General features: G+C 53.9%; 44 protein-coding genes, 4 pseudogenes and 1 riboswitch (1 of these 49 running past the window's edge). Of the genes and pseudogenes, 32 read left to right on the forward strand and 16 right to left on the reverse strand.

Features of this window, described 5'->3' with window-relative positions; all coding sequences use genetic code 11:
• A protein-coding gene (gene ftsY / locus OGV38_RS02280) for a signal recognition particle-docking protein FtsY (protein WP_222186591.1) crosses the window boundary here: on the reverse strand, positions 1–1,086 show its 5' portion. Its footprint begins 441 nt before the window's first position; 1,086 of the gene's 1,527 nt are visible here — the first part of the coding sequence; its start codon is at positions 1,084–1,086; its stop codon lies beyond the left edge, outside the window.
• A gap of 276 nt (positions 1,087–1,362) precedes the next feature.
• Between ftsY and rsmD the strand changes: the two genes are divergently transcribed.
• Together rsmD and OGV38_RS02290 are read left to right on the forward strand one after the other, a co-directional pair.
• The gene (rsmD, locus tag OGV38_RS02285; protein ID WP_016157666.1) at positions 1,363–1,959 is read left to right on the forward strand and encodes a 16S rRNA (guanine(966)-N(2))-methyltransferase; all 597 of its coding nucleotides are present in this window, start codon (positions 1,363–1,365) and stop codon (positions 1,957–1,959) included.
• Positions 1,949–2,224 (forward strand): DUF1145 family protein, encoded by a 276-nt coding sequence (locus OGV38_RS02290; protein ID WP_016154842.1) that lies wholly within the window; start codon positions 1,949–1,951, stop codon positions 2,222–2,224. The genes rsmD and OGV38_RS02290 overlap by 11 nt, the downstream gene beginning before the upstream one ends.
• An 84-nt stretch (positions 2,225–2,308) precedes the next feature.
• On the opposite strand, the gene OGV38_RS02295 is transcribed toward OGV38_RS02290, so the two are convergent.
• The gene (locus tag OGV38_RS02295; RefSeq protein WP_016154843.1) at positions 2,309–2,683 is read right to left on the reverse strand and encodes a DUF2500 domain-containing protein; all 375 of its coding nucleotides are present in this window, start codon (positions 2,681–2,683) and stop codon (positions 2,309–2,311) included.
• 141 nt (positions 2,684–2,824) lie between these two features.
• Between OGV38_RS02295 and OGV38_RS02300 the strand changes: the two genes are divergently transcribed.
• The gene (locus tag OGV38_RS02300; RefSeq protein WP_016154844.1) at positions 2,825–3,451 is read left to right on the forward strand and encodes a lysoplasmalogenase; all 627 of its coding nucleotides are present in this window, start codon (positions 2,825–2,827) and stop codon (positions 3,449–3,451) included.
• Positions 3,452–3,525: 74 nt separating this feature from the next.
• Positions 3,526–5,724, forward strand: a complete 2,199-nt coding sequence (zntA, locus tag OGV38_RS02305; RefSeq protein WP_131405421.1) for a Zn(II)/Cd(II)/Pb(II) translocating P-type ATPase ZntA — start codon at positions 3,526–3,528, stop codon at positions 5,722–5,724.
• Between the two features lie 46 nt (positions 5,725–5,770).
• Here zntA and tusA read toward each other — a convergent pair whose 3' ends face one another.
• The gene (gene tusA, locus OGV38_RS02310; protein ID WP_003827551.1) at positions 5,771–6,016 is read right to left on the reverse strand and encodes a sulfurtransferase TusA; all 246 of its coding nucleotides are present in this window, start codon (positions 6,014–6,016) and stop codon (positions 5,771–5,773) included.
• Positions 6,017–6,184: 168 nt separating this feature from the next.
• On the opposite strand from tusA, the gene OGV38_RS02315 reads away from it, so the two are divergent.
• Both OGV38_RS02315 and OGV38_RS02320 read left to right on the forward strand, forming a co-directional pair.
• The gene (locus OGV38_RS02315) at positions 6,185–6,850 is read left to right on the forward strand and encodes a 7-cyano-7-deazaguanine/7-aminomethyl-7-deazaguanine transporter (protein WP_016154846.1); all 666 of its coding nucleotides are present in this window, start codon (positions 6,185–6,187) and stop codon (positions 6,848–6,850) included.
• Between the two features lie 72 nt (positions 6,851–6,922).
• Positions 6,923–7,480, forward strand: coding sequence for a DcrB family lipoprotein (locus OGV38_RS02320; RefSeq protein WP_016154847.1), 558 nt, complete (start codon positions 6,923–6,925; stop codon positions 7,478–7,480).
• 3 nt (positions 7,481–7,483) lie between these two features.
• Here the strand turns inward: OGV38_RS02320 and OGV38_RS02325 are convergent, their stop codons facing one another.
• A complete protein-coding gene (locus tag OGV38_RS02325) occupies positions 7,484–8,701 on the reverse strand; it encodes an MFS transporter (protein ID WP_016157668.1) in 1,218 nt (405 codons plus the stop codon).
• A gap of 133 nt (positions 8,702–8,834) precedes the next feature.
• Between OGV38_RS02325 and OGV38_RS02330 the strand changes: the two genes are divergently transcribed.
• The 20 genes from OGV38_RS02330 to acpT all read left to right on the forward strand — a co-directional run bounded on the left by OGV38_RS02330 (position 8,835) and on the right by acpT (position 26,080).
• Positions 8,835–9,881, forward strand: a complete 1,047-nt coding sequence (locus OGV38_RS02330) for an AI-2E family transporter (RefSeq protein ID WP_016154849.1) — start codon at positions 8,835–8,837, stop codon at positions 9,879–9,881.
• A 470-nt stretch (positions 9,882–10,351) separates the two neighbouring features.
• Positions 10,352–10,729, forward strand: a complete 378-nt coding sequence (locus OGV38_RS02335) for a hypothetical protein (RefSeq protein ID WP_029139728.1) — start codon at positions 10,352–10,354, stop codon at positions 10,727–10,729.
• A gap of 68 nt (positions 10,730–10,797) precedes the next feature.
• The gene (locus OGV38_RS02340) at positions 10,798–11,859 is read left to right on the forward strand and encodes a class I SAM-dependent methyltransferase (protein ID WP_016157670.1); all 1,062 of its coding nucleotides are present in this window, start codon (positions 10,798–10,800) and stop codon (positions 11,857–11,859) included.
• Positions 11,860–11,899: 40 nt separating this feature from the next.
• A complete protein-coding gene (locus OGV38_RS02345) occupies positions 11,900–12,622 on the forward strand; it encodes a beta-ketoacyl synthase chain length factor (protein WP_269519504.1) in 723 nt (240 codons plus the stop codon).
• Positions 12,601–13,434: a lysophospholipid acyltransferase family protein gene (locus tag OGV38_RS02350; protein WP_085951091.1), complete on the forward strand. Its 834-nt coding sequence runs from the start codon at positions 12,601–12,603 to the stop codon at positions 13,432–13,434. Before OGV38_RS02345 ends, OGV38_RS02350 begins: the two co-directional genes overlap by 22 nt.
• Positions 13,415–13,672: a phosphopantetheine-binding protein gene (locus OGV38_RS02355; protein ID WP_016154854.1), complete on the forward strand. Its 258-nt coding sequence runs from the start codon at positions 13,415–13,417 to the stop codon at positions 13,670–13,672. Before OGV38_RS02350 ends, OGV38_RS02355 begins: the two co-directional genes overlap by 20 nt.
• A gap of 12 nt (positions 13,673–13,684) precedes the next feature.
• The gene (locus tag OGV38_RS02360; RefSeq protein WP_016154855.1) at positions 13,685–13,936 is read left to right on the forward strand and encodes an acyl carrier protein; all 252 of its coding nucleotides are present in this window, start codon (positions 13,685–13,687) and stop codon (positions 13,934–13,936) included.
• Between the two features lie 6 nt (positions 13,937–13,942).
• Positions 13,943–14,524, forward strand: coding sequence for a COG4648 family protein (locus OGV38_RS02365; RefSeq protein WP_286472900.1), 582 nt, complete (start codon positions 13,943–13,945; stop codon positions 14,522–14,524).
• Positions 14,521–15,882, forward strand: a complete 1,362-nt coding sequence (locus tag OGV38_RS02370; protein ID WP_286472901.1) for an AMP-binding protein — start codon at positions 14,521–14,523, stop codon at positions 15,880–15,882. The genes OGV38_RS02365 and OGV38_RS02370 overlap by 4 nt, the downstream gene beginning before the upstream one ends.
• On the forward strand, positions 15,869–16,222 hold the full coding sequence (locus OGV38_RS02375) for an ApeI family dehydratase (protein WP_269519508.1): 354 nt from the start codon (positions 15,869–15,871) through the stop codon (positions 16,220–16,222). Before OGV38_RS02370 ends, OGV38_RS02375 begins: the two co-directional genes overlap by 14 nt.
• Positions 16,213–17,904: a glycosyltransferase family 2 protein gene (locus OGV38_RS02380; RefSeq protein WP_047415917.1), complete on the forward strand. Its 1,692-nt coding sequence runs from the start codon at positions 16,213–16,215 to the stop codon at positions 17,902–17,904. The genes OGV38_RS02375 and OGV38_RS02380 overlap by 10 nt, the downstream gene beginning before the upstream one ends.
• Before the next feature lie 3 nt (positions 17,905–17,907).
• On the forward strand, positions 17,908–18,330 hold the full coding sequence (locus OGV38_RS02385) for an acyl-CoA thioesterase (protein WP_003827529.1): 423 nt from the start codon (positions 17,908–17,910) through the stop codon (positions 18,328–18,330).
• Positions 18,327–18,932 carry a LolA family protein gene (locus tag OGV38_RS02390; RefSeq protein WP_269519511.1) on the forward strand — a complete coding sequence of 202 codons (606 nt, stop codon included), beginning with the start codon at positions 18,327–18,329 and terminating at the stop codon, positions 18,930–18,932. Before OGV38_RS02385 ends, OGV38_RS02390 begins: the two co-directional genes overlap by 4 nt.
• Positions 18,901–21,219, forward strand: coding sequence for an MMPL family transporter (locus tag OGV38_RS02395; protein WP_269519513.1), 2,319 nt, complete (start codon positions 18,901–18,903; stop codon positions 21,217–21,219). Before OGV38_RS02390 ends, OGV38_RS02395 begins: the two co-directional genes overlap by 32 nt.
• Complete coding sequence (locus tag OGV38_RS02400) at positions 21,216–21,890, forward strand: DUF3261 domain-containing protein (protein ID WP_077249789.1); 675 nt, start codon at positions 21,216–21,218, stop codon at positions 21,888–21,890. The genes OGV38_RS02395 and OGV38_RS02400 overlap by 4 nt, the downstream gene beginning before the upstream one ends.
• A 1-nt stretch (position 21,891) precedes the next feature.
• A complete protein-coding gene (locus OGV38_RS02405) occupies positions 21,892–23,061 on the forward strand; it encodes a beta-ketoacyl-[acyl-carrier-protein] synthase family protein (RefSeq protein ID WP_269519516.1) in 1,170 nt (389 codons plus the stop codon).
• Positions 23,058–23,534: a hotdog family protein gene (locus OGV38_RS02410; RefSeq protein WP_016157678.1), complete on the forward strand. Its 477-nt coding sequence runs from the start codon at positions 23,058–23,060 to the stop codon at positions 23,532–23,534. The genes OGV38_RS02405 and OGV38_RS02410 overlap by 4 nt, the downstream gene beginning before the upstream one ends.
• Entirely contained in the window at positions 23,531–24,262 is a 732-nt protein-coding gene (locus tag OGV38_RS02415; protein WP_016157679.1) for a 3-ketoacyl-ACP reductase FabG2, read from the forward strand. The genes OGV38_RS02410 and OGV38_RS02415 overlap by 4 nt, the downstream gene beginning before the upstream one ends.
• Complete coding sequence (locus OGV38_RS02420; RefSeq protein ID WP_286472902.1) at positions 24,259–25,488, forward strand: beta-ketoacyl-ACP synthase; 1,230 nt, start codon at positions 24,259–24,261, stop codon at positions 25,486–25,488. The genes OGV38_RS02415 and OGV38_RS02420 overlap by 4 nt, the downstream gene beginning before the upstream one ends.
• Position 25,489: 1 nt before the next feature.
• Entirely contained in the window at positions 25,490–26,080 is a 591-nt protein-coding gene (gene acpT / locus OGV38_RS02425) for a 4'-phosphopantetheinyl transferase AcpT (protein WP_016157681.1), read from the forward strand.
• Here the strand turns inward: acpT and OGV38_RS02430 are convergent.
• Complete coding sequence (locus OGV38_RS02430) at positions 26,072–26,578, reverse strand: phenolic acid decarboxylase (RefSeq protein ID WP_016157682.1); 507 nt, start codon at positions 26,576–26,578, stop codon at positions 26,072–26,074. The two genes, acpT and OGV38_RS02430, sit on opposite strands and share 9 nt — an antisense overlap.
• 99 nt (positions 26,579–26,677) lie before the next feature.
• Here OGV38_RS02430 and OGV38_RS02435 point away from each other — a divergent pair, with 99 nt between their 5' ends.
• On the forward strand, positions 26,678–27,538 hold the full coding sequence (locus OGV38_RS02435; RefSeq protein WP_016157683.1) for a LysR family transcriptional regulator: 861 nt from the start codon (positions 26,678–26,680) through the stop codon (positions 27,536–27,538).
• 91 nt (positions 27,539–27,629) lie between these two features.
• Positions 27,630–28,031: a nickel-responsive transcriptional regulator NikR gene (gene nikR, locus OGV38_RS02445; RefSeq protein WP_005121550.1), complete on the forward strand. Its 402-nt coding sequence runs from the start codon at positions 27,630–27,632 to the stop codon at positions 28,029–28,031.
• 79 nt (positions 28,032–28,110) lie between these two features.
• Here the strand turns inward: nikR and OGV38_RS02450 are convergent, their stop codons facing one another.
• The 3 genes from OGV38_RS02450 to OGV38_RS02460 are packed head-to-tail and all read right to left on the reverse strand — an operon-like array spanning position 28,111 to position 33,046.
• On the reverse strand, positions 28,111–29,235 hold the full coding sequence (locus OGV38_RS02450) for an ABC transporter permease (protein ID WP_016157684.1): 1,125 nt from the start codon (positions 29,233–29,235) through the stop codon (positions 28,111–28,113).
• Positions 29,235–31,982 carry a ribosome-associated ATPase/putative transporter RbbA gene (gene rbbA / locus OGV38_RS02455; RefSeq protein WP_016157685.1) on the reverse strand — a complete coding sequence of 916 codons (2,748 nt, stop codon included), beginning with the start codon at positions 31,980–31,982 and terminating at the stop codon, positions 29,235–29,237. The genes OGV38_RS02450 and rbbA overlap by 1 nt, the downstream gene beginning before the upstream one ends.
• A complete protein-coding gene (locus OGV38_RS02460) occupies positions 31,979–33,046 on the reverse strand; it encodes an HlyD family secretion protein (RefSeq protein WP_016157686.1) in 1,068 nt (355 codons plus the stop codon). Before OGV38_RS02460 ends, rbbA begins: the two co-directional genes overlap by 4 nt.
• Before the next feature lie 411 nt (positions 33,047–33,457).
• Positions 33,458–33,641, forward strand: a riboswitch (M-box (ykoK) riboswitch).
• 55 nt (positions 33,642–33,696) lie between these two features.
• Here OGV38_RS02460 and OGV38_RS02465 point away from each other — a divergent pair.
• Entirely contained in the window at positions 33,697–34,710 is a 1,014-nt protein-coding gene (locus OGV38_RS02465) for a magnesium transporter (protein ID WP_016157687.1), read from the forward strand.
• A gap of 375 nt (positions 34,711–35,085) precedes the next feature.
• Here the strand turns inward: OGV38_RS02465 and pcoE are convergent, their stop codons facing one another.
• The 4 genes and pseudogenes from pcoE to pcoD all read right to left on the reverse strand — a co-directional run.
• Complete coding sequence (pcoE, locus tag OGV38_RS02470) at positions 35,086–35,520, reverse strand: copper resistance system metallochaperone PcoE (RefSeq protein ID WP_000723069.1); 435 nt, start codon at positions 35,518–35,520, stop codon at positions 35,086–35,088.
• Between the two features lie 217 nt (positions 35,521–35,737).
• On the reverse strand, positions 35,738–37,138 hold the full coding sequence (pcoS, locus tag OGV38_RS02475; RefSeq protein WP_119505883.1) for a copper resistance membrane spanning protein PcoS: 1,401 nt from the start codon (positions 37,136–37,138) through the stop codon (positions 35,738–35,740).
• On the reverse strand, positions 37,135–37,815 hold the full coding sequence (gene pcoR, locus OGV38_RS02480; RefSeq protein WP_001188930.1) for a copper response regulator transcription factor PcoR: 681 nt from the start codon (positions 37,813–37,815) through the stop codon (positions 37,135–37,137). The genes pcoS and pcoR overlap by 4 nt, the downstream gene beginning before the upstream one ends.
• A 54-nt stretch (positions 37,816–37,869) precedes the next feature.
• Positions 37,870–38,709, reverse strand: a pseudogene (pcoD, locus tag OGV38_RS02485) (copper resistance inner membrane protein PcoD); the annotation flags it as partial.
• Positions 38,710–38,845: 136 nt separating this feature from the next.
• On the opposite strand from pcoD, the gene OGV38_RS24910 reads away from it, so the two are divergent.
• Genes OGV38_RS24910 through tnpC form a run of 3 tightly spaced genes read left to right on the forward strand, consistent with a single transcriptional unit; the run spans position 38,846 to position 41,107 of the window.
• On the forward strand, positions 38,846–39,178 hold the full coding sequence (locus OGV38_RS24910; protein ID WP_050586387.1) for a transposase: 333 nt from the start codon (positions 38,846–38,848) through the stop codon (positions 39,176–39,178).
• The gene (gene tnpB / locus OGV38_RS02490) at positions 39,175–39,522 is read left to right on the forward strand and encodes an IS66 family insertion sequence element accessory protein TnpB (protein ID WP_286472904.1); all 348 of its coding nucleotides are present in this window, start codon (positions 39,175–39,177) and stop codon (positions 39,520–39,522) included. The genes OGV38_RS24910 and tnpB overlap by 4 nt, the downstream gene beginning before the upstream one ends.
• Positions 39,523–39,571: 49 nt before the next feature.
• Positions 39,572–41,107: an IS66 family transposase gene (gene tnpC / locus OGV38_RS02495; RefSeq protein ID WP_001000409.1), complete on the forward strand. Its 1,536-nt coding sequence runs from the start codon at positions 39,572–39,574 to the stop codon at positions 41,105–41,107.
• A 41-nt stretch (positions 41,108–41,148) separates the two neighbouring features.
• Here the strand turns inward: tnpC and OGV38_RS25045 are convergent.
• The 4 genes and pseudogenes from OGV38_RS25045 to OGV38_RS02510 all read right to left on the reverse strand — a co-directional run.
• A pseudogene (locus OGV38_RS25045) lies at positions 41,149–41,244 on the reverse strand (copper resistance protein CopD); the annotation flags it as partial.
• A 4-nt stretch (positions 41,245–41,248) separates the two neighbouring features.
• Positions 41,249–41,629, reverse strand: a complete 381-nt coding sequence (gene pcoC, locus OGV38_RS02500) for a copper resistance system metallochaperone PcoC (RefSeq protein WP_000025662.1) — start codon at positions 41,627–41,629, stop codon at positions 41,249–41,251.
• A 39-nt stretch (positions 41,630–41,668) separates the two neighbouring features.
• A pseudogene (pcoB, locus tag OGV38_RS02505) lies at positions 41,669–42,361 on the reverse strand (copper resistance outer membrane transporter PcoB); the annotation flags it as partial.
• Positions 42,362–42,375: 14 nt separating this feature from the next.
• Positions 42,376–42,816, reverse strand: a pseudogene (locus tag OGV38_RS02510) (IS1-like element IS1B family transposase); the annotation flags it as partial.

The following is a 42,816-nucleotide window of genomic DNA, read 5'->3' on the forward strand; positions in this document are numbered from 1 at the left end:
CACCGGGATGTTGTTACGCTGACCCCAGACCTGCAGCTGCTCTACCGCCGCCGCACGGAAGGTATCGCCCGCCGCCAGCATCACCGATTTACCCTGCTGCTCAAACTGACGCGCCAGCTTTCCGATAGTGGTGGTTTTACCCACGCCGTTGACGCCAACCATTAAGATAACAAACGGCGTCTTGCCATCAACATTCAGCGGTTCTTCCACCTTCGCCAGAATCTCGCCCATCTCTTCTTTCAGCAGGCCGTACAGCGCTTCCGCGTCTTTGAGCTGCTTACGGCTGGCACCTTCCGTCAGATTCGCAATAATCTTGCGGGTCGTTTCTACGCCCACGTCGGCGATCAGCAGTTGCTCTTCCAGCTCTTCAAACAGATCATCGTCGATCTTTTTACCACGGAACAGACTGATAAATCCGGAACCAAGGTTTTCTTTTGTTTTCAGGAGGCTGCGTTTCAGACGCGCAAAGAAACCTTCTTTCGTTGGTTTTTCCTGCTCCTGGACTCCCTCTTCTTCTGTCGGTGCTTCTACGGCAGGTTCTTCTACCGGCACCACTATCACGGCTTCTTCAGCAGCCTCAGCCGCCAGCGCCTGCGCTTCCAGCTCTTCATCAGTCAGGTGCGGTTCGTTTTCGGCTTCCTCTTCAACCGCTTCAACGATTTCCACGGTTTCCGCTTCGGCCTGCCACTCTTCGGCAGAAACCTCTTCGGTTTTCACCTCTTCCGGCAGCGGCAATTCTTCGCGTTCGATAACCGTCGCCGCTGGCGTTTCCACAACGGGTTCAGCAGCGGGTTCAGCAACCCGCTCAATCTCCGGCTGCGGTTGTTTGGCAACAGGTTCTGCTTCCGGCTGCAGTTTTTCGATTTCCGCAACCTGTTCAGTCACTTCAACAACTTCAGCTGCAAAAGCTTCCGTTTCCGCCTCGCTACGGGTTTCCTCGGCGCGCGGCTGTTCGTCAACGACGGTAGTTTCTTCAGCAACCGGTTGTTGTTCTTCGTTTTTTAATTCTGTCTCGTTTTCCGGTGCCTGCTCTTTTTGACCAAAGCCCAGCCAGGAAAAAAAGCCACGTTTTTTCTCTTTCGCCATTTGCGACTACACTCCCCCGCTGTTGCTTCATGGCACAGCGTCAACGCTATGTACATAGCAGCTAAAAAAATGATGAAATAGTCTATCACTTATACCCAATGAATTTCGAGTTACGTCAAGGCGGCAAGCGCACGAATCCCGATGAGCTTACTTTTAGTAAGTGATTCGGGTGAGTAAGTGCAGCCAACGAAGAGGTAACTTGAAAGGCGACGGGTTAACTTAACTCACATCACCGCCTGGAATGACACGTCAGCAGCGGATTGAGCAATAATTGAAATGAAAAAACCGAATCACTCTGGTAGCGGCCAGATCCGCATTATTGGTGGTCAATGGCGTGGCCGTAAACTCCCGGTTCCGGATAGTCCCGGTCTGCGCCCAACCACCGACCGCGTACGCGAAACCTTATTTAACTGGCTGGCCCCGGTAATGGTCGATGCTCACTGCCTGGACTGCTTCGCCGGCAGCGGCGCGCTGGGGCTGGAAGCCCTCTCTCGCTATGCGGCAAATGCGACGCTTCTGGAAATGGATCGCGCGGTATCACAGCAGCTACAAAACAATCTCGCCACGCTGAAAGCCCCCCATGCCCGGGTCGTCAACACCAATACCCTGACATTTTTGGCCCAGACGGGTACGCCGCATAACGTGGTGTTTGTTGACCCGCCGTTTCGCAAAGGATTACTGGAAGAAACATTAACTCTTCTGGAAACTCATGGCTGGCTGGCAAATGAAGCGTATATTTACGTTGAAAGCGAAGTAGAAAACGGTTTGCCGCCGGTTCCGGTGAACTGGTCGCTGTACCGTGAAAAAGTCGCCGGACAGGTCGCCTATCGCCTTTACCAACGTGAAGCACGAGGAGAACACGATGCTGATTAACCTGGGACGCCTGCTGATGTTGTGCGTCTGGGCATTTTTACTACTCAATATTTTCCAACCCTTTCCACGCCCGCTTAACATCTTCGTTAACGTCGCACTGATTTTTATGGTGCTGATGCACGGCATGCAACTGGCGCTGTTAAAAAGCACCATGCCTAAAGATGGCCCGCAGATGACCCGCGGAGAGAAAATCCGTATTTTTCTGTTCGGCGTCTTTGAGTTACTGGTTTGGCAGAAGAAGATTAAAGATCAGTTGAAAAAGTAACTGTAATCTTTTCGCCCGGCGGCGCTTAGCAGGCCGGGGCGACAAAATCTCCAGGCCGGACAAAGCGTAAGCCGCCATCCGGCATCAGTCAGATGAAACCTTAGCGTTCACTGTAAAATCAACAAAACGCGAACCTTTATAACTCAGCGTTCCCTTATCCCCGACCGTTAACGCATGGTACTGCTGGGCATCCAGACGAAACGTCTGCTCGAAGCCGCCACTTTGTGGCTTAAAACTGACTTCATAGCGCATACTGGTCCCCGCCGGGCTCACTTCCTGCTGGCGGGATCGCCGATCGTTAAGCGGTTTTTCCCGTTTGTTACTCACCACCACCTGCTTTTGCACTAACGGCGCAGTATCATTATCGGCTTTTTCACGCCGCTGCTGAACGAAGCGAAACGACGCAGCAACAACGATTAATACAATGATAACAATGAAGAAAAGTGGTGGTTTGCTCATATTATTAACCCATCAGAAAATGCGGAAATAAGCATACATTGCCTGTTATGGTGTTGTCATCTGGCAGTGTCGACCTCTACACTGAACAGTAGAGCCGTGAGCACCCCGCTTACGAAAAAATAACGAATTCAAGGAACTAAGATGCTTTGGTCGTTTATCGCTGTCTGCCTTTCCGCATGGTTGTTCGTGGATGCTTCCTATCGTGGGCCCGCCTGGCAACGCTGGGTCTTTAAACCCCTAACCTTACTCCTGCTGGCGCTGCTGGCCTGGCAGGCGCCAATGTTTAATGCTGTCAGCTATCTGGTGCTGGCTGGCCTGCTTGCCTCGCTGCTGGGTGATGCGCTGACGCTGTTACCGCGCCAACGCCTTTTGTATGCCGTGGGGGCATTCTTCCTGTCGCATCTGCTGTATACCATTTACTTCGCCAGCCAAATGACGCTGTCGTTCTTCTGGCCTTTGCCGTTGGTGCTGGTGGTGCTGGGGGCGTTGCTGATTGCCGTGATCTGGACGCGACTGGAAGAGCTACGCATCGCTATCTGTACCTTTATTGGTATCACGCTGATGATGGTCTGGATGGCTGGTGAGCTGTGGTTCTTCCGCCCGACCGCTCCGGCGCTGTCGGCCTTTATGGGCGCATCACTCCTGTTCATCGGCAACATTGTCTGGCTGGGTAGCCATTACCGTCGCCGCTTCCGCGCCGATAACGCAATTGCTGCCGCCTGCTACTTCGCCGGACATTTCCTGATTGTTCGTTCGTTGTATCTTTAAAACGCTTGACTCTGGAGTCGACTCCAGAGTGTATCCTCCGGTTAATATGAAATGATTATCAACCGGAGGATGCCATGTCGACACCCGATTCCAGTGGCAAAAAAGCCCCACAATTTTCTTCTTTCAAGCTAGCGCCTGCGCCACAAAAGGCTGACGACTGCTGCTGCGAAGGAAGTTGCTCCACCCCACCACCCGTATCCGGTACCGTAATGGGTACCCGCTACTCCTGGAAAGTGGCAGGCATGGACTGTGCAGCCTGCGCCCGAAAAGTGGAGAATGCGGTCCGCCAGGTCAACGGCGTCAACCAGGTCCAGGTTCTGTTCGCCACCGAAAAACTGGTAGTCGACGCGGGTTCCGATATCCGCCTGCAAGTTGAAAGCGCAGTGCAAAAGGCAGGCTATACCCTGCGCGATGAGCAAGCGCCAGACGCCGCCCCCGAGTCGCGGTTTAAAGAGAACCTGCCGCTGATTTCGCTGATTATCATGATGGCGATTAGCTGGGGGCTGGAGCAGTTCAATCACCCCTTTGGCCAGATAGCATTTGTCGCCACCACGCTGGTAGGTTTGTATCCGATTGCCCGTCAGGCCCTGCGTCTGATGAAAACCGGCAGCTACTTTGCCATTGAAACGTTGATGAGCGTGGCCGCCATTGGCGCACTGTTTATCGGCGCGACGGCCGAAGCCGCCATGGTGCTGCTGCTGTTTTTAATTGGCGAACGCCTGGAAGGATGGGCCGCCAGCCGCGCCCGTAAAGGGGTCAGCGCACTGATGGCGCTCAAGCCGGAAACCGCCACGCGCCTGCGTAACGGCGAGCGCGAAGAGGTTGCTATCAATACTCTCCAGCCAGGCGATGTTATCGAGGTTGCCGCGGGTGGGCGTTTACCTGCCGATGGCAAGCTGGTCTCCGGATTTGCCAGCTTTGATGAAAGCGCCCTGACCGGCGAATCGATACCGGTTGAGCGCGCCACCGGCGAGAAAGTCCCGGCGGGCGCCACCAGCGTGGACCGTCTGGTAACGCTGGAAGTACTCTCCGAACCGGGTGCCAGCGCCATTGACCGTATTCTGAAATTGATTGAAGAAGCGGAAGAACGCCGCGCCCCCATTGAGCGCTTTATTGACCGTTTCAGCCGGATTTACACCCCAGCCATTATGGCGGTTGCGTTGTTGGTCACCCTTGTACCACCGCTGCTGTTTGCCGCATCCTGGCAGGAGTGGATTTATAAAGGGCTGACGCTGCTGCTGATTGGCTGCCCATGTGCGCTGGTGATTTCCACACCCGCCGCCATTACCTCTGGCCTTGCCGCCGCGGCGCGTCGTGGCGCGTTAATCAAAGGCGGGGCCGCGCTGGAGCAGTTGGGTAGGGTAACGCAGGTCGCGTTTGATAAAACCGGCACCCTGACCGTCGGTAAACCGCGCGTCACGGCGATTCACCCGGCAAGCGGTATTGGCGAGGCAGAACTGCTGGCGCTGGCGGCAGCAGTAGAGCAAGGCGCGACGCACCCGCTGGCGCAGGCGATTGTTCGGGAAGCCCAAACGCGCGAACTGACTATCCCTGTCGCAAAAGATCAGCGGGCGCTGGTTGGCTCGGGCATTGAAGCACTGGTCAACGGCGAACGCGTGCTGATTTGCGCCGCCGGTAAGCAGCCTGCCGATGCTTTTGCCGGGCAGATAAGCGAGCTGGAAAGCGCGGGTCAAACGGTGGTGCTGGTGCTGCGTAACGATGCCGTTCTCGGCGTGCTGGCTCTACAGGACACGCTGCGCGACGACGCCCGTAGCGCCATCAGCGAGCTTAATCAGATTGGCGTGAAAGGGGTGATTCTGACGGGCGATAACCCGCGAGCGGCGGCAGCTATTGCCAGTGAATTGGGTCTCGAATTCAAAGCGGGTCTATTACCGGAAGATAAAGTACAGGCCGTTACTCATCTTAACCAACAGTCGCCGCTGGCGATGGTCGGCGACGGCATCAACGACGCTCCGGCAATGAAAGCAGCCACCATTGGCATTGCGATGGGAAGCGGGACCGATGTCGCCCTGGAAACCGCCGATGCCGCCCTGACCCACAACCGCCTGCGTGGTCTGGTGCAAATGATTCAGTTAGCCCGCGCCACCCACGCCAATATTCGCCAGAACATTGCGATTGCGCTAGGCCTGAAGGGGATTTTCCTCGTCACCACGCTGCTCGGGATAACCGGACTGTGGCTGGCGGTGCTGGCAGATACGGGGGCGACGGTACTGGTGACCGCTAACGCGCTGCGGTTACTACGTAAAGGATAATGCGTCTGTGCCGGACGGCAGTTGCATTAGCGCCATCCGGCTAAGATTACTGGCCTTTGCGCACCAGATAGCGGTACGGCAGAGAGTCTGTCTCTTTTGCCACCAGCTCATGCTCCATAAAGGTACAGAAGCCAGGAATGTCACGGGTTGTCGCCGGATCGTCGGCGACAATCAGCAGCGTTTCACCCGCTTGCATGCCGCGCACGGTTTTACGCACCATCATTACGGGTTCCGGGCAGCGCAGCCCCTGGGCATCAAGAGTATGGTCGGGAGAGGTAAACAGATCGCTCATCGTAGTCTCGTTCATTCAAAAACGGCGTTATTTTACGCTCTGTTGTGGCGTAAGCCAATCAGGTTAACGATTGCGTGAAAAACAACCATTGCAATGTGCTCTTAAAGCAGTATCATGCGACGGTTTTTTATTGGGTTCCCTCACCCCATCCAACAAAAAGGTCACAATATGACTCCGTTTACACAATCTCAACGCGTAAAAGCGTTGTTTTGGCTATCGCTATTTCATCTGCTGGTGATCACCTCCAGCAACTATCTGGTGCAGCTACCGATCTCCATTTTTGGTTTCCATACCACATGGGGCGCTTTCAGCTTTCCGTTTATTTTCCTCGCGACCGATCTGACCGTGCGTATTTTTGGCGCACCGTTGGCACGACGTATCATCTTTGCGGTAATGATCCCCGCGCTGCTGATCTCCTATGTCGTTTCATCACTGTTCTATATGGGATCGTGGCAGGGATTCGGCGCACTGCTGCACTTTAATCTGTTTGTCGCCCGTATCGCCGCCGCCAGCTTTATGGCTTACGCGCTGGGTCAAATTCTGGATGTGCATGTCTTTAACCGCCTACGTCAGAACCGTCGCTGGTGGCTGGCGCCAACGGCTTCCACGCTGTTTGGCAACATCAGCGATACGTTAGCCTTCTTCTTTATCGCTTTCTGGCGCAGCCCAGATGCCTTTATGGCCGAGCACTGGATGGAAATCGCGCTGGTTGACTACTGCTTCAAAGTGCTGATCAGCATTATTTTCTTCCTGCCGATGTACGGCGTGCTGCTGAATATGTTACTGAAAAGGCTGGCAGATAAATCCGAAATCGCTGCATTGCAGACGAGTTAAAGGTTCATTTTCCGAGTTGTGATAAGATGGACGAATGAGCCGTTATGGCCGTTTATCGAAAGGAAGAAGTCAATGCGCAATCTGGTTAAATATGTCGGTATTGGCCTGCTGGTTATGGGGCTTGCGGCCTGTGATAATAGCGATACAAAAGCGCCAGCAGAGGGTGCTGCCGCAGAAAGTAGCGCCACCGGACAACCGGTCAGCTTGCTGGACGGTAAACTCAGTTTTTCCCTGCCAGCGGATATGACCGATCAGAGCGGCAAACTGGGCACCCAGGCGAACAATATGCACGTTTATTCTGACGCAACCGGCCAGAAAGCGGTGATTGTGATTGTTGGCGACAATACCAACGAAGACCTGGCTGTGCTGGCAAAACGCCTGGAAGATCAGCAGCGTAGCCGCGACCCGCAGTTGCAGGTCGTCACCAATAAATCTATTGAGCTGAAAGGCCACACGCTGCAGCAGTTAGACAGCATCATCTCGGCCAAAGGCCAGACCGCTTACTCTTCCGTGGTGTTGGGTAAAGTCGATAACCAACTGCTGACTCTGCAAATCACGCTGCCTGCTGACGATCAGCAAAAAGCGCAGACTACCGCAGAAAACATCATTAACACGCTGGTTATCCAGTAACGGTTAAGACGATGACTCGGCCTCCGGTGACACCACCTGAGGCCGTTTTTTTAATCGCCAGGTCAGCAATAACGCCACCGCCACCAGCCCTGCCGCCGCCAGATAGATAACCGGCACGCCCGCCCAGGTCATGACCAGCCCAGCCAGCGGCCCCGTAACTCCCAGTGATAAATCCATAAACACCGTATACGTCGCCAGCGCAGCGCCCTGATTTTGCTGCGGGACGGCTTTTACCGCCACCACGCCCAGCGCCGGGAACACCAGCGAAAACCCTGCACCGGCCAGCAGGACGCCGCTTTTCGCCATCCACGGCATGGAAGCCATCCCGACCAGCAGCAACCCAACAATCTCGACGCTAAAGCAGATCATCGCCACATTTAGTCCACCTAAACGGTTGATACCATTTGGGAATAACAGGCGGGTCCCCACAAACGTGCAGCTAAAAAGCGTCAGCGCGAAAGCGGCGCCGTCCCAGCCTTTGGCATCATAAAACAGGGTAATGAAAGTGGCGATCACGCCAAATCCGGCTGAGGCCAGGGCCAGCGCCATGCCGTACAACCAAACACGCCCAAGCACCGCGCGAAACGGCAATGGTTTGCCTTTGCTGGCCTTCACCGCCGGACGAGGGAGCGCCAGCAGTATTGCCAACAGCGCCACGCCCATCACGGTCAGCGCCAGTCCCTGTAAGCCACCCCAGGCATAAAACAGAACGCCCAGCGGAGCGCCTATCGCCATCGCGCCATAGGTCACGATGCCGTTCCACGAAATCACCCGTCCGATGTGCATTGAACCAACGACCCCAACCCCCCACAGCGTAGAGCCAGTCCCGGCAAAGCTTTGCCCGATCCCTAGAATCACGCGCCCCAGGCATAACAGCAGCAGGCTGCCCAGCGGCCAGCCATTCGTGAAGCCCGCCAGGAAGTAGCCCAGACCACTTAAAAAACAGCCACACAGTCCGAATACCACAATCTTCTTTGGCCCCAGCAGGTCGGCATAGCGACCGGCATGTGGACGGCTCAGCAGCGTAGCGAAATATTGCAGGCTGATGACCAGCCCTGCCCAAAAAGCGCTAAATCCCATCACATCATGGACATAGCCTGGCAATACAGCGAGCGGCAGACCAATGGTCAGGTAGCTGGCGAAGTTAAACATCACCACAGAGACAATACGCAGATTAAGGCGTAAACCGCTAAGCGTCGGTTCAGCGACGGGTTCGGGCATGGAGGATCACCACGTTTTCACAACAGTGTTTCATTTCTACCATGTTGCCGGGCAGAAATCAGTAGTCAGTTTCGGAATATCAGTCGCAAGCCAACCGCTACACTTAATGCAAAAACGCAAACAGGAAGACGACATGACAACCGCCCAGCCCGATAAAACGGGTTTGCACATTCTGCTCAAACTGGCCGCTCTGGTGGTGATCCTCGCGGGTATTCATGCCGCGGCGGATATCATCGTACAGCTTCTGCTGGCCCTTTTTTTTGCCATTGTATTGAATCCGCTGGTCACCTGGTTTATTCGCCGGGGTGTACGTCGGCCAGTCGCGATAACGTTAGTCGTGGTGGTGATGCTGATCGTTCTTACGGCGTTAATCGGCGTTCTGGCGTCATCCATTACTGAATTCATGGCCATGCTGCCAAAATACAATAAGGAGCTGACGCGCAAGGTTCTGTATCTGCAAGAGATGGTGCCTTTTCTGAATCTGCATATGTCCCCGGAGCGCATGCTGCAACGTATGGATTCCGACAAGCTGATGACCTTCACAACTACGCTGATGACAAGTCTTTCTGGTGCCATGGCCAGCGTCGTTCTGCTGGTGATGACGGTGGTCTTTATGTTGTTTGAGGTGCGTCATGTTCCCTATAAGCTGCGCTTTGCGCTGAACAACCCCCAAATCCATATTGCGGGGCTGCATCGGGCGCTGAAAGGTGTTTCTCACTATCTGGCGCTGAAAACGTTGCTCAGCTTATGGACCGGTGCCATCGTCTGGCTCGGACTGGCGCTAATGGGGATTCAGTTTGCTCTGATGTGGGGTGTGCTGGCATTCCTGCTAAACTACGTGCCCAACATTGGCTCGGTCATTTCCGCCGTTCCACCCATGATCCAGGCGCTGCTGTTCAACGGCGTTTACGAATGCGTGCTGGTTGGGGCGCTGTTTCTGGTGGTGCATATGGTAATTGGCAACATCCTTGAGCCCCGCATGATGGGGCACCGGCTGGGATTATCGACGCTAATCGTCTTTCTCTCTCTGTTGGTGTGGGGATGGCTGCTTGGTCCGGTAGGTATGCTGCTCTCCGTGCCGTTAACCAGCGTGTGTAAAATCTGGATGGAAACCACCACAGGCGGTAGCAAACTGGCAATTTTGCTGGGACCCGGCAGGCCCAAAAGTCGGCTACCCTGAAAACTACCAACCGAGGTAGTTATTATATTTCCATATTGACGTTAAAATGACGTCAACACAGCTATATACAGTGGCTTATCTTAAATAAAGAGTGAAAAGGAATTCATTCTTTTATAAAGGAAATATATAATCCACATGCATTATTCTTTGCCAAAAAACATAAAAGTAATGAACACATCCAAAGCATTTAACTTAAACTATCCACTTAGATTTAAAGGTTATTTTATTTGATACGTTTTCTCTAAAAATCTATACTTCTCGCCGATGATGATGCTGAAAAGTTTCTGTTGAAGAAAGTCATAGAATATTATCATCCGGTCATCTCATTGCCTCGCTATCAACAGAGTGAAATAAAACGCTAATTTAGTTTAAATAAAATTGCAGGTGATAAAGGGTGCATCATGATTCCGGAGCTTATAAGTTAACATGTATAAACGGTACTTTGAGAGGGAGTTTTAATGAAACAGTATATTAAGTGGTTTGCAGCCATTGCCGTTGTCGGTGCACTGGCGGGTTGTGCACGTACTGCGCCGATTGATCAAGTTCACACCAGTGTGAGCGCGGGACATACTCAGGACCAGGTTAAAACCGCGATCCTGAAAGCCGGTATTCAACGCCAATGGGTCATGTCCGAAGCCGGACCAGGTATTATTAAAGCTCGCCAACAAACCCGCGATCATGTGGCTGAAGTCCGTATCACTTATACCGCCACCAGCTATGACATCAAATATGACAGCAGCCTCAACCTGCAGGCTTCTGGTGGAAAGATTCACAAAAACTACAACCGCTGGGTACGCAATCTGGATAAAGACATCCAGCTTAATCTGTCAGCCGGCGCCAATCTGTAATTACGCCTAAAGTCGGGCCGAAAAGGCCCGATACTCTTACTATCTGCCATTTAACAGGTTGTCCCCACATGTACGAACAGGATTCGCTTAGCGCACTGGATGCCATTACTGAAGCACAACGTATCGCCTTTGCCCCTATGCTATTTCAAACCGCGTTGTGTCTGCGAAATGCTGGAGTACTCACCTGGCTGGACAAGCAAGGTAAACGCGGCGCCACGCTCGACGAGATTACCGAAAACAGCACCATCAACGAATATGCCGCCAGCATCCTGTTGGATATGGGGTTAAGTGGGCGCATCATTACCCACAAAGAGGGATATTATTACCTCGCTAAAGTCGGTCATTTTCTTTTACATGACACGATGACGCGTGTGAATATGGACTTCACCCAGGATGTTTGTTATCAGGGGCTGTTCTATCTGGAAAATGCACTGAAAGAAGGAAAACCCGCAGGGTTAAAAACTTTTGGCGACTGGTCAACAATCTATCCTGCACTATCACAATTACCGCTGGCTGCGCGTGAAAGTTGGTTTGCTTTCGATCATTACTATTCAGATGGAGCATTTGATGCCGCATTGCCATATGTATTCGCCAGCGCCCCTGCAACCCTGTACGATGTCGGCGGAAATACCGGGAAATGGGCATTACGTTGTTGTCAACATGATGACAATATTACTGTCACCCTATTAGATTTGCCGCAACAAATTGCACTTGCCCGCGAAAATATAGAAAATGCAGGATTATCTCATCGCATAAATTTCCATGCTGTGGATATGCTTAGCGACTCGCCTTTACCTGCCGGCGCTGATATCTGGTGGATGAGTCAATTTCTGGACTGTTTTTCTCCGGAACAAATTATCGCTATGCTGCGCAACGTTGCCCGGGTGATGAAACCGGGCGCGAAGCTGTTCATTATGGAACTGTTTTGGGATGCCCAAAAATTTGAAGCGGCCTCATTTAGCCTGAATGCGTCTTCGCTTTATTTTACCTGTATGGCGAATGGCAACAGCCGTTTCTACAGCGTAGAGAGGTTTTATCACTATCTGAATCTGGCAGGTTTTCAGGTAGATGAACGCCACGACAACTTAGGTGTTGGGCATACTTTATTGATATGTCAGAAGAAAAAATAAGAAACAATCGGAACAACCGATTTACCGCGGATACGCGTTGATGAAATTTGCTTTCAACATTATAGACTGGCAGGCCAGGGCGCCAGGGTTAAGCGAAACAGAACAGTGGCATGAATGGTCACGGCTTTCGCACGCCATCGATCCCACTGCGCCATTGGCTAAGCTCAACGAGTTACCGATGATGACGGCTCGCCGACTCAGTTCCGGCAGCAAACTGGCCGTCGATTGTGGGCTGGCGATGCTACGCCGCCATGATATCAATGCTGTTTTGTATACAAGCCGCCATGGTGAACTGGAGCGTAACTACAGGATCCTGCACGCCCTGGCGACTGGGCAGGCACTCTCACCAACCGATTTTGCCCTCTCTGTACATAACTCTGCTGTGGGTAACCTGACGATCGCTGCGAAAAAACCGATTGCCTCCTCCTCGCTTTCTGCTGGCAGGGATACGTTCCAGCAAGGGCTATGTGAAGTCATCGGGCTGTTGCAGGCGGGATATCAGCGCGTATTGATGGTCGATTTCGACGGTTTTCTGCCCGAGTTTTATCACCCACAGTTACCACCAGACATGCCAACATGGCCGTTTGCCGTCGCGCTGGTCATTGAATCCGGTGATAGCTGGCAATGTGAAACCCGTCCGCACTGCGGGCGGGGTGAGACAACGTTGCCGCAAAGCCTATTGTTTTTACAACATTACTTGCAAGATACCGAGGCGTTTACCCTGTCTGGCGAACGCGTACAATGGCAGTGGAGTCAGGGATGAACACGATGCTCCTGCGGCTTAACCGGGTATGGCGACTGGTGATGACCGGTCTTTGCTTTGCCCTGTTTGGCCTCGGCGGACTCCTTCTTTCTACGTTCTGGTTTAACGTCTTGCTGATCGCGATATGGGATAAAGCCCGACGTCGGCGTATCGCCAGACGCAGCATCGCCGCCAGTTTTCGCCTCTTTTTAACGGTGGCGAAACGGCTTGGTGTGTTGGACTACCAAATTGAAGGACGAGATATTTTACGCAATGAACAAGGATGCCTGGTCGTCGCCAACCACCCGACGCTCATCGATTACGTGCTACTGGCATCGGTAATGCCCGAAACCGACTGTCTGGTGAAAAGTGCACTACTAAAAAATCCGTTCCTCAGCGGCGTGGTCCGGGCGGCAGATTATCTGATTAACAGCCAGGCTGACGCGCTATTGCCCGCGTGCCAGCAACGTCTGGAACAAGGCGATACTATTTTAATTTTCCCCGAGGGAACCCGTACACGCCCCGGAGAGGAAATGACGTTACAGCGTGGTGCGGCGAATATCGCCGTGCGCTGCAGCAGTGATTTACGCATAGTGACCATTAAATGCAGTGAACAAATGCTGAACAAAGAAAGCCAATGGTACGACGTCCCATCGGTAAAACCCATGTTTACCATTTCAGTACACGAGCGGGTTAAGATCGACCAATTTTACGACGCAAATTCACAAGAACCGGCGCTGGCCGCAAGGCAGTTGAACCGGCATCTTTTGCTTCAATTACAACCAGGTACTTTACCTCTTTCAGGAATTAATGATGCAAGCGCTTTATCTTGAAATCAAAAATCTCATTATAACGACATTGAATCTCGACGAACTAACAGCTGACGATATTGAAACCGAAGCGGCACTCTTTGGCGATGGCTTAGGCCTGGACTCAATCGATGCCCTGGAGCTGGGTCTGGCGGTGAAAAACGAGTATGGCGTGGTCCTCTCAGCGGAGAGCGAAGAAATGCGTCAGCACTTCTTCTCCGTCGCCACGCTGGCATCTTTCATTCACGCGCAACGTGCCTGAGGATAGTCCGTTATGACCGAACAAAAAGCCATTTACGAAGAAGTCTCCTCACTGCTGGTCAAGCTGTTTGAAGTTGACCCGCAAGATATTAAGCCTGAGGCGCGCCTGTACGAAGATCTGGAACTCGACAGCATCGACGCAGTCGACATGATCGTGCATCTTCAAAAGAAAACCGGTAAGAAAATCAAGCCGGAAGAGTTCAAAGCAGTACGCACCGTACAAGATGTCGTCGATGCGGTTGAACGCCTTCTCATAGAAGCGTAATTCACCGTGTCAGGCACTCGCTCCCTGCCAGTCGTACAACTGCTGACAGGTCTACTGTTGTTGGCCTGGCCGTTTTTGATCTGGTTTGGCCTGGCGCATAACAGTCTGCACTGGTTGCTGCCGTTAATGGCGCTACTCCTTTTTTTACGCTTTCGCCAGGTCCGGCGACAGGCGGGACCGTTGCGCGTCGTGACACAGGTAGTGGTGATCGCGGGTATCACCTTATGCATTGCCAGTTATCTGCTCAAAACGCACCAGCTGCTGCTGTTTTATCCCGTAGTGGTAAACGCCGTCATGCTGTCGGTTTTTGGTGGTTCTCTGTGGTCAGCGATGCCCATCGTTGAACGTCTGGCGCGGCTGCGCGAACCAAATCTGCCCAAAGCAGGCGTGCGCTACACGTACCTTGTGACACTAATCTGGTGCGCCTTTTTCATCATCAATGGCAGCGTTGCGCTCTTTACTGCATTGAATGGCGATATGACCCTGTGGACGACCTGGAACGGTATGGTTTCCTATCTGCTGATGGGAACATTGATGGTAGGCGAGTGGTTAGTTCGCCAACTGGTGATAAAGCGAGATACCCAATGAAGCAGCCCCTCACACTTGCTCAATGGCTCTGTGCCCCACGACCGGACGACATTCCTGTTGCGTGGCAAGAAGATCATACGTGGACACTTGGCCATCTGCGCCATGATGTGGCCCAGTTGATAACGCAACTGCAGCAGCAGGAAGGTGAACGCTGGGCATTATGCTTCGAGAACAGCTATTTATTCATCGTCGCGTTGCTGGCAACGCTCCATGCTGGCAAAACACCGGTGATCCCGGGACATTGTCGCGTCTCGTTGTTAAACGAGCAGCACTTGCTGTTTGATGGCGTACTGAGCGATAAAGCGCTGGACTGGCAGGGAACGCTGCGAGTGGTCAGCTCTGCCATGACATCTGTGGCCCACGACATCACGTTCCCGATAATACGCAGTGACGCCTTTGTGGAGCTATTCACTTCCGGTTCGACCGGCCAGCCGAAACGCGTAATCAAACCGATTGCTCGTCTGGATAGCGAAGCAGCATTGCTCGCTACGCGTTTTGCTGATCGTCTGGCAGGTTGCCGGGTCGTCGCGTCAGTGGTACCGCAACACCTGTATGGTCTGACGTTTCGTATCTTCTTGCTGATGGCTTTAGGCCTCCCGCTGCATGCGGCGATGCTTTGGTATGCCGAACAACTGGCGGCACTGAGCCCTGATCATCGGTATGCGTTTATCAGCAGTCCGGCGTTTCTGAAACGCCTCGACCACCACCTGACACCGCCGCCAATCGAGTTGATTCTTTCCGCGGGCGGCATGCTGTCCTGGCAGGACGTCAAGCAGGCTGCTGACTGGCTGAATGTCTGGCCCGATGAGATCTACGGCAGCACTGAAACCGGAATCCTCGCGTGGCGCTATCGCCATCAGGATGATGTGACATGGCTGCCTTTTCCCGGAGTCAGATTCCAGTCAGAAGACGACGCGTTTCGTGTGTTTTCACCACTAATTGCAGCTGATGATGGCCTGTTACTCGATGATATTCTTCAGTTTATCGAAAACGGACAGTTCCGCCTGATGGGCAGACGCGGGCGGGTGGTCAAGATTGAAGAGAAACGCATTTCACTCAGCGAAGTGGAGCAACGTTTACTGGCACTGGACGGTATCCGTGAAGTCGCAGCATTGCCCGTCTCACGCGGAGGACGTCAGGGCGTTGGTGTCCTGCTGGTACTGGATGACGAAGCCCGGCAACGCTGGCTTGAGTGCGGTGGTAAACCGCAAGAACTGACCTGGCGACGTTCGCTGCTGCCCTGGCTGGAGCCGGTCGCTGTTCCCCGCTACTGGCGGGTGATTGATGAGATTCCGGTCAACAGTATGAACAAGCGTGTCTATGCGCAATTACAGGAGTTATTTCATGAAACCCCATGAAATCGAGCGCCATCAGGCACTGCCTCATCAGGCTGAGATTGTTTTACAACTCGCCCCTTCTCTGTTTTGGTTCAGCGGGCATTTTAGCGTACAGCCACTGCTGCCGGGCGTTGCACAGCTAAACTGGGCGATGGATTACGCCACCACGCTGCTGGTCCCTGGCTGGCGTTTCCACAGTATTCAAAACGTGAAGTTCCAGTCACCACTATTGCCAGAGGCCACCGTCACCCTGAGTCTGAGCTGGCAGGAAGCGCGTCAGATGCTCACTTTTAGCTACCAGCGCCACGACGGTGACGTGCGCCATACCGCCAGCAGCGGGAAGATTCGGTTATGCCGTTGACCTTTTCCCCATGCGTGTTGATCCCCTGCTACAACCACGGCGCGATGATGTCGGACGTGTTGGATCGTCTTCGGCCGTTCAATCTCCCCTGCATTGTGGTGGACGATGGCAGCGACGAGACTACACGAGATGAACTGGCACGCCTGGCGGCAGAATACAGCAATTTGACGTTAATTCGCCTGCCCATCAACGCAGGCAAAGGCGCGGCGGTTATTCGCGGAATGCAGACGGCAGCAGATGCCGGGTTCAGTCATGCAGTGCAGGTCGATGCCGACGGGCAACATGCCATTGAAGATATTCCCAGGCTGCTTGCATTGGCAAAAGAACATCCGACAGCACTGATTTCCGGACAACCGATTTACGATGATTCGGTTCCTCGCTCGCGCCTGTACGGTCGTTGGGTAACCCATATCTGGGTGTGGATAGAAACGCTCTCGTTGCAGCTCAAAGACAGTATGTGCGGCTTCCGGGTGTATCCGGTGGCTCCCACGCTGCAACTGGCACAGCGTGTAACGCTTGGCAAACGGATGGATTTTGATACTGAAGTGATGGTGCGCCTCTACTGGCAAGGCAACACCAGCTATTTTATCCCCACGCGAGTCACCTATCCGCAGGACGGGCTATCCCATTTCGACGCGCTTAAAGACAATCTGCACATTTCATTGATGCACACTCGCCTGTTCTTTGGCATGTTGCCGCGCATCCCCTCCCTGCTGTGTCGTCGTTCATCGACTCACTGGGCGCAGCAGCAGGAAGTCAAAGGGTTGTGGGGAATGCGTCTGATGCTGCTGGTCTGGCGTGTACTGGGCCGCAAAGCCTTCTCCCTGCTGCTGTATCCGGTCGTCGGCGTATACTGGCTCAGCGCTTCAACTGCCCGAAAAGCCTCTCAACGCTGGATTAGCCGCGTAAGAGCGCAACTGATCACACGCCGGATGCCAGTACCGCCAAACCTGACCAGTTATCAGCATTTCCTGCGTTTTGGCGGCGCGATGCTGGATAAGATTGCCAGTTGGCGCGGTGAACTGCACTTCGGTCGCGATGTGATTTTTGCACCAGGCGCAGAAAAAACGCTAAATGTCAGCGATCCTCGGGGAAAACTGCTGCTGGCTTCACATCTTGGCGATGTCGAAGCCTGTCGGGCACTGGCCCAGCTACAGGGCAGTAAAACAATCAATGCGCTGGTATTTAGCGATAACGCCCAACGCTTTAAACAGATCATGCAAGAGATGGCGCCGCAGGCTGGATTAAATCTGCTCCCGGTGAACAGTATTGGTCCAGATACTGCCATTCTGCTCAAAGAGAAACTGGAGCGCGGTGAATGGGTAGCCATCGTAGGCGATCGCATCGCAGTCAATCCCCAACGCGGCGGCGAGTGGCGTGTGTGCTGGAGCCGCTTTATGGGGCAAAACGCGCCATTCCCTCAGGGCCCGTTTATTCTTGCGTCTATTTTACGCTGCCCTGTAGATCTGATTTTTGCCCTGCGCCAGCAGGAGAAACTCCACATCTACTGCGAACCGTTTGCCGACCCGCTGCTCTTACCGCGCGCCACACGACAACAGGCATTACAGAATACTGTCGATCGATACGCCGAACGCCTTGAGCACTATGCGCTTCAGTCGCCCCTCGACTGGTTTAACTTTTTCGATTTCTGGCAACTGCCGGACACCAATGACAAGGAGTAAAGGGTGCTTAACGATCCCCGTTTTACGGCTGAAGTCGAGCTAACTATTCCGTTTCACGACGTCGATATGATGGGCGTAGCGTGGCATGGTAACTACTTCCGTTACTTCGAGATTGCCCGTGAGGCACTGCTGAACCAATTCGATTATGGCTATCGGCAGATGAAAGAATCTGGCTATCTGTGGCCCGTGGTCGACACTCGGGTGAAGTATCGCAATGCGCTGACTTTCGAGCAGCGTATCCGTGTACGCGCCCAAATTAAAGAGTACGAAAATCGCCTGCGAATCGGCTACGAAATTTTTGATGCCGAAACAGGTAAACGTGCTACAACAGGCTACACCATCCAGGTCGCCGTCGACGAAAAAAGCCGTGAACTGTGCTTTGTCAGCCCGGATATTCTGTTTGAACGGATGGGAGTGACACCATGAAATTATGGCCATTGCTCGTGCTGCTCGTCAGCCCTTTCGTCAGTGCCCTGACGCTCGACTCCCTACAACAGCGTTTTACCGAACAACCGGTGGTTCGCGCCCACTTCGATCAAACCCGGACGATAAAGGATCTACCACAACCGCTGCGATCTCAGGGCAAGATGTTGATCGCCCGCGACAAGGGGTTGCTGTGGGATCAAACGTCCCCGTTCCCGATGCAGCTGCTGCTGGATGACAAGCGGATGGTTCAGGCAATTAACGGTCAACCACCGCAGACCGTTACCGCTGAGAATAACCCGCAAATGTTCCAGTTTAATCATCTGCTGCGGGCGTTATTCCAGGCGGATCGTAAAGTGCTGGAACAAAACTTCCGCGTGGAGTTCGCAGACTTAGGAGAAGGTAGCTGGACGCTACGCCTGACGCCAATCACCACACCGCTGGATAAGATTTTTGCGACGATTGATTTAGCAGGAAAGACCTACCTGGAGAGCATTCAGCTCAATGATAAACAGGGCGATCGCACCGATATCGCGCTTTCCCAACACCAACTAACGCCAGCGCAACTGACCGATGACGAACGCCAACGCTTTGCCGCCCAGTAAACGTCCCGCGCTGTTATGGGGAGTCATCTGCCTGCTTCTGCTGGGCATCTTTCTGACGCTGCTACCTCAGGCCCGCCTTAACAGCAGCGTGCTGGCCATGTTGCCAAAGCAGACGCTGGGCGCTATACCTCCAGGTCTGAACGAGGGATTTATGCAGCGCCTTGACCGTCAGGTGGTCTGGCTGGTGAGTCCCGGTAAGCAACCGAACCCAGCGATAGCCCGGGACTGGCTGGTTTTACTGCAAAAATCGCACGCGCTAGCCCAGGTAAAAGGTCCAATGGATGCCGACAGCCAGCAGGCCTGGGGGGTATTCTTCTGGCAACATCGTAACGGCCTGATAGATAACGAGACCCGCGCCCGGCTGCAAAACGGCGGCGAAGCGCAGGGCCAGTGGATCCTGTCCCAACTTTACTCCGCATTCTCCGGCGTCAGTGGCAAAGAGCTACAAAACGATCCCTTCATGCTGATGCGTGGCTCGCAGCTGGCCATGGTCAAAACTGGGCAGCGTCTGCGCCTGATGGACGGCTGGTTGGTCACCCAGGATGAACAAGGCAACTATTGGTATCTGTTACATGGCGAACTGACCGGTTCATCGTTTGATATGCAACAGACGCACCAATTGGTCACCACGTTGAATACGCTGGAAGGTGAGCTCAAAGCCCACTATCCACAGGCTCAACTGCTGTCTCGCGGGACGCTGTTCTATAGCGATTACGCCAGCCAGCAGGCGAAAAAAGATATCTCTACTCTCGGCATAGCCACTGTGCTCGGGGTGATCCTGCTCATCGTGGCTGTATTTCGTTCGCTGCGTCCGCTGCTGCTGTGCCTGATTTCGATTGGCATTGGTGCGCTGGCGGGGACCGTCGTCACGCTGATGATTTTTGGCGAGCTCCATCTGATGACGCTGGTGATGAGCATGAGCATCATCGGTATTTCCGCCGACTATACGCTCTACTATTTGACCGAACGAATGGTGCACGGTGCGGAAACATCGCCATGGCAAAGCCTTGCCAAAGTGCGCAATGCCCTGCTCCTGGCGCTACTCACCACCGTAGCGGCTTATCTGATTATGATGCTGGCCCCCTTCCCCGGTATTCGCCAGATGGCGGTATTCGCGGCGGTAGGTCTGAGTGCCTCCTGCCTGACGGTCATTTTCTGGCACCCGTGGTTGTGTCGTCGGTTGCCGGTACGCCCGGTGCCGGCAATGGTACTCATGCTACGCTGGCTTGCTGCATGGCGACGCAATAAAAAACTCTCCGTTGGCCTGCCGCTGGCACTGGCGTTGTTCTCGCTGGCAGGAATAGCGACGCTGCGCGTAGATGATGATATCTCCCAGTTACAGGCGTTGCCGCAGGAAATTCTCGCTCAGGAAAAAGCGATTACCGCCCTGACCGGGCAAAGCGTCGACCAGAAGTGGTTTGTGGTGTACGGCAAATCCGCTCAGCAAACGCTGGAGCGGCTGGAAACCTTTACCCCCGCGCTGGAACAGGCAAAAAAAGACGGGTTACTCAGCGGATATCGCACTATTCCGCTCAATTCACTCGCCCGGCAACACCAGGATCTCTCTCTGCTAAAAGATGCTTCTCCCGCCATCACGAAAGCCCTAAACAACGCCGGGCTGGCAACGGTGAACCCCGATCTTAGCGCCATGCCGGTAACCGTCGAAGCCTGGCTTGCCAGCCCAGCCAGTGAAGGCTGGCGCTTGCTATGGCTGTCTCTGGCTGATGGCGAAAGCAGCGTATTGGTTCCCGTTGAAGGGGTGAAACAAAGTGATGCTTTAAATACGCTCAGCGCGAAATATTCCGGCGTGGCGTGGGTGGATCGCAAGAGCAGCTTTGACAACCTGTTTGCCCTTTATCGCCATATTCTGACCGGCCTGCTGTGCATTGCGCTGGCGGTGATTGCCTGTGGCGCCATCATTCGGCTTGGCTGGCGTAAGGGCTTAATTAGCCTGGTGCCCTCAGTGCTGTCTTTAGGTTGTGGTCTGGCAGTACTGGCCCTGAGCGGTCATGCGCTCAACTTGTTCTCGCTGCTGGCACTGGTGCTGGTACTGGGAATTGGCATTAACTACACGCTGTTTTTCAGTAATCCACGCGGTACGCCACTGACGTCGCTGTTGGCTATCACGCTGGCGATGATGACCACGCTCCTGACGCTCGGCATGCTGGTCTTTAGTGCCACTCAGGCAATCAGCAGTTTTGGCATTGTGCTAGTAAGCGGTATTTTCACCGCATTTTTGCTGTCACCGCTGGCGATGCCAACGAAAAGAGAGAAGAAAAAACGATGAGTAAACCGATATTTCGTTGGTTGAGTGGGCTTTTGCAGAATGGCGGCATTGCCTTATCCGATCTACGTCAGCACACCATTTGTAGACCGGATAAGCGCAGCGCCATCCGACGGGGCCTGCTCGTCGCCACGTTGCTGCTGGCAGGTTGCAGCCACTCACAGCCGGAACAGAAAGGCCGCCCGCAAGCCTGGTTAGAGCCGGGTATTCGTGTAACGCTACCTGCTCCGGGGATTTCTCCCGCGGTGAATTCGCAACAACTACTAACCGGTAGTTTTAACGGCAAAACTCAGTCACTGTTGGTCATGCTCAATGCTGATGACAAGAAAATCACACTTGCCGGGCTGTCATCAGTCGGCATTCGCCTGTTCCTCGTGACTTACGATGAAAAAGGACTGCACACCGAGCAATCGATCATCGTTCCACAATTGCCGCCAGCCAGCCAGGTGCTGGCTGACGTGATGCTTAGCCATTGGCCGATTAGCACCTGGCAACCGCAATTACCCACAGGCTGGACGCTCGTCGATACGGGTGATAAGCGTGAGCTGCGCAATGCACGCGGCAAAGTGGTCACGGAAATCACGTATCTGAATCGAAGAGGAAAACGCGAACCGATCAGCATTGAGCAGCACGTTTTTAAATACCACATCACCATTCAATATCTGGGTGACTGAGATGATCTACATTTCTGCCGTTGGCATAATTAACGCGTTGGGCAATAACACTGATGAAATCGCAGCCAACCTCACTCGTGGCATAGCGCCGGGAATGCGCCCGCGCACGGGTTGGCTGCAAGGACACCCATCCGCCGTGTTAGCAGGCGTTGACGGTGAGTTACCCGCTATTCCTCAGCACTTTAGCGCTCATCGTTCGCGCAACAACCAGCTATTGCTGGCAGCACTGATGCAAATCCAGCCGCAGGTGGACGACGCTATCGCCCGATTTGGTCGCGATCGTATTGCTGTTGTTCTCGGCACCAGCACCTCCGGCCTGGATGAGGGTGACGTTCACGTTGATTTGATGCTCAACGGCAAAGAGAGCACTGACTGGCGCTATCCGCAACAGGAACTGGGCGATCCGTCGCGTTTTCTTAGCCACTGGCTGGCGCTGGATGGCCCGGCCTTTACGCTCTCAACCGCCTGCTCGTCCAGTGCAAGGGCTATCATGAGCGGACGTCGTTTGATCGAATCTGGTCTGGTCGATATCGCCATTGTCGGCGGTGCGGATACGCTAAGCCGAATGCCAATCAACGGATTCCACAGTCTGGAATCACTCTCCCCAACACTGTGTCAGCCGTTTGGCCGCGACCGTTGTGGGATCACCATTGGCGAAGGCGCCGCCTTGATGGTATTAACCCGCGAGCCACAGCCTATCGCGCTCCTTGGCGTCGGCGAATCCAGCGACGCGTACCATATTTCGGCTCCCCATCCACAGGGGGAAGGTGCCATTCGCGCCATCGACCAGGCGCTTAACGACGCAGGAATGACGCCGGAACATGTGGGCTATATCAATCTGCACGGTACCGCCACACCGCTAAACGATCAGATTGAGTCCAACGTCGTGAGCGCGCTATTTGGCGAAACGGTCCCGTGCAGTTCAACCAAACACCTGACCGGGCACACACTGGGCGCCGCGGGGATCACCGAAGCAGCTATCGGTGTGTTGATTCTGCAACGCGACCTGCCGCTACCACCGCAGGATTTTAGCCAGTCACCACGCGATGAAACATTGCCAGCCTGCGGCATCATTGAACAGCCGCAGTCACTGACTCGCCCGGTTATCTTGTCAAATTCGTTTGCCTTCGGCGGTAATAATGCCAGCATCCTGCTCGGGAGAATCTCATGAGCCACTATTTATCACCGGGCGACTATTTGCCGCATGATGCGCCAATGCTGCTCCTTGAAGAGGTCGTCAGTGTGGCGGACGAAACCGCCATCTGCCACGTGACGGTATCAGCAAACAGCGTACTGGCCCCTTTCCTCGACCCCGATGGCAATCTACCTGGCTGGTTCGCACTGGAACTGATGGCGCAGACCATTGGCGTCTGGTCTGGCTGGCACCGCCAGCAACAAGGTCAGGCGAGTATTACGTTAGGCATGGTACTGGGCGCACGTGACTTAGTCTGTGCCACAGGTGTTCTGCCTGCCGGGAAGAAGCTGAGCATCCATGTCAAATTGCTGATGCAGGATGCACGATTCGGTAGCTTTGAATGTGCCATCCAGGCAGACAACGAGACGCTGGCAACCGGTCGCGTCAACACCTTCCAGCCGACATCAGAAGAAATTAACACGCTATTTCAACAAGGAGCGTCCACATGAGCCGTTCAGTTTTAGTTACGGGTGCCAGCAAAGGTATCGGTCGCGCCATCGCCAGACAACTGGCCGCGGACGGTTTTGTGGTCGGCGTACACTATCATCGCGATGTGCAAGGAGCACAAGAAACGCTGGATGCTATCCTCGCCGCTGGCGGCGCAGGGCGCCTGTTGACATTTGATGTTGCCAATCGCGAGCAGTGCCGTGAAATACTGTCGCAAGATATTGAGGCAAACGGCGCATGGTACGGCATTGTTAGCAACGCTGGGGTCACTCGTGATGCCGCTTTCCCTGCGCTCAGTGATAACGACTGGGATGCGGTGATCCATACCAACCTCGACAGCTTTTACAACGTCATTCATCCGTGCATTATGCCGATGATCAGCGCACGCAAGGGGGGCCGTATCATCACACTGTCTTCGGTTTCGGGCGTGATGGGCAACCGTGGTCAGGTCAATTACAGTGCTGCAAAAGCCGGAATTATTGGTGCCACTAAAGCGCTGGCCATCGAACTGGCAAAACGCAAAATTACCGTAAACTGCATTGCACCGGGACTCATTGATACCGGGATGATCGAGATGGAAGAAGCCGCATTGAAAGAGGCGATGTCGATGATCCCCATGAAACGGATAGGTCAGGCTGAAGAAGTGGCCGGGCTTGCCAGTTATTTAATGTCGGATGTGGCGGGCTATGTAACTCGCCAGGTGATTTCCATCAATGGAGGGATGTTATGACACGTCGTGTCGTGATTACAGGCATGGGCGGCGTCACCGCCTTTGGGGAAAACTGGCAGGCTGTCTCCGCCAGGTTATTGGCATATGAAAATGCGGTACGCAAAATGCCGGAGTGGCAGGTTTATGACGGACTGCACACACTGCTGGGTGCGCCGATCGACGACTTCACTCTACCGGAACACTATACCCGCAAGCGAATTCGCGCCATGGGTCGCGTATCGCTGATGTCCACCCGCGCAACAGAGCTGGCGCTTGAGCAGGCCGGGCTGATTGGCGATCGGGTACTGACTAACGGTGAAACCGGGATCGCTTATGGTTCATCAACCGGTAGTACCGGTCCAGTGAGCGAGTTCGCGACCATGCTGACCGAGAAGCATACTAATAACATCACCGGCACGACCTACGTGCAAATGATGCCGCACACCACTGCCGTTAACACTGGATTATTTTTTGGTCTTCGGGGGCGAGTCATTCCGACATCCAGCGCCTGCACATCCGGTAGCCAGGCAATTGGTTACGCATGGGAAGCCATTCGGCACGGTTATCAAACAGTGATGGTCGCCGGCGGTGCAGAAGAACTGTGCCCTTCCGAAGCCGCCGTGTTTGATACACTGTTCGCTACTAGCCAGCGCAACGACGAGCCGAAAACCACCCCCTCCCCGTTCGATGAAAAACGCGATGGTCTGGTCATCGGAGAAGGCGCAGGTACGCTGGTGCCGGAAGAGCTGGAACACGCTAAAGCGCGCGGAGCAACGATTTATGGTGAAATCGTTAGCTTTGCCACTAACTGCGATGCTGCCCATATCACCCAGCCACAGCGCGAAACAATGCAGATTTGCATGGAAAAATCGCTAAATATGGCCGGTATTAGCGCCCGCGATATCGGATATATTTCAGCTCACGGTACCGCAACCGATCGCGGTGATATTGCAGAAAGTCAGGCAACTGCTGCAATTTATGGTGATAATGTGCCGCTATCCTCGCTTAAAAGCTATTTTGGACATACCCTTGGCGCTTGTGGCGCACTAGAGGCCTGGATGAGTCTGCAAATGATGCGAGAAGGCTGGTTTGCGCCTACGCTAAATTTGAGTCAGCCAGATGCTAATTGTGGAGCGCTGGATTACATTATGGGTAAAGCCCGCAAGATTGATTGCGAATTTTTGCAGAGCAATAACTTTGCGTTTGGCGGCATAAATACTTCTATCATCATTAAACGTTGGCCCTGATATGTACCGGATCGTTCTTGGGAAAGTTTCTGTTTTAAGCGCTGGCACACTGCCTGCCGCACTGCGTGAGCAGGCCCCGCAAGGCGCTCGTCGTGCGCGCTGGCTGGCAGGTCGCGTACTGCTTTCCCATACTCTTTCGCCATTACCGGACATCATCTACAGCGAGCAAGGAAAACCGGCCTTTTCCGCCGACACACCGCTGTGGTTCAATCTCAGCCACAGCGGTGATGATATTGCCCTGCTGCTCAGCGACGAAGGGGAAGTCGGCTGTGATATTGAAGTCGTTCGCCCGCGCGATAACTGGCAGACGCTGGCAAATACGGTGTTCAGTCTCAGGGAACATGCCGAAGTTGAGGCCGAACACCCGGAGCAACAGCTGGCGGCGTTCTGGCGCATCTGGACGCGTAAAGAAGCTATCGTGAAACAGCGTGGCGGCAGCGCCTGGCAAATTGTCAGCGTCGACAGCACCGCGCTAACCTCCTCACTCTCAGTCAGCCAGTGCCAGCTCGATACCCTGAGCCTGGCGGTGTGTACCCCCACGCCGTTTACTCTGACCGCCGACGCCGTGCAGCGTCTGGAAGCCTTAGCGTAAATTTTCCGGGAAGTTTTCCGGCAATTCACTCGCCGCACAGGCAATAACGCTGTCATTATTCGCCCCACAGTCACGCACGAAGGTGATGGTCGCAAACTCGTCAATCACCTCAGTTGGATATGCCGGACCCGCATCGCGATATGACATCATCAGCGGAATATGGTCATTCTGGAAACAGACCGTTTTTTGCGGATTGTTAATCACCCAGCGTGGGAAAAAGATGGTGCCGTGAAAGAGTTTGTCGCCCAGATTTACGATCAGGCTGACGTCGGTCCCGGTCGGTTCGGTCCATGAAATTTTATAAACACTCTCGCCAACCCGCACAATGTACGCCCGCTGATCTTTCACCCAACGATTCCCCACAATGCCGCTGTGAATACGGTAATCCAGAGTGGTGTCGTTTTTCACGTAGATCTCGTAATTCCAGCCATTATCGTAGGTATAGACCAGATGTTTGCCGACAAAGCCGCTCAAATCATGTTTATCAAAAGTGCTCATATTCGTTCTCCTCTTACTTGATGCGAGGATCTTACCGCTTCAAAAATTGGATGAATAACGCTATGTTTACATCATATTCATTCAATTTTTAGATGAGTTATGCACAAGACAACGCTGGAGCAATGGGCCCTACTGGAGAAAGTGGTGGAGCTGGGCAGCTTTGCTAAAGCTGCGGAAGAGACCAACCGTAGCCAGTCTTCGGTGAGCTATAATCTGGCGATACTGCAGGAGCGGCTTGGCGTGACGCTGCTGACGCCGGAAGGTCGCAGGGCGGTATTAACCCCTGCGGGGGAGCTACTGCTGGGCCAGGTCAAACCGTTACTGAAGGCCTTTTTATGGGTGGAAACCCGGGCAGCAACGTTGCAAAACGGCACGCGAACGCGGCTGGATTTCATGGTAGATAGCATCTTCCCACGCAAACGCCTGTTCGCGATCCTCAAGCAGTTTCAGCAGGCGTGGCCGCAGACGCAGGTACGTTTGACCGAAGTGCTGGAGAATGCTGACGATCGACTGGCAGCGCATGCCGATGCGGACGTGATGGTCCTGACCCGACGCCAGGATATCACCGGCCGCGGCGAATGGCTGATGAATATTGACTTCGTGGCCGTTGCCCACCGCGATCACCCGCTCTGCATGCTGGATGCGCCGCTGGATGAAGACGCGTTACGCGCGTGGCCGCTGATTCGCATTGCCGATCGCGACAACCCGCAGCAAGCGGTGCGCGATGCCTGGACCTTCTCGACCATTGATGCCGCGATTGAGGCGGTGATGCATCAGGTCGGTTATGGCTGGTTGCCTGAGGAGCGAATTCAGCAGCAGCTTGAGCAGGGGCTATTACGACTGCTGCCGTTAAGCCATGGCGCTCGCCGTGCCACCCCGCTGCATCTGATCGTCAAAGACACGCTCGCGCCGCTGGATGAACAGGTAACAACCCTGCTGCGTTTATTGCGAGAACATTAACCTTTTCCCCGGATGCCGGACGTGTGTTACAAAATACGCTATTCCCCTTACTCCCTGTGCGCCCACGCGCCACATGAAAGGTTAATTGCAGATGCAACGAGTCACCATTACCCTCGATGACGATTTACTGGAAACGCTCGACAGCCTGAGCCAGCGCCGTGGCTATAACAACCGTTCCGAAGCGATCCGCGATATTCTGCGCGGCGCACTGGCGCAGGAAACCACCCAGGAGCACGGCACTCAGGGATTCGCAGTGCTCTCGTATGTTTATGAGCATGAGAAGCGTGACCTGGCGAGCCGTATAGTTTCCACCCAACATCACCACCACGATTTATCAGTCGCCACGCTGCACGTGCACATCAACCATGACGACTGTCTGGAAATCGCTGTGCTAAAAGGTGACATGGGCGATGTGCAGCATTTTGCCGATGACGTGATTTCCCAGCGCGGCGTGCGCCACGGTCATCTGCAGTGCCTGCCGAAAGAAGAGTAATTGCTTGTTTTGTTGCCCGGCCTACATTCGTTCCCGTTTGTAGGCCGGGTAAGGCGCAGCCGCCTTCCGGCAATAATATTTACGCCATCGTGCCAATCGTCTTTCTGAAACGCAGCAGCGCTATCACGAAGAACGTACTGCCAATCGCCAGCAGCGTCAGGAACTGCGGCCAGACAATATTAAATCCTGCGCCGCGGTAAAGAATCGCCTGCGCAAGGCTAACAAAATGGGTAGTCGGCATCGTCAGCATAATGTCCTGCACCGCCTGCGGCATGCTTTCACGCGGTGTAGAGCCGCCGGAGAGCATCTGTAACGGCAGCAGTACCAGAATCATCAGCAGCCCCAGTTGTGGCATGGAGCGCGCCAGCGTGCCCATAAAAATGCCGATTGACGTGGTGGCGAACAGGCTCAGCGCCACTCCCAGCATAAACAGCGGTATCGAGCCTTCAATCGGTACGCCAAGCACACCTTTTACCATCAGCATCAGCGACAGACCGGAAACCACCAGCACCACCAGCCCCATCGACCAGATTTTTGCCATCATGATTTCAAACGGCGTCACCGGCATCACCAGCAGGTGCTCAATGGTCCCGTGCTCACGCTCGCGAATCAGCGCCGACCCGGTAAGCACAATCGCCAGCATGGTGATGTTGTTGATAATCGCCATCACCGCGCCAAAGCGGGCGGGTTCCAGATTAGGGTTAAAGCGCATACGCATTTCCAACGCCACCGGCAGCTCGCTGTTATCGCGGTAACGCGACACAAAGCTGTTCACCTCGCCACTGATGATATTCTGGATATAGCTGTTGCCGGTAAAGGCCTGGCTCATCCGCGTGGCATCGACGTTAACCTGAATATCCGGCTGCCGCCCGGCCAGTACATCGCGCTGAAAATCAGGCGGAATGTTCACAGCGAAGGTATAGCGCCCGGCATCCAGCCCGGCATCCATCTCATCGGCAGTAATCATCTCCGGCGGTAAAAACCACGGACGATAAAAACTGTTCACAATGCGATTCGACAACTGCGACTGGTCCATATCGGCAATGGCAATCGGCGCCAGGTGCAGCGACCCTGGCAGAACGGTCGCAGAAGAGTAAACCGAGACCGTGAAGGCGAAGACGATCAGCGTCAGCATCGCTTTGTCACCCAGCAGGCTGCGTAACTCTTTGATGCCGAGGTTATAAATATTCCGTAATCGGCGCATCACCCCTCCTGTTTTTTCAGCAGTAATACGCTCAGACCAATGACCACTGGAATGGCTACCGCCAGCGGAATAAACAGCGGCCAGAGATCGGTCAGATCCAGCGCTTTAGAGAACGTCCCGCGCGCGATGGTCAGAAAATGGCTGGTCGGGTAAATTTCGCCAATCCACCGTCCCGGCCCTTCCAGCGAGGCGACCGGGTCGATCATCCCGGAAAACTGCGTCGCCGGGATCAGCGTAATAATCGCCGTACCAAAAATGGCGGCGATCTGACTTTTCATAAACGTGGAAATTAACAATCCCAGCCCGGTGGCAATGGTGACGTACAGCAGCGCGGCCAGCGTCAGGGTCACAAAACTCCCCTTATGCGGGACGCCGAATACAAACACCGACAGCGCGCACAGCAGCAGGAAGTTCAGCATGCCCAGCACGATGTAAGGCAACTGTTTGCCGAGTAAAAACTCGCTGCGGGTAGTGGGCGTCACGTACAGGTTGATTATCGACCCCAGCTCTTTCTCACGCACCACGCTCAGAGCGCTGAGCATGGAGGGGATCATCATCAACAGCAGCGGGATCACCGCCGGAACAATCGCTGGCAGGCTTTTCACATCCGGGTTGTAACGATAGCGAGTTTCAATGGTCATCAATCCGTTTTGCCCGCTGGTATTTGGCTGACGCGCCATCACATCCTGCAGCCAGGTCTGGTGCATCGCCTGCACGTAGCCTCTGACCGTTTCCGCACGGCTCGGCATTGCGCCATCGACCCAGACGCCAATCTTCACCGGCATTCCACGCGCGATATCGCGGCCAAAATTGGGCGGGATCTCTATGGCTACCGCGACTTCGCCCGAGCGCATCCGTTTGTCCAGCTCGTCATAACTGGTGAGCGGCGGCTGCTCGATAAAATAGCGCGATCCCGCCAGATTCAGCGTCCACGCCTGGCTGCTGACTGTCTGGTCACGATCGAGCACCGAAAAACGCAGGTTTTCCACATCCATGCTGATGCCGTAGCCCATGATCAGCATCAGGATCACCGTGCCCATCAGCGCCAGCGTTGAACGTACCGGGTCACGTCGCAGCTCCAGCGCTTCGCGGCGGCTGTAGCTGAACAAGCGCCGCAGGCTAAATCCCTGGTGCGGCGGTTGACTGTTTTCATGCACTGCCGGGACATTGGCTGGCGGTAACTGAGCCTCCGGCGCCGGACCTGCCGCTTCCTGTAACCAGGAGATAAACGCTTCTTCCAGACTGGCGGCACCACGCTGTTTCACCAGCTCCTGCGGCGTACCGCTGGCCAGGACTTTTCCGGCGTGCATCAGCGACATGCGGTCGCAGCGCTCCGCCTCGTTCATAAAATGGGTGGAGATAAAAATGGTCACTTTATCCTGACGCGACAGATCGACCATCAGTTGCCAGAACATGTCTCTCGCCACCGGATCGACCCCGGAGGTTGGTTCATCGAGAATGAGCATCTCCGGGCGATGGATCACCGCCACCGCCAGCGACAGGCGTTGACGGATCCCCAACGGCAGCGCGCCGGGCAACGCGTCTTCGACATCGGTCAGCGAAAAGCGCTCACTCATCTCTTGTACCCGCCCCGGGATTTCTGCTTCGGGGATATGGAACAACCGCGCGTGTAGCTCGAGGTTTTGCCGTACGGTCAGCTCGCTGTAGAGCGAAAACGCCTGCGACATATAGCCTACCCGGCGACGGGTATCGATATTCTTCGGGTCAACCGCTTGCCCAAACAGCCACGCCTCACCTTCACTTGCGGGTAGCAGCCCGGTGAGCATTTTCATGGTAGTGGATTTACCGCAGCCGTTGGAGCCGAGAAAACCGAAGATTTCCCCGCGCGGAATACGAAAGTTAACGTGGTCAACGGCCACGAACTTGCCGAAGCGCATGGTCAGATCTTTCGCCTCGATGGCAATATCTTCCTGCTCAGCGTGATACGGCGGGATCACCACTGGCTTATGCGCCTGGCGCTGAGCTTCGGGTAACAGCGCGATAAACGCCTGCTCCAGCGTGTCGGAGTTGGTTTTTTCGCGTAGCTGCTGCGCGCTCCCGGTGGCCAGCACCTCCCCGGCGTTCATCGCCACCAGCCAGTCAAAGCGCTCGGCTTCTTCCATGTAGGCGGTCGCAACCAGCACGCTCATGTTGGTCTGCCGTTGGCGAATGCTGTTAATCAGATCCCAGAACTGGGCGCGGGACAGCGGGTCTACCCCGGTGGTAGGTTCATCGAGAATTAACAGTTCCGGGTCATGGATCAACGCGCAGCACAGCCCCAGCTTTTGCTTCATCCCACCCGAGAGTTTCCCGGCCGGACGATCGCGAAACGGCGCCAGTCCGGTGCTGTTCAGCAGCTCGGTAATCCGCGCTTCGCGCTCCGCTTTGTCATGGCCAAACAGCCGGGCAAAGAAATCGACGTTCTCATACACCGACAGCGTGTGGTACAGGTTTTTCCCCAACCCCTGCGGCATCCAGGCAATGCGCGGGCAGACATCCCGGCGATGTTTCGGGTCGCGCATATCGCCGCCCAGCACCATCACGTTACCGTGTTCAATGACTCGCGCGCCGGAGATGAGCGACAGCAGGCTTGATTTTCCGACGCCATCCGGGCCAATCAGCCCCACCATACAGCGGGCGGGGATATCCAGCGTGATATTGTTCAGCGCTACCGTTTTCCCGTAATGCTGACTCACGCCGTCAAGGTGCGCCACGGGAGGAACAGGAACCAGCGCCAGATGCGTCATTGCGGCAACCTCACCATCAGGTCGTCAGGCCAGGCTCGATTTTCATCGATACGCACCCACGCCATGCCCGGCAGACCGGTTTTCACGTACTCGAGATGCTGCTGCAACAGCTCTGGCGGGATACGCGCTTTAACGCGGAACATCAGCTTCAGCCGCTCATCGCTGGTTTCGACCGTTTTCGGTGTGAACTGCGCGACGCTTGCCACAAAGCTGATGGTCGCCGGAACACGCAGATCCGGTGCGGCATCCAGCACCAGGCGCGCTTCGCCGCCAATCTTCAGTAAGCCAGCCTGTTCGGTAGGCAAGAAGAACGTCATGTAGACATCGCTGAGATCGACCATATTCAGGACGCGCCCACCCGCAGAAAGCACCTCACCCGGCTCAGCAACGCGGTACTGCACGCGACCATCGCGCGGGGCTTTCAGCTCGCTGTCATCAATATCAGCCGCAATACGACGTTCGGTGGCCTGCGCGGCTTCTACGCGGGTTTGCGCCTGAATGATGCTGGTGCGAGCGGCTTCAATTGCGGCTTTTGCCGCTGAGACCTGCGCCTTTGCGGATTCCAGCGCCGCACGTGCGCTTTCTGCCGCGGCCCGATCGTCATCCAGTTGTTGCTCAGACACGGCCCCACGCTGGGATAGCGAACGGGAACGCACGTGGCGTTTAGAAACCGACTGCAGCTCCGCCTCGCGCTGTTTTACTACCGACTGCGCGGCGCGCATTTCACTTTGCCGCTGTTCCAGCAGCGCTCGCGCCGCCGCCACCGCGCTTTCGGCCTCTTTGATTTGCGCGATCGCTTCCAGCCGCTGCTCCTGCAGCACGCGAGTATCCATTTTCGCCAACACCTCGCCCTGACGAACGAACTGCCCTTCCGACACAAGGATCGTGTCAATTCGCCCGGCAATCTTGGTAGCAATATCCACTTCGGTGGCTTCAATTCTGCCGTTGCTGGCTGCGAACCCCTCCGGTATTCCGGCAGGACGGAGCATCCACCATGCTATCGCGGCCACCACGACCAGGATGCCCGCCCCCCACCACATCACATGACGCTTAAACTTATCCATATTCGACCCGCCGTAATCCCTGTTATCAAACGATGCGTGTCACAAAGCCCACTGAACAGCTATTCAGCGGGAGATTCCATCCGGGATGAGAAGGAATAAGAAACCATGGCCAGAGAGCGGGCAGGCGCTAAGGCAACCTGCGCCGCGCAGGAAGTGAATGACGAAAATGCTGTGAAATCGGGTAGTAATGTTGTCATCATCAGCGTTCCTGGCCGGAAATGAAACACGCATACTCATAACTGCTATCTATTGAATACTAACACCTGGATTCAATATGTCTATTCGGTTGTAGTTTCCACTTCAGCCCTATCGCGCTCTGGCACAGGGAATATTTCGTATATCAACGATTGATAAACATTCACAACTATAAACATAATCAATAATTAGACATCGCTATAATAGTGGCTCATTTACCGATCTCGTTATGGCGAGGCTCCTGTACAAATACAAGTTACCGCCCTGCTGGTATCGAGAGAGGCCACTCAGGGAAATACAGGCATCCATCGAATCAAGGTGTTGCCAAGGTAACTTCTGACGATTTCACCATCGGGCAGATACGTTGTTCAGTGCTAAAACCAGGACGTAGGGATCCGCCTGCGCTAACCCTGTCTTGTTCGCCCCTATGAGAGATTTTTATAGGGAATTACACCATGTCATCTATGCCACTCTGCGCCGCCCATCATCCTATGCCGGATTTCAATGGCGATGCTATCGCGCAATATATGCGCACCGATTTTATTACCCTGCCGGATCATCTCAGCGTGAACGGCGCTCGTGAATACTTTGTCTCCCAGCTCACAACGGATGATATTCCAGGCCAGGTCTTTGTTGTGGCTGGAAAAGCGCTGCGCGGAGTGTTATCCATCAAGCGCTTATTGCAGGAAAAAGATACATCGTTGAGCATCAACCATCTTACGGACAGTTGTTTGTTTCATGTAAAGCCTGATGATGAACGGGCACAGGTCGTTGCCAAGTTAACCGAACGCGAACTCGATCTGGTGGCTGTCGTTGAGAAAGGTGAGCTGGTCGGTTGTCTGATGGAAAAAGAGATCGCTCATCTACAGGAAGATGATGTTACCGAAGATGTTCAGCTTCAGGGGGCAACGTTGCCGCTGGAAAAACCCTACCTGGAGATTAGCCCGTGGACATTGTGGAAAAAACGTTCTGTCTGGCTCCTGCTGCTTTTTGTCGCAGAAGCCTATACCAGCAGCGTTCTTCAACATTTTGAAGAGGCGCTGGAATCTGCTATTGCACTGGCCTTTTTTATTCCACTATTAATTGGTACTGGCGGCAACAGCGGTACGCAGATCACCTCAACGCTGGTACGTTCAATGGCGCTCGGAGAAGTACGGCTGCGCGATATGGGTCGGGTGATCCGCAAAGAAGTTTCAACTTCGCTGCTGATCGCCCTGACGCTGGGTCTGGCAGGCTGCTTGCGCGCGTGGATGATGGGTATCGGAGTGGAAATCACGCTAATCGTTAGCCTGACGCTGGTTTGCATTACGTTGTGGAGCGCCGTGGTGTCATCAGTGATCCCCATGGTGCTCAAGCGTATCGGCATTGATCCCGCCGTGGTTTCGGCCCCGTTTATCGCCACGCTTATCGACGGTACCGGGTTGATTATCTACTTTAAAATCGCCCAGTATTTTCTTGGTCTGAACTAATGATAACGCCCGGCAGCCCAGGTTGTCGGGCACCACGGTCAGGCAGGTGTTGTGTAGAGACATTAAAGTTGTATCCTTTAACCTGAAAAAGACTTTAAAGTTGTAAAGTTTTAAAAAAAACACATACAAAACATGATGCTAAGTGTGTATCACACGCTGTTCCAACATTATGCCTTGATGTTCTTGCAGGAACTGCAATTTACAGGAGGAAAAAGGTGTTTTTGTAGTTATCTGGCGTTACGTGACAGTGTTGGTCAGATACTTCCACCTCTTCAGAGTTAAAGTTTGATATATGGGAAAAAAAAACGCTCCCGGACGGGAGCGTAAGCCAGTGACTTCGGCGTCAAATGAGGGTCTAACAAGTGGAGCTGCGGGTTAATTCTGGGTGATCTGACTGCGATGCTTATCAGCCTGCTGCTGGTGAACAACGGAAGACTGACCATTATTCGCCTTCTCATGTACAGCTGCGGCCTTCTCATGCTCGCTCATTTCAGAAAATGACTTTGCTGTTTCGTTGGTAGCTCCGGGTTTAGCTTTCATCATTTTTTTATGCATTTCAGCCATGTCCTGGTGGGCAGCAGAATTGCTGTTTTGCATCATGTCATGGGACATTGCGGCCTGATCGTGACTGCTCATATCCATCATTGTCATGCTGTCTCCCTGAATTGCACTTTTTTCAGCAGATGACTGCATCTGGTGGGCAGGTGCCTGTGCATTATTTACCTGGTCATGCATGTTCATTGTCTCTGCAGCCATGGCAGATGAAGCGGCAGCCATAATGGCAACAAATGATACGAGAATCTTTTTCATGGTTGGGTCTCCGGTGTTTACATACCCAAACAATCAATGGCTTATAACAGAGAAAGCAGTTGATCTCAGGGCGGGTTAATCATCACTCCAGGAACCAGGTGATTGTGTTATCACGCTGCTCCTGATTTATGAATAATTATAAAAAACCGCCTCTGTTTATCGCGTGACTGAATGATGACAATTTTGTCACCTTCCAGGTTTCTCCTGAACAACGGGATTAATCCATTAACAGGCGCACTTTGAACACAATTTCACGCCCCTGCTGTTCTGCTGACAGCTCGCCGCCGTGAGCATGAATGATCGACCTTGTAATTGATAATCCCAGCCCCGCGCCTTCCGTGTTGTAGAACCTTGATGAGTCTGCGCGATAGAACCGGTCAAACAAACGTTCCAGATTAGCGGGAACCTGGCCGGACATCGTATTCGTAATCATCACGTTCACACAGCCACTGTCACGCTCAAGGTGTATCGCTGTACAGGTGTTATCGGGAGAATACTTGATTGCATTGGAAAGCAGGTTACTGAAAGCACGTCGGAGCATATCGCTGTCTCCGGCAACAACGCCCTCTCCTTCAACCGTGATTGTCTTTCCTGTTTCGTCTGCCAGGGGCTCGAACAACTCACGTAATTCATTCAGTTCGGCTGCCAGATCCACATCATGTTTATCCAGCCGCAGCAGACCATGCTCTGAACGTGCCAGAAAAAGCATGTCACTGGTCATTCGTGACAACCTTTTCAGTTCTTCCAGGTTAGCGAATAAAATTTCGCGGTAATGCGAAACATCCCTTTCCTTAGCCAGTGCAAACTGCGTCTGCATCATCAGATTACTGACTGGTGTGCGCAGCTCATGCGCGATGTCAGACGAGAAATCTGACAGTTTCCGGAATGCCCCCTCCAGGCGATCAAACATATTATTGAACTCCTGCATGGTCTCAGAGATTTCCGGCGGAGCCAGATCGGGATTTAGACGCTGATCCAGGCTGTGTACGGTCATGGAGGAAGCCAGACTGGTCATTTCCCGTAGCGGTTTCAGACCAATACGTGTGGTCAGCCAGCCCAGAAAAACAGAAATAAAGACCAGACCGATATTGAACCAGAACAGCCAGGTACTGAGTTTGTCCATAAACAGGGTGTGATACCCAGTATCCGTGGCAACCGTAATGATGACATGTTTGCTTTTACCCTGTTCCGGCGTCACGGCAACCCGCCGCGAGATACTGCGGTACACGGTGTTATTTTCTTCCGTCTGGATCATATAGTCGAGAATATCACCCGACTTATTAAGCAGGACCGCTGGAACAACAGAATTTTTGGCATAGAGTTCAACAATTTTTTCATTTTCCATGTTTTTTATAGAAATGAATAAGCCATTGTGCCCCACCATCGCATCGTTTATTTTTTCTGATAATGACTTAATATCCGTTTTGTTCCTGAACGTCTCTGTTTTAAGAAACTCTTCGGTGAGCTGAAGTTTACCTGTCAGAAAATCGCGGTCCTGATTATCGAAATAGCCATTAAGGGTGCTAATCAGGATAAAACTTGATAACCACCATACCGTAAGCATCACCGCAGAAAAAATCAGGCTCAGGCGTGTGGTCAGGGAAATTTTGAACCTCACTCTTCTCTGATCTCCAGGACATATCCGGCACCGCGAACGGTATGGATCAGTTTTGGCTCAAAGTCATCATCAATTTTACTTCTCAGACGTCTCACGGCGACATCAATCACATTCGTATCACTGTCAAAATTCATGTTCCAGACCAGGGACGAGATAAGACTCCTGGGTAACACTTCTCCGGTGCGTTGCAGCAGCAACTCAAGCAGAACGTATTCTTTACCGGTGAGATGGATCTTCTTCCCCGAACGGATCACGGTCCGGCGCACCATATCAACGGTCATATCGGCGATGGTGCAGACTGTTGCGGCCTGCGAGCGTGCCCGGCGCAGTAGGGTTCTTACACGTGCAACCAGCTCCGTAAAATCAAAGGGCTTAATCAGGTAGTCATCTGCGCCAAGCTCCAGTCCTTTCACTTTGTCCCGCACGTTGTCCTTTGCGGTTAAAAACAGGACCGGTTCTTCGTGCCCGGACTCCCTCAGTGCGCTGATGATTTGCCACCCGTCGAGGAAAGGCAGCATCACGTCCAGTATTATCAAATCATACTGTCCCTTCGACGCGGCCCCGAGACCATCGCGGCCATTATTAAAGAGATCGGCCTGATAGCCTTCCTCAACCAGTCCCTGCTGCAGGTAACGACCTGTTTTTTGTTCGTCTTCAACGATTAAAATACGCTGCATGGTCAACTCGCTGATATGAAAGTAAAAATCTCACGCATGAGCTTTGGCTGTCCCCTAGCTGACCTGAGACGGAGCAAGCATTCCGAGCCACGCTACGGCGCCCAGAATGATAATCGCAACAACGAATTCTGTCAGGATGCTGTTTCGCATCAGGGCAACGCTGCGATCATAATTCCCTTCCCTGACCATAACTTCAAGCCGGGGACCCAAGTGAAACCGGTTTGCTGCAGCCAGAAGAAGCATCAGAACAAACAGAGCCGTCTTGGCAAGCAATATCCTCCCCCAGGAACTGTTGAATAAGGGAGTTAAGTTACCCTCAGCAATATACAGATAGTTGACCAGCGCACTCAGGATCAGGGCTACAACAATCACCGTTCCTGCCGTGGCAAATTTTGCCAGGGAGTCAGATATCACAATGACGCTCTGTGCATTATGCTCGTTTCTGCGCATCAGCAGGATAGCAAATGCAACCAGAGCACCTGTCCAGGCACCTGCAGCGCCGAGATGGGTCAGATCGCTCAGTAAATGGAGATAGTAATGCAGACCGTCATGCATAACGGCGTGTCCTCCCCAGGCAAGTGTAGCCAGCGCCACGCCCCCACTCATCGTCATCAGCAGGCAGGACAATACTCTCTTATTAGTGTAAAGGAACAAAGCACCGAGTGTGGTAAACAGGGCACAGAGCCTGACAATCCAGCTAATACCCACATCAGTTTCTTCTATCACCATCTCGATAACATGGATGGATAATTCTCTGAGGTCAGTTACTCCACTCATGGCATTAGATACCAGGAGCATATTAATGCCAGTAAGAATGATGCCTGTAACAACAGCAAAGGTTATAAACGACCTGAAATTAGTCAGGTTATAGGTTTCATGTCTGACACCGCTTATTCGTAAGCGTCGTCTGAGTACCGTCTGGTCCCGAATCCAGGATCCTGTAACTTAAGCACCCACTTATTTTGCAGGTGGACACCTCATGCGCGCTAAAGAAAGACTTCCCCGGAAACACTATTCCCCTGAATTCAAAATGGAACTGGTCAGGCTGGCTCTTGAAGAAGAAGGCAGTATTGCCGCACTGGCCCGGAAACATGACGTCAATGATAACCTGCTCTTTAAATGGATAAGGCTCTGGCAGCGTGAAGGGCGGGTCTGTCGGCCCCGAAAAAACTCATCGTCGCTTCCTGCCCTGATACCCGTGCAGCTTCAGGCGGGCTCTTCTCTCCCAACCTTCGAACTACCATCCTGCTCTCCTCCCGCTACCTGCCACATAAAATGTCGGGGAGGAGAAATAACACTGACTCATCCCTCTGCTGAACTCATGAGCACTGTCCTGCGCGAACTGATGCGGGGGCCTGTATGATAAATCTTCCCGCAGGCACAAAAATCTGGCTGGTTGCCGGTATCACCGATATGCGCAACGGCTTCATTGGCCTCGCCGCAAAGGTGCAGACCGCGCTGAAAGATGACCCGATGTCCGGCCACGTCTTCATCTTCCGGGGACGCAGCGGCAGTCAGGTAAAACTGCTCTGGCCCACCGGCGATGGTCTGTGCCTGCTGACAAAGCGACTGGAACGTGGTCGCTTCGCCTGGCCCTCAGCCCGCGATGGCAAAGTGTTCCTGACGCCGGCGCAACTGGCGATGCTGATGGAAGGTATCGACTGGCGACAGCCAAAGCGGTTACTGACATCCCTGACCATGTTGTAGCGCTCTTTATCCTGGTTGTCGCAGAATAAGCCTGGTAAAATACAGGCTTATGAACGACACCTCTTCTGACGACATCCTTCTGCTGAAACAGCGCCTGGCCGAACAGGAAGCGTTGATCCACGCCCTGCAGGAAAAGCTGAGCAACCGGGAACGCGAAATAGACCATCTGCAGGCGCAACTGGATAAGCTGCGCCGGATGAACTTCGGCAGTCGTTCCGAAAAGGTATCCCGCCGTATCGCGCAAATGGAAGCTGACCTGAACCTGCTGCAGCAGGAAAGCGATACGCTGACCGGCCGGGTGGATGACCCGGCAGTGCAGCGCCCGCTGCGTCAGACCCGCACCCGCAAACCGTTCCCTGAGTCACTCCCACGGGATGAGAAGCGGCTGCTGCCGACTGAGCCGTGTTGCCCGGAGTGCGGTGGTTCGCTGAGTTACCTGGGTGAGGATGCCGCCGAACAGCTGGAGCTGATGCGCAGCGCCTTCCGGGTTATCCGGACAGTCCGTGAAAAGCATGCCTGCCGTCGGTGCGATCGCATCGTTCAGGCCCCGGCTCCTTCGCGCCCCATCGAACGGGGGATCGCCGGACCGGGGCTGCTGGCCCGAGTGCTGACCTCAAAGTATGCAGAGCACACACCGCTGTATCGCCAGTCGGAGATCTATGCCCGCCAGGGTGTAGTGTTGAGTCGTTCTGTACTGTCGGGCTGGGTGGATGCGTGTTGTCGTCTGCTGGCACCGCTGGATGAAGCCCTTCAGCACTATGTCCTGACCGACGGCAAACTCCATGCTGACGATACGCCTGTCCCGGTGCTGTTGCCGGGCAATAAGAAGACGAAGACCGGGCGCTTATGGACGTACGTTCGAGACGACCGCAACGCCGGATCAGCGCTGGCCCCCGCAGTGTGGTTCGCTTACAGCCCGGACAGAAAAGGTATCCACCCTCAGACCCATCTTGCAGGCTTCAGTGGCGTACTGCAGGCTGATGCCTACGCCGGGTTCAACGAGCTCTACCGCGACGGCCATATAAAGGAAGCCGCGTGCTGGGCCCATGCCCGCCGAAAAATCCACGATGTTCACGTCCGTACCCCGTCAGTCCTGACGGAGGAGGCGCTGAAACGGATCGGCGAGCTGTATGCCATCGAGTCGGAGATCAGAGGTAAAAGAGCAGAGGAACGGCAGGCAGTCCGGCACCAAAAAGTGCTGCCGCTGCTGGCGTCACTGGAGGGGTGGCTGCGGGAGAAACAGAAAACCCTCTCAAGGCACTCAGAACTGGCGAAGGCGTTCGGGTATGCGCTGAACCAGTGGCCGGCGCTGATCCGCTATGCAGAAGATGGCTGGGTGGAGGTGGATAATAACATTGCCGAAAACGCCCTACGACGGGTCAGTCTGGGGAGAAAAAACTGGCTGTTCTTCGGCTCGGATCATGGTGGTGAGCGCGGTGCGTCACTGTACAGTCTTATCGGGACGTGCAAATTAAACGGCGTGGATCCGGAACGCTATCTGCATTATGTACTTGATGTCATCGCCGACTGGCCTGTGAACCGGGTGGGTGCTCTGCTCCCGTGGCGGGTTACTCTGCCTGCCTGACCAGCTTCACTTCGTCAATACGGTTCTCACTGCACGCTTACGCTTATTCCATATATCTGAAAAAATGGCAATCCAAATATTACCATCAAATCCAGATAAAGAAGAAAACGAATAACAATCATAATCAGGTCGTTCATAATATTACTTCACTGTAAAGGTGTAATTACCGGTAATAGGGTGCGTATCTGAAGAAACCGCGCGCCAGTCAACACGATAAGTGCCAGCGGGTAAAGGCTCTCGCGGAATAATGACCATCGATTTAGGGTCAGCGCCTGGCGCCACTTTTGCCGCGACCGGCATCGGAGAATGTGATGACATGCCTTTCATACCCGTCATCGTTAATTTTGCACCTGAGAATTTCACGGTCAGATTTTCCGAGAAATTAAGCTGAATCTTTTCCGGGGCCGCTACGGCTGAATCAGCCTGTGGCACAGAGCTTTTTAATTCCGGATGGGCCATAGCAGAGAAAGCAACGCCCATAACGAGGCCACCTGTAAGAATGGCTTTATTTAAAATCGACATTTTATTTACCTGTTTAGTTGAGTGTTTTATATCAGTGCGTTAAAACCAGATTCTGGCTCCCGCCAGGAATACTACCTGATGGTCTTTCTCACCTTCTCTTTTCGCCATATCGGATGTTTTCCCGTAAAGTTGATTCCAGGAAACGCCTATATAGGGTGCAAACTCACGGCGTATTTCATAGCGCAGCCGGAGCCCCAGCTCTGTGTCAGTCAGTCCCCTGCCGCGACCCCGCGATTCATCATCCTGACTGTAGAAATTCACCTCATAGGATGGCTGGAGTATGAGCCGGTTAGTCAGTAAAACGTCGTATTCTCCTCCCAGACGAAGGGCTGCTTTTCCGCCATTACTGACAAAACCCGTAATTTCAGACTCAAAATTATAGAGTGCCAGCCCCTGAAAACCGACAGCAGCCCAGGTCCGGGCAGAAGCAGGTCTGAAATCCTGCCTGACACCCGCAACCAAATCCCACCATGGGCCAACCGCATGTCCCCAGAGTAACTGCGCTTCAGCCGCCTCCGTTTCCCCATTGCTTCGTTCACCTTCACTCTTTAGCCAAATCCGATCTGTGTCGCCTCCAATCCAGCTGTTAACACTCCAGCTGAAATTGTTGGTGTTATCCGACCGTTGCCATTCCAGTTGATCCAGCAGAACCAGATAATTAATCGCACTGTCGTGAATCGCATGCCCCTGTAAATTGCCGAATGCAGCCTTCCGGTCGGCATCGGTAACAGGGTAATGACTCCAACTTATTGATAGTGTTTTATGTTCAGATAATGCCCGATGACTTTGTCATGCAGCTCCACCGATTTTGAGAACGACAGCGACTTCCGTCCCAGCCGTGCCAGGTGCTGCCTCAGATTCAGGTTATGCCGCTCAATTCGCTGCGTATATCGCTTGCTGATTACGTGCAGCTTTCCCTTCAGGCGGGATTCATACAGCGGCCAGCCATCCGTCATCCATATCACCACGTCAAAGGGTGACAGCAGGCTCATAAGACGCCCCAGCGTCGCCATAGTGCGTTCACCGAATACGTGCGCAACAACCGTCTTCCGGAGCCTGTCATACGCGTAAAACAGCCAGCGCTGGCGCGATTTAGCCCCGACGTATCCCCACTGTTCGTCCATTTCCGCGCAGACGATGACGTCACTGCCCGGCTGTATGCGCGAGGTTACCGACTGCGGCCTGAG

The organism is Citrobacter sp. Cb080 (genome assembly GCF_030334745.1).
In the GTDB taxonomy this organism is placed as follows: domain Bacteria; phylum Pseudomonadota; class Gammaproteobacteria; order Enterobacterales; family Enterobacteriaceae; genus Citrobacter; species Citrobacter braakii.

Bases quoted from the DNA above. Each gene is read 5' to 3' on its own strand.
- rsmD (WP_016157666.1), top strand. From the start codon at position 1,363: ATGAAAAAACCGAATCACTCTGGTAGCGGCCAGATCCGCATTATTGGT.
- OGV38_RS02290 (WP_016154842.1), top strand. From the start codon at position 1,949: ATGCTGATTAACCTGGGACGCCTGCTGATGTTGTGCGTCTGGGCATTT.
- OGV38_RS02295 (WP_016154843.1), bottom strand. From the start codon at position 2,683: ATGAGCAAACCACCACTTTTCTTCATTGTTATCATTGTATTAATCGTT.
- OGV38_RS02300 (WP_016154844.1), top strand. From the start codon at position 2,825: ATGCTTTGGTCGTTTATCGCTGTCTGCCTTTCCGCATGGTTGTTCGTG.
- zntA (WP_131405421.1), top strand. From the start codon at position 3,526: ATGTCGACACCCGATTCCAGTGGCAAAAAAGCCCCACAATTTTCTTCT.
- tusA (WP_003827551.1), bottom strand. From the start codon at position 6,016: ATGAGCGATCTGTTTACCTCTCCCGACCATACTCTTGATGCCCAGGGG.
- OGV38_RS02315 (WP_016154846.1), top strand. From the start codon at position 6,185: ATGACTCCGTTTACACAATCTCAACGCGTAAAAGCGTTGTTTTGGCTA.
- OGV38_RS02320 (WP_016154847.1), top strand. From the start codon at position 6,923: ATGCGCAATCTGGTTAAATATGTCGGTATTGGCCTGCTGGTTATGGGG.
- OGV38_RS02325 (WP_016157668.1), bottom strand. From the start codon at position 8,701: ATGCCCGAACCCGTCGCTGAACCGACGCTTAGCGGTTTACGCCTTAAT.
- OGV38_RS02330 (WP_016154849.1), top strand. From the start codon at position 8,835: ATGACAACCGCCCAGCCCGATAAAACGGGTTTGCACATTCTGCTCAAA.
- OGV38_RS02340 (WP_016157670.1), top strand. From the start codon at position 10,798: ATGTACGAACAGGATTCGCTTAGCGCACTGGATGCCATTACTGAAGCA.
- OGV38_RS02345 (WP_269519504.1), top strand. From the start codon at position 11,900: ATGAAATTTGCTTTCAACATTATAGACTGGCAGGCCAGGGCGCCAGGG.
- OGV38_RS02350 (WP_085951091.1), top strand. From the start codon at position 12,601: ATGGCAGTGGAGTCAGGGATGAACACGATGCTCCTGCGGCTTAACCGG.
- OGV38_RS02355 (WP_016154854.1), top strand. From the start codon at position 13,415: ATGCAAGCGCTTTATCTTGAAATCAAAAATCTCATTATAACGACATTG.
- OGV38_RS02360 (WP_016154855.1), top strand. From the start codon at position 13,685: ATGACCGAACAAAAAGCCATTTACGAAGAAGTCTCCTCACTGCTGGTC.
- OGV38_RS02370 (WP_286472901.1), top strand. From the start codon at position 14,521: ATGAAGCAGCCCCTCACACTTGCTCAATGGCTCTGTGCCCCACGACCG.
- OGV38_RS02375 (WP_269519508.1), top strand. From the start codon at position 15,869: ATGAAACCCCATGAAATCGAGCGCCATCAGGCACTGCCTCATCAGGCT.
- OGV38_RS02380 (WP_047415917.1), top strand. From the start codon at position 16,213: ATGCCGTTGACCTTTTCCCCATGCGTGTTGATCCCCTGCTACAACCAC.
- OGV38_RS02390 (WP_269519511.1), top strand. From the start codon at position 18,327: ATGAAATTATGGCCATTGCTCGTGCTGCTCGTCAGCCCTTTCGTCAGT.
- OGV38_RS02395 (WP_269519513.1), top strand. From the start codon at position 18,901: ATGACGAACGCCAACGCTTTGCCGCCCAGTAAACGTCCCGCGCTGTTA.
- OGV38_RS02400 (WP_077249789.1), top strand. From the start codon at position 21,216: ATGAGTAAACCGATATTTCGTTGGTTGAGTGGGCTTTTGCAGAATGGC.
- OGV38_RS02405 (WP_269519516.1), top strand. From the start codon at position 21,892: ATGATCTACATTTCTGCCGTTGGCATAATTAACGCGTTGGGCAATAAC.
- OGV38_RS02410 (WP_016157678.1), top strand. From the start codon at position 23,058: ATGAGCCACTATTTATCACCGGGCGACTATTTGCCGCATGATGCGCCA.
- OGV38_RS02415 (WP_016157679.1), top strand. From the start codon at position 23,531: ATGAGCCGTTCAGTTTTAGTTACGGGTGCCAGCAAAGGTATCGGTCGC.
- OGV38_RS02420 (WP_286472902.1), top strand. From the start codon at position 24,259: ATGACACGTCGTGTCGTGATTACAGGCATGGGCGGCGTCACCGCCTTT.
- acpT (WP_016157681.1), top strand. From the start codon at position 25,490: ATGTACCGGATCGTTCTTGGGAAAGTTTCTGTTTTAAGCGCTGGCACA.
- OGV38_RS02430 (WP_016157682.1), bottom strand. From the start codon at position 26,578: ATGAGCACTTTTGATAAACATGATTTGAGCGGCTTTGTCGGCAAACAT.
- OGV38_RS02435 (WP_016157683.1), top strand. From the start codon at position 26,678: ATGCACAAGACAACGCTGGAGCAATGGGCCCTACTGGAGAAAGTGGTG.
- nikR (WP_005121550.1), top strand. From the start codon at position 27,630: ATGCAACGAGTCACCATTACCCTCGATGACGATTTACTGGAAACGCTC.
- OGV38_RS02450 (WP_016157684.1), bottom strand. From the start codon at position 29,235: ATGCGCCGATTACGGAATATTTATAACCTCGGCATCAAAGAGTTACGC.
- rbbA (WP_016157685.1), bottom strand. From the start codon at position 31,982: ATGACGCATCTGGCGCTGGTTCCTGTTCCTCCCGTGGCGCACCTTGAC.
- OGV38_RS02460 (WP_016157686.1), bottom strand. From the start codon at position 33,046: ATGGATAAGTTTAAGCGTCATGTGATGTGGTGGGGGGCGGGCATCCTG.
- OGV38_RS02465 (WP_016157687.1), top strand. From the start codon at position 33,697: ATGTCATCTATGCCACTCTGCGCCGCCCATCATCCTATGCCGGATTTC.
- pcoE (WP_000723069.1), bottom strand. From the start codon at position 35,520: ATGAAAAAGATTCTCGTATCATTTGTTGCCATTATGGCTGCCGCTTCA.
- pcoR (WP_001188930.1), bottom strand. From the start codon at position 37,815: ATGCAGCGTATTTTAATCGTTGAAGACGAACAAAAAACAGGTCGTTAC.
- OGV38_RS24910 (WP_050586387.1), top strand. From the start codon at position 38,846: ATGGAACTGGTCAGGCTGGCTCTTGAAGAAGAAGGCAGTATTGCCGCA.
- tnpB (WP_286472904.1), top strand. From the start codon at position 39,175: ATGATAAATCTTCCCGCAGGCACAAAAATCTGGCTGGTTGCCGGTATC.
- tnpC (WP_001000409.1), top strand. From the start codon at position 39,572: ATGAACGACACCTCTTCTGACGACATCCTTCTGCTGAAACAGCGCCTG.
- pcoC (WP_000025662.1), bottom strand. From the start codon at position 41,629: ATGTCGATTTTAAATAAAGCCATTCTTACAGGTGGCCTCGTTATGGGC.